Origin of the sequence: Actinoplanes sp. NPDC023936 (genome assembly GCF_040639325.1) — a bacterium.
Taxonomy (GTDB): Bacteria; Actinomycetota; Actinomycetes; order Mycobacteriales; family Micromonosporaceae; genus Actinoplanes.
This window is the reverse complement of record NZ_JBEZZR010000021.1, coordinates 55,639-112,091: the sequence shown is the minus strand read 5'-3', so window position 1 is coordinate 112,091 and position 56,453 is coordinate 55,639. Positions and strand designations below refer to the sequence as shown.

Genomic DNA, 56,453 nt, shown 5'->3' with positions numbered 1-56,453 from the left:
GCAATTGCAGGACGGCCGTCACACTTTCGGTGCGGATGGCGTCCCGGTTTCCGCTGAGTTGCAGCTCGCGCACCTCCGCGACGCCCGGCCCGGAGACCGCGACGTAGACCAGACCGACCGGCTTGCCGCCCTGTGGCTCCGGGCCCGCGACGCCGGTGGTGGCCAGGCCCCAGTCCGCGCCGCAGCGCTCGCGCGCTCCGGACGCCAGCTCGGCGGCCACGTCCGGGTCCACCGGCCCCCGCTCTTCGAGCAATTTCTCCGGTACGCCGGCAAGCCGCGCCTTGAGCTCGGTGGCGTAGACCACCATTCCCCCTCGGTACACCGAACTGACGCCGGGGATCTCCACGATGGTGGCGGCCACCAGACCGCCGGTGAGCGACTCGGCGGTCGCCACCGTCTCGTGCCGCTCGACGAGCTGGTGCACCGCGGCCGCCGCGGCCACTGACATCTCCACCACGAAACTCCTACTGCCGTGCGCCCGCCCGCAGGCGCAACGCCTCCACCAGGTACGCCACCCCGGTCACGACGGTGACCAGGAGCGCGGCGCCCATGAGGCATACCCCGATCAGGCGCGCCGATTCCGGAACCGGCCACAGGTACCAGGCGATCGCCACGATCTGCAGCCCGGTCTTGAGCTTGCCACCTCGGGAGGCCGGAATGATGCCGTACCGGATCACCCAGAACCGCAGGGCGGTGACTCCCCACTCGCGGACCAGGATGGTGATCGTGACCCACCAGGGCAGGTGGTCGTAGGCCGAGAGCAGCACCAGAGCCGTACCGGTGAGGGCCTTGTCCGCGATCGGGTCGGCGACCTTGCCGAACGAGGTGACCAGATGCCACCGGCGGGCGATCCACCCGTCCACGAAATCGGTCGCGGAGGCCACGCAGAACGCCAGGCAGGCGGCGATCCGCCAGTCCGGGTCGGTCATCTCGCTGATGACCACGAGCACCAGGAAGACCGGCACCAGCACGATCCGGACCACGGTCAACGCGTTCGCCGCGTTGTAGAGGGAGACCACCCGCGGCGCGGGCACCGGCGCCGGCTCGTGGGTCACCGCGGCACCGGAGCTGCCGAGATCATCTCCACCGGCACCGCGATCAGGTCGACGCCTTCGGTGCCGGTGACCCGGGCCCGGACCAGGTCCCCGGGGCGCAGCGCGGACAGGTCGACACCCTGGTCGCCGGCGACCAGCGTGGTGGAGCCGTCGACCTCGGGCGCCTGGTGCTCGGCGCGGCCCTCGACCTCGTCGTCCTCGACCGTGTCGACGAGCACCTCGACGGTGTTGCCGATCCGCTCCTCGGCGCGCTGCGCGCACAGCTCCTCGGCGAGCGCGGTGATCCGCTCGTAGCGCTTCTGGACGGTCCCCTCCCGAACCTTGCCGGTCATGCCGGCGGCCTCGGTGCCGTCCTCGTCGCTGTAGTCGAAGATGCCGATCGCGTCGAGCCGGGCCTCGTTGAGGAAACGGACCAGCTCTTCGTATTCCTGCTTGGTCTCGCCGGGGAAGCCGACGATGAAGTTGCTCCGGGCGCCGGCCTGCGGCGCGAGCCGGCGGGCCGAGTCGAGCAGCTCCAGGAAGCGCTCGGTGGAGCCGAACCGGCGCATCCGGCGCAGCACCGTCTCGCTGGAGTGCTGGAAGGAGAGGTCGTAGTAGGCCGCGACGCCGGGCGTGGTGGCGATCGCCTCGACCAGGCCGGGGCGGGTCTCGGCCGGCTGGAGGTAGCTGGCGCGCACCCGGACGATGCCGTCGACCGCGGCGAGCTGCGGCAGCAGTTTCTCCAGCAGGCGGGGGTCGCCCAGATCCTTCCCGTACGACGTGCTGTTCTCGCTGACCAGGACGAGCTCGCGGACGCCGGTCTTGGCCAGCCACTCCGCCTCGGCGAGCAGCTCCTGCGGGTCACGGGAGACGAACGCGCCCCGGAACGCCGGGATCGCGCAGAACGAGCAGCGCCGGTCGCAGCCGCTGGCCAGCTTGAGCGACGCCACCGGGCCGCTGTCCAGCCGGCGGCGCAGCACGGTGCGCAGGTGGGCCGGGGTGTGCTCGTCGACGGTGGCGTGACCGGGGACGACCACCTTGGCGGTGTGCCGCTCCACCGGGGTGATCGGGAGCAGCTCGCGGCGGTCCCGCGGGGTGTGCGCGTCCAGGCTCTCGCCGCGCAGCACGGCGTCGAGGCGGTCGGTGATGTCGGTGTAGTCGTCGAAGCCCAGCACCGCGTTCGCCTCGGGGAGGTTGTCGGCGAGCTCCTTGCCGTAGCGCTCGGCCATGCAGCCGGCGGCCACCACCTTGGCGCCGGTGTCGGCGGCCGCGAGCAGGGTGTCGATCGAGTCCTGCTTCGCCTTCTCCACGAAGCCGCAGGTGTTCACGACGACCACGTCGGCGCCCTCGGCGTCGGTGCCCACCTCCCAGCCCCCGGCGTCGAGACGGGCGGCGAGCTCTTCCGAGTCGACCTCGTTACGGGCACAGCCCAGGGTCAGCAGGGCGACGCGGCGGGAAGAAGGGGTTGCAGACACCCCGTAAGGTTAGCGGCCTCCCGAGGCGCCGACTTCGTCCGCTCGGCCGGTAACCCGCAGAACACGAATTGTTCATCAAGGTCAATACTTGGGGTAAATGTTACCCAGGTAGATTCTTCGATTTGTGCAACGATTCCGGAATCGGGGGATTTTCCCGGAAGTAACTCTCATTCTCGCCCTGGTCGCCATCGCGGTAACCCTGCGGTACCTCGGGTTCAGCCTGGTGTCCGGCGACTACGAGGGCTTTCTGCGGCCGTGGACCCAGTTCATTTCGGCGAACGGCGGATTCGACGCGCTCGCCCATGATTTCGCCGACTACAACGTTCCGTACCTCTATGTCCTGACCGCGCTCACCTGGCTCTCCACCCACTCGCCGCTCGGCATGATGTTCCTCGTCAAGCTGACCTCGGTCCTGTTCGACGCGGTGATGGCGTACTACGCGGGACGCATCGTGGGCCTGCGGTGGCCCGACTGGCGGATCCGGGCGCTCGCCGCCGTGAGCGTGCTGCTGCTCCCCACCGTCGTGCTGAACGGCGCCTACTGGGCCCAGTGCGACTCGATCTACACCGCGCTGACCCTGGCGGGGCTCTATCACCTGCTGCGGGACCGGCCGTGGTGGGGCGTCGCGCTGCTCGGGCTGAGCCTCACCGTGAAACTCCAGGCGATCTTCGTCTTCCCGGCGCTGCTGACCCTGCTGCTGGCCGGGCGGATCCGCTGGCGGCACCTGCTGACGGTCCCGGCGGTCTACCTGGCCTGCGCGGTGCCGGCGTGGCTGGCCGGCCGGCCGTTCGGCGACCTCATGCTGATCTACCTGCACCAGTCCGGCCAGTACGGGGGCCTGACGCTGGGCGCGCCGTCGATCTACGCGTACGTCCGGCCCGGCGACCTGCTCGACACGGTCCGGACCGCCGGCTCGCTGCTCGCGGTCGCCGCCGTGCTGGTCGTCATCTGCGTGCTGCTGATCCGGCGGATCCGGTTCGACCGGACCGGCACGGTGCTGCTCTTCGCGACGTTCAGCATCCTCGTGCCGTTCCTGCTGCCGAGCATGCACGAGCGGTACTTCTTCCAGGCCGAGGTGCTGGCGATCGTCGTCGCGTTCTGGCTGCCCCGCGAGCTCTGGTACCTGCCGCTGCTGACCCAGGCGGCGACGTTCGCCGAGTACCAGGACTACCTCTTCGGCACCCCGGAAGTCGTCGACCTGCGCATCCTGGCGCTGCTGACCGGCGCGGCGCTGCTCGCCACCGCGTCCCGGCTGCTCCGTCACGACCGGGAGCCCGATCCACCCGTACCGGCGCGGGCGGAGACGCCGGCGCCTGCGCGCGTGCCCGCACTCACTCCATGATGTACGACCCGAAAAGGCCGAAATGATCAACAAGCTGAAGCCGATCCAGAACGATCTGCTGCTGCTCAGCGCGCTCTTCGTGCTGGCGATCGCCATCCGCGTGCCGGCGCTGCACCAGACGACCGGCGACACCGACATCTTCGTGCAGTGGTACCGCCAGATGATGGCGGCCGGCAGGTGGGACAGCCTCTCGGAGCAGATCGGCAACTACAACGCGCCGTTCGTCTACACGATGCTGCTCGCCAGCTACCTTCCCGGCGCGATAGTCGTGAAACTCAAGATCGCCTGGCTCTGCTACGACGTGCTTCTGGCCTTCTTCACCTACAAGCTGGCAACGCTCGCCTTCCCGGGCCGGTGGCGCGCCCCGGTTCTGGCCGCCCTCGTCATGCTCTTCGTGCCGACCGTCGCGACGAACGCCTCGTTCTACGGCCAGATCGACGCGATGTGGGCGTCCTGGGCGGTCGGCGGCATCTACTTCCTGGCCCGCGGCCGGCACTGGTGGGGCGTCACGCTCTGCACGGTGTCGATCGCCTTCAAGCCGCAGGGGGTCTACATCCTGCCGCTGATCGGGCTGCTCATCCTGGCCGGCCGCATCCCGTGGCGCTCGCTGCTCGCCATCCCGGTCACCTATCTGCTGCTAGACGTGCCCGCCTTCCTCGCCGGGCGGGACCCGGTCGAACTGCTGACGATCTACTCCCTGGACCGGCAAGCACGGATCATCGAGCACGTCAACTACGGCGCCCCCTCGATGTACGCCTTCCTGAAGCCCTCGGCCGACCGGGTCGACACGGTCAAGGCGCTCGGCTACGTCTTCTGCGCGGCGCTGGTGATCGGCATCGTCTACGTGCTGGTGGCCCGCGCCGCCGCGCTGACCACCGAGCGGGTCGTCATGTCGGGCACGCTCTTCGCGCTGCTGGTGCCGTTCTTCCTGCCCGGCATGCACGAGCGGTACTTCTTCCTCGGCGACGTGATGATCGTGATCCTGGTGTTCTTCCGGCCGCGCCTCTGGTACCTCGCCGTGATCGAGCAGTTCGCGTCGCTGATGGTCTACGCGCCCTACCTCTTCCACAACAACGGCCGCCCGGTCCCGCTGGAGATCTGCGCGACGCTGATGCTGGTGACCATCGCCCTCGTCACGTACCACCTGTTCCGGGACGTGCTGACCGATCCCCCACCGGCGGCCGAGGTGAGCCGGCCGGCCGTCGCGGAGGTGCCGGTCAGGGAGCCCGCGCCCGTCTAAGTGAGACGTACCTCTCGCGGGACGACCCCAAAGCGCCGGTACCGGTATCTTCCGTCCATCTGTGTCGATTGCGCTGACGGGGAGCGACGTTGGACGGAGCAAAGACGCCTGCCGTGCGGCGGGTGGCACCGGAGGTAGCGCTCACCATCGCGCTGGTCGCGGTGGCTGTCGCGGTACGCCTTCTCGGGCTGGGCCTGGAGACCTACGACTGGCTCTGGTACCTGGAGCCGTGGACCAGGTTCATCGCGGAGAACGGCGGCTTCGCGGCGCTGAAGTTCTCGTTCGCGGACTACAACGTGCCCTACCTCTACCTCCTCACCGGCTTCGTCTGGCTGTCCCAGCACACTCCCGTCGACGTCCTCGTCTGGATCAAACTGGGCTCGGTGGTCTTCGACGCCGTGCTGGCGGTCTACGCCGCCCGGATCGTGGCGCTGCGCGGTCCGGGCTGGCGGATGCCCCTGCTCGCCGGGCTCACCGTTCTCCTGCTGCCGACCGTCGTGCTCAACGGCGCGTACTGGGGGCAGTGCGACACGATCTACAGCGCGTTCGCGGTGGCCGGGCTCTACTACCTGCTCCGCGGCCGGCCGTGGGTCGGCACCGCGCTGATCGGCGTGGCCTTCGCCTTCAAGCTGCAGGCGATCTTCCTCTTCCCGGTGCTCGCCGCGCTGCTGCTGACCGGCCGCCTGCGGTGGCGGTGCCTGATCACCATCCCGGCGGCCTACGTGCTGTTCGCGGTGCCGGCCTGGCTCGCCGGACGGCCGTTCGGCGACCTGATGCTGATCTACGCGAACCAGACCGGGAAGTTCCCGATGCTCACCTACAGCGCGCCGAGCGTCTACTCCTTCCTCCGCCCGGCGCCGCAGTACCTCGACATGGTCCGTACCGCCGGTGTGCTCTTCGCCGTCGCCGCGTTCCTCGCCCTGGTCTTCCTGCTCGTCGCGCGCCGGGTGGAGCTCGACACCGAGCACATCGTGTTCCTGGCGGCGGCGTCCGCGCTGATGGCGCCGTTCCTGCTGCCGGGCATGCACGAGCGGTACTTCATGCTGGCCGAGGTGCTGACCGTGGTCGCCGCGTTCTGGGCGCCGCGCAAGCTCTGGTTCGTCCCGGTGCTGGTGCAGGCCGCGTCGATCATCACCTACGAGACCTATCTGGTGCAGGCCAAGCCGGCGCCGGTGGATCTGCGGCTGCTCACGCTGCTGGTCCTCGCGGCGCTCGCCACGCTGGTGGGCCGGCTGTTCAAGGGCTCTCTAGCGCCAACGCCGGTTAGCAATACGATTGCCGGGTGACGAACCCGGAAGACCTCGCGGCCATCGCCGCGCTCACCGACAAGGTACGCCGGGACGCGTACCGCGCCGTGTCGGACGCGCGGCCCGCGCCGATCGGGCGGGACGAGGTGGCCGAGGCGCTCGGCGTCGGCCGGTCGCTCGCCGCGTTCCACCTCGACAAACTGGTCGACGCGGGACTGCTCGAGGTGTCGTACGCCCGCCGATCGGGCCGGACCGGCCCCGGCGCCGGGCGTCCCGCCAAGCTGTACCACCTCGCCGCGGCGGAGCACGCGGTGAGCGTGCCGCCGCGCGCCTACCGCACCGCCGCGTCCCTGCTCGCCGAGGCCCTGGAACGGATGGGCGGGGACGAGGCTCTGGCGAAGGTGGCGCGGGCGCACGGGCGTTCGCTCGGCGACCTGTCAGAACTCGGCTATGAGCCCGATTTCTCCGAGGACAAGGCGATATTTCGGAACTGCCCCTTCCATCGACTGGCCGAGCAGTTCCCGCCGCTCATCTGCGGGATGAACCTGGCTCTCGTGGAAGGCCTCCTGGAGGGCAGCGAGTGGACAGCCAAGATGGACGCGGCGCCCGGCCGGTGCTGCGTGACGCTGTCTAAAAAGCAAACTGATTGACTTTAGAACGCCGGGCTGGTGAGCTGAGTGTCATGACCGACTTCCACCTGGCCCAGATCAACACCGCCCGGCTCCGCGCCCCGCTGGAAGACCCGTCGATGGCCGAGTTCGTCGCCGGCCTCAGCCTGATGAACGCGCTCGCCGACCGATCGCCCGGCTTCGTCTGGCGGCTGGAGGGCGAGAACGGCGACGGCACGATCGCCGCGCCCACCGACCCGATGCGGATCTACACGCTCTCGGTCTGGGAGTCGGTCGAGCACCTGCGGGCGTACGCCTACCAGAGCGAACACCTCGACTACCTGCGCCGCCGGCGCGAGTGGTTCGTCCCGCACGGGCACGAGACGGCGCTGGTGCTGTGGTGGATCCCGGCCGGCAGACGCCCCACGATGCGCCAGGGGATCTCCCGGCTGGGCCGGCTGGCCGCCGCCGGCCCGACCGCCGAGGCCTTCACCTTCCGGCAGGTCTTCCCTAGTCCACGCGCAGCGACGCGAGAGTCTCTTCCAGCTCGTCCGGCTTGATCAGCACGTCCCGGGCCTTCGACCCCTCGGACGGACCGACGATGCCGCGGGTCTCCATCAGGTCCATCAGGCGGCCCGCCTTGGCGAACCCGACCCGCAGCTTGCGCTGGAGCATCGACGTCGAGCCGAACTGACTGGTCACCACCAGCTCGATCGCCTGGATCAGCAGTGCGAGATCGTCGCCGATCTCCTCGTCGATCTCCTTCTTCTTGCTCGGCGGCGCGTCCGTGACACCCTCGGCGAACTCCGGCTCGCGCTGGTCCTTGCAGAACTTGACGACCGCGTGGATCTCTTTCTCGTCCACCCAGGCGCCCTGGATGCGCACCGGCTTGGAGGCGCCCATCGGCAGGAACAGGCCGTCACCGCGGCCGAGCAGTTTCTCGGCGCCCGGCTGGTCCAGGATGACCCGCGAGTCGGCCAGGCTGGACGTGGCGAACGCCAGCCGGGACGGCACGTTGGCCTTGATCAGACCGGTGACCACGTCGACGCTCGGCCGCTGCGTGGCCAGGACCAGGTGGATGCCGGCGGCCCGGGCCAGCTGGGTGATCCGGACGACCGAGTCCTCCACGTCACGCGGCGCCACCATCATCAGGTCGGCCAGCTCGTCGATGATCACCAGCAGGTACGGGTACGGCTTCATCTCCCGCTCGACGCCGGGCGGCGCGGTGATCTCGCCACTGCGGACCTTGCGGTTGAAGTCGTCGATGTGGCGCACACCGTTGGCGGCGAGATCGTCGTACCGCTTGTCCATCTCCGCGACCACCCACTCCAGGGCGTCCGCGGCCTTCTTCGGGTTCGTGATGATCGGCGTGACGAGGTGCGGGATCCCCTCGTACGCGGTCAGCTCCACCCGTTTCGGGTCGACCAGCAGCAGCCGCACCTCGTCCGGCGTCGACCGCGACAGCAGGCTCACCAGCAGCGAGTTCAGACAGCTGGACTTGCCCGCGCCGGTGGCGCCGGCGATCAGGATGTGCGGCATCTTCGCCAGGTTCGCGACCACGAACCCGCCCTCGATGTCCTTGCCGAGCGCGACCAGCATCGGGTGATGGTCGGCGGCGGCCGCGCGGGACCGCAGCACGTCACCGAGCGAGACGTTCTCCGGGTCGGTGTTCGGGATCTCCACGCCGACCGCGCTCTTGCCCGGGATCGGGCTGAGGATTCGCACGTCGGGGGACTTCACCGCGTACGCGATGTTGCGCGACAGCTGGGTGATCCGCTCGACCTTGGTGCCCGGGCCGATCTCCACCTCGTAGCGCGTGACGGTCGGGCCGCGGGTGAAGCCGGTGACCAGGGCGTCCACGTTGAACTGCTCGAAGACCCCGGTGAGCGCGGCCATGATCTCGTCGTTGGCGCGGCTGCGCGCCTTGGCCGGCGGGCCGGAGGCCAGGATGTTCGCCGGCGGCAGGCGGTAGTCGCCCTTGACCGCGGAGATCTCCAGCTGCTCGGCCCGGGTCGGCGGCATCGGCGAGTGCTCCGGCGGCGGCTTCTTCCGGCTGACCGGCTGTTTCGGCAGCGCCACCGTGTCGTGCAGGACGATCTCTTCGTCGAAGTCGTCCGGCGGCTCCAGCGGCTCCGGGACGGTGTCGAGCGGATCGGCGAGCGCGGCCTGGCGGCGTCGCGGCGACGGCCGGCGCGGCTTGGGAGCGGGAGCCTCGTCCTCCTCCTCGATCACCGGCGCCGGCTGGTGCGGCGCGGCCCGGCCGGACACCAGATCGATCACCTGCACGATCCGGTCCGGGATTCGCGCGATGGGCGTCGCGGTGATCACCAGAAAGCCGAAGACGAAGAGCAGGACCAGCAACGGTACGGCCACCCAGGGCGTCACCGCGCGTTCCAGCAGGCCGCCGATGCCGTAGCCGAGCAACCCGCCGGCCTGGTCAACGGCCAGCTCGTCGGCCGGCCGCCCGGAGACGTGCATCAGCGACGCGGTGGCGATGATGATCGCCGTCCAGCCGACCAGGGTGCGCCCCCGGTGATCGGGATCGGCGGGCTCGCGCATCAGCCGGATCGCGCCGTAGAAGAGCAGCAGCGGGAAGAGCGCCGCGAGACTTCCGAGGAAGAGCCGGATGGTGTCGGCCAGCCAGGTCCCGACCGGGCCGCCGCTGTTCGCCCAGATCGCCACCGACACCAGGATCGCGAAGCCGAGCAGGAGCAGCCCCGCGCCGTCCCGGCGGTGCTCGGGGTCGATGTTGCGCGCGGTCGCGGCCTGCCGGCCCACCCCGCGGAAGACCCAGCCGACGCTGTGCGCCATCCCCATCCAGAGCGCGCCGGCGCCGCGGCCGAGGCCGCTCGCCAGGGTGGCGCCGGCCGTGGAGCGGCGGGCGACCGGGCGTTTGCGGGGTGCGGCAGCCTTACGGGTGGCGCCGGTGCGCGCGGCCGGCTTGCGAGCCGCCGGTTGGCGGGCACGGTTGGTAGCGGCGCCGCGCGGCGTGGACGCGGCGCGACCCCGGCTCGCCGGAGGAGTACGGCCCGCCATGGATGTCACGGTAGCCCGCGCCGGCCATTCCGCCGAGAAGGCGCACCGTGACAGCTTCTCGCTTTCCGGACGGCTTTCCGGACCGCTTCCCGGACCGCGGGGTTGGTCAGGGCGGTGGAGGGCAACTCACGGTGGGCCCTGAGCAAGCCTCGTACCATCACGAGGTGCGGTCTCTCGATAACGACATGATCAAGGCAGCGCTCGACGCGCGCGGCTTCGCCTACTTCGTCGACGCCGACGGCGACATCGCCGGCAACTTCCAGGGCAACCTCATCTACTTCTTCCGCCTCGGGCAGAACAAGGAGATGCTGCAGATCCGGGCGATGATGCAGCACGTCTTCTCGGTCGACGACGTGCCGAAGCTGTACGAGTTCTGCAACGCCTGGAACCGCGACCAGCTCTGGCCGAAGGCGTACGTGCAGGTCACCGACGACGGCCAGGCGATCGTGGTGGGCGAGGTCTCGTCCGACTGGGAACGCGGCGTGACCCCCGAGCAGCTCGACCAGGTGCTGCTCTGCGGCATCGCCACCGGCTGCCGGATGGGCGAGTCGCTGGGCGAGCTGAAAGGGCCCGCCGCATAGCGACGGGCCCTTTCCCGCAGAACCTCAGGAGACGTTGAAGCCGAGCTGGTAGGCGCCGGTGCCACTGGCCGACACGACCACGTAGCGGTAGGTGCCGGACCGGCCCTCGAAGGTCAGTGCCTTGTCGCCGGCGCCGTCGGCCCGGGCCACCGTGCGGAACTGCCCACGGCTGTTCTGCCGCTGCAGCACCAGGTCGAAGTCGGCGCCGTCCGGTGCGGCCAGGCAGGCGGAGTGCGTGCCGGCCCGGGCCCGGTAGGCCCCGCCGTCCGGCTGCACCTGAGCGCTGCCGGCACGGGCGATCGAACCGGCACGCTGCACCGGCAGCGCGGCGCAGGCGGTCGCCGCCTCGCCGTCCTCCGCCGCCGCGCCCTCGTCCGCCGCCGGCGGGGCAGCCGCCTCGCCGGTGGTCACCAGCGTCAGGTCGCTCGTCGCCAGGATCTCGTTCAGCGGCTGGAAGAACGTCTCGCCACCCGACGTGCAGTCACCGGATCCACCCGAGGTCACACCCTGGGCCTGGTCACCGGAGAGCCACGGCCCGCCGGAGTCGCCACCCTCGGCGCACACATCGGTACGGGTGAGCCCGGTCACCGCGCCCTCCGGGTACCGGACGGTCTGGTTCTTCGCGAGGATCGTGCCGCAGAACGTGCCGGTGGTGGAGCCGGACCGGCAGACGGCCGCCCCGACCGGGGCCTCGGTGTTGCCCGCGACCGGCAGCTCGTTGCCCTGGAAGTCGTTGACCACCGCGCGCGGGGTCCAGTCGCCGTTCACCGCGACGAAGCCCATGTCCGCCTCGCCCGGGAAGACCGACGCCTCCACGGTGCCCTGCGCCTCGTTGTTGAAGCCGGTGGTCCGGGTCCCCTCGGCGCCGCAGTGCCCGGCGGTCACGAAGCCGCCCTGCACCGAGAAGCCGATCGAGCAGCGGGCCTGCCCGCCACCGATGTCGATGAAGTACGGGTCGGCGCCGCGGACGTCGAAGAGCGGCTTCGGCTGCGCCTTGCTGATCTTCACGGTCACCGCGGAGGCCGGCACACCGGCGTCCTCGGCGAGGTCGAGCGCCTCCGCCTTCGCGCCCGGCTTCGCCACCACGACGATCTTGTTGGTGGCGACGTCGACGTACCAGCCGGTCACGTCGTCCGCGTCGCCGACCGCGGCGTCGAGCTTGGTCTTCGCCGCGTCCAGCTCGGCCTCGCTGCGCTTGACGAGCACCGGCACCGCGCCGGCGGCCTTGACCGCCGCGGTCGCGCGGGAGTCGGTGACCGCCACCTTCAGCGTGGTGCCGTCCGCGGCGAGCCAGGCGCCGCCGAAGTCCTCACCGGTCTGCGCCGCGAGCGTCGCCGAGACACCACCGGCCCACTCGGACCGGGCAAGCCGGGTACGCGCCTGGTCCCCGTCGAGGCCCATGTCGCGTTTCATCGCCGCGAGCAGATCCGGGGAGACGCCCCCGGCGGTCACGGACGACGCGTCCGGCTCGTTGGTGCCGGCCAGCGACGGCAGTGTGAAGGCCACGGCCGCCCCGGCCGCCACCACTACCGCCGCCGCCACGGCGATCGGTCTGCGCTGCATCTGGAGAACTCCCTCCGCCACGGGTGCCGTGGGGGCGGCACCGGTGACTGGAGGTACGCAACTCAGCCGAGAATGGTTGAAAAACCGGTCAGACTTCCACCACGGTCGGGACGATCATCGGCCGGCGGCGGTACGCGTCGTTGACCCAGCGGCCCACCGTCCGGCGCACCACCTGCTGCAACTGGTGCGGGTCGGTGATGCCGTCCTCGGCGGAGCGGTGCAGCGCCGCGGTCAGCAACGGGATCACCGGATTGAACGCGTCCGGGTCCTCGCTGAAGCCCTTCGCCGAGACGCTCGGCTCGCCGACCACCTTGCCGGTCACCGAGTCGATCACGACGGTGGCCGCGATGAAACCGCCGTCGCCGAGTATCCGCCGCTCGGTGAGCAGCGACTCGCTGACGTCGCCGACCGCGAGGCCGTCGACGTAGACGTACCGGCTCTTCACCCGGCCGACCACGCGGGCGTGGCCCTCGACCAGGTCCACCACGTCGCCGTCCTCGCAGAGCACCACCCGGTCCGGCGCGACGCCGGTCTCGATGCCGAGCTGGGCGTGGGCGCGCAGGTGCCGCCACTCGCCGTGCACCGGCATCAGGTTGCTCGGCCGGACCACGTTGAGCAGGAAGCGCAGCTCGCCGGCGGGCGCGTGCCCGGAGACGTGCACCTTCGCGGTCTCCTTGTGCACCACCGTGGCGCCGGCCCGGGCCAGCTGGTTGATCACCCGGTAGACCGAGGTCTCGTTGCCCGGCACCAGCGAGCTGGCGAGCACGACGGTGTCGCCGGACTCGATCGTGATGTGCCGGTGGTCGCCGGTTGACATCCGCCCCAGGGCGCTCATCGGCTCGCCCTGCGAACCCGTCGACATGAAGACGATCTCGTCGGGCGGGAGCCGGGTCGCCTCGTCCAGGCCGACCAGCAGGCCGTCCGGGATGCGCAGCAGGCCCAGGTCGCGGGCGATGCCCATGTTCCTGACCATGGAACGGCCGATCAGGGCGACCTTGCGGTCGTACTCCCAGGCGGCGTCCATCACCTGCTGGACGCGGTGCACGTGCGACGCGAAGCTGGCCACGATGATCCGGCCGCGTGCCTTGCCGAAGATCGACGTGAGCACCGCGCCGATCTCCCGCTCCGGCGTCACGAAGCCCGGGACCTCGGCGTTCGTCGAGTCGGAGAGCAGCAGGTCGACGCCCTCGGCGCCGAGCCGCGCGAAACCGGCCAGGTCGGTGATCCGGCCGTCCAGCGGCACCTGGTCCATCTTGAAGTCGCCGGTGTGCAGCACCAGGCCGGCCGGGGTGCGGATCGCGACCGCCAGCGCGTCCGGGATCGAGTGGTTCACCGCGAAGAACTCGCACTCGAACGGGCCGAGCCGCTCGCGCTGCCCCTCCCGGACGGTCAGCGTGTACGGGTCGAGCCGCCGCTCCGCGAGTTTCGCCTCGATCAGCGCCAGCGTGAACTCGGAGCCGACCAGCGGGATGTCCGGCTTGTGTGCCAGCAGGTACGGCACCGCGCCGATGTGGTCCTCGTGCCCGTGGGTCAGCACGATCGCCTGAATGTCCTCGAGCCGATCGAGGACGGGTGCGAAGTCGGGCAGGATCAAGTCGACGCCCGGCTGCTCGACGTCGGGGAAGAGCACCCCGCAGTCGACGACCAGCAGCTTGCCGTCGTACTCGAAGACCGTCATGTTGCGGCCGATGGCGCCGAGTCCGCCGAGCGGGACGACGCGCAGGGCGCCCTCCGGCAGCGGCGGTGGCGGACCCAGCTCCACGTGAGCTTGACTCATTCGCCTCTTCCTGTCAGGGCGGTTCCTGTCACAGCGCGATGCCGGCTGCGGCGGCGTCCGTGCGCAGTTGGATCAGTTCGTCCTCGCCGGCGTCGACCAGCGGCGACCGGACCGGGCCCGAGGGCAGCCCGGAAGCGTTCAGCCCGGCCTTCACCAGCATGGTCCCCGGCGACCTGAAGATGCCGGTGAACAGCGGTAGAGCCTGCCGGTGCCGGGCCAGCGCGGTGGCCGTGTCGCCCCGCTCGAAGGCCTCGATCATCTCCTTGGCGAGCACACCGGTGAAGTGCGTCGACGTGCCGACCAGGCCGACCCCGCCGATGGCGAGCAGCGGCAGCGTGGCCGCGTCGTCGCCCGAGTAGTACGCCAGGGGGGTCCGGGACAGCACCCAGGACGTCGCGATCAGGTCGCCCTTGGCGTCCTTCACCGCGACGATCCGCTCGTGCTCGGCGATCCGGACCATCGTCTCGGTGGCGATCGCCGTGCCGGCCCGGTGCGGAATGTCATAGACCATGATCGGAAGCCCGGTGGCGTCGGCGACCGCGCGGAAGTGCCGCTCGACGCCGGCCTGCGGGGGCTTGTTGTAGTACGGCGTGACGACCAGCAGGCCGTGTGCGCCCGCTTTCTCCGCGGCGTGGGCCAGCTCGATGGTGTGCGCGGTGTTGTTGGTGCCCACACCGGCGATCACCTTGGCACGGTCGCCGACGGCGTCGATGACGGCCCGCAGCAGGGTCTCCTTCTCCGCGTCGGTCGTGGTCGGCGACTCCCCGGTGGTCCCGCTGATCACCAGAGCGTCGTTGCGCTGCTCGTCGACGAGGTGGGCGGCCAGTCGTGCCGCTCCCTCGATGTCCAGGGATCCGTCCGGGGTGAACGGGGTCACCATGGCGGTCAGCAGCCGTCCGAAGGGCCGCGGGTCGTGCGTCATACCTGACAACCTATCGGACGCTCCGGTCACACGTAGAAAGCGGTGAACGGGGCCCATGGAAGGTTACGCAGGATGCTCCAGACACCCCAGACCGCCATGAATGTGATCATGACGGCCGGACTGATCGTCAACTGCGGCAACCGGAGTTCGAAGAGCCTGCGGCCGGCCCAGGCCACGTAGAGGTAGAGCAGGAACGGCACCGCGAAGACGAACATCGCGTGGTGCCGGGCCGCCGCCGGCAGATCGCCGTGCAACAGGTACCACGCGGCGCGGGTGCCGCCGCAGCCCGGGCAGACGAAGCCGGTCAGGTATTTCAGGATGCAGGTCGGCTCGGCGCCGGCCTCGGACGAGACCGGGTCACTGACGAGCGTGTATCCCGCCGCGGCGCCCATGCAGGCGAGCAGGGCCACCGGGGCGAGCCAGATCGGCGATCGGGCCGCGACCCGCTCCACGAACCGGGTGATCCGGTCCTGCTGGGGCGGCGGATATCGATAGGCCACCCACTCCGGCGGGATCGGCGGACCCTGCACCGGCTCGTCGGCCAGCCACGGCGGCAGGCCCGTCGTGCTGCTCATGGCCGTCACGCTACACCCGCCAGGCTCGCCTTCAGCGCCTCCGCGAGGTCACCTCGCTCGGGCACCCCGACGCTCGTCAGCCCCAGCCAGCCGGCCAGCCGGACCAGCTCCGCCGCGAGCGCTCCGGCCGTCTCCTCCGGATCAGCGCCCGGCTCCAGCCAGGCCGCCGGGATCTGCAACTCACCGGTCCGCCGCTCGGCCTTCAGATCGACGCGGGCGGCCAACCTGTCGCCGAGGAGGAACGGGAGCACGTAATACCCGTACACCCGCTGGGGTTTGGGCACGTAGATCTCGATGCGGTAGGTCATGCCGAACAGCCGCTCCGTCCGCCCCCGCTCCCAGATCAGCGGATCGAACGGGCTGACCAGCGTCCGCGCCTTCACCCAGCGCGGCAAGCGGGCGTCGCGATGCAGGTAGGCCTGCTGTTTCCACCCCGCGACAGTGACCGGCAGCAGCGTCCCCTCCGCCACCAGCTCCGCGATCGCCGGTTTGACGGTCTTGGCCGGCAGCCGGAAGTAGTCCCGCAACTCCGGCTCGGCGGCGACGCCCAGCGTCCGCGCGGAGAGCTCCACCAGGTGCCGGAAGGGGTCGGCCGGCGTCGGCGCCGCCAGCACCGCCGGGGGCAGCACCCGCTCGGTCAGGTCGTACCGCCGGGCGAACGAACCGGTCCGCTCGGCCGCCGTCACCTGGCCGGTGAAGAAGAGCCACTCCAGCGCCTGTTTCACCACCGACCAGTTCCACCCCCAGTGGTCCTTGGTGCGCGGCGCGTCGTGCTCGATCTCGGCGGCGGTGATCGGCCCGCGCTCGCGTACCTCGGCGAGCACCCAGGCCACCAGCTCCGGCTGCTCGGCCGCGATCCGCCGGATGTTGCCCCACGCGAACTCCTGGGCCCGCGCCATCCGCCAGCGGAAATAGGGCTGCAGATCGGTGCGGATCAGCGACGCCTCGTGCCCCCAGAACTCGAACAGCTCCCGCGGCCGGCGATAGGCCGCACGCTCCAGCAGGGCCGCCGGGTAGGGGCCGAGGCGACTGTAGAGCGGCATGAAGTGGGCGCGCTGCAACACGTTCACCGAGTCCATCTGGATCAGGTGCAGGCGGGACAGCACTCGCCGCAGGTGACGCATGTCGATGGCGCCCGGGTTTGCGGCGCCCGGGTTTGCGGCGCCCGGCTTTGTGCCGCCCGGCTTTGTGCCGCCCGGTGGGGGGTCGGCGAAACCCTGGGCGGCCAGGGTGATCCGGCGGGCCTGGGCGACGGTGAGCGAATCGGGGACAGCCACGTGAAGCAACTTAGGACAGGGGTGTGACAAAGTTGCGGCCATGGCTCTCGGCTTCGTCCGCCCCGCGCGTCCCGAGGACGCCCCGGAGATCGCGCGCATCCAGCTCTCCACCTGGCGTACCGCGTACCGCCGGATGTTCCCGGCACACGTGCTGGCGAACCTCGACGAGGCGTTCCTGGCGCGCGGCTGGACCGAGGCGATCACCGCGCCGCCGTCCCCCCGGCACCGCGTCCTGATCGCGGTCGAGCAGAGCGAGACGTCCAAGACGGTGGTCGGTTTCGCGGCGTCCGGCCCGGCCGACGAGCACGCCCTCGCGCCGACCGAGAAACCGCTGCCGGACGACGTCGCCGCGGTCACCGACCTGCTGATCGAACCCCGCTGGGGCCGGCGCGGTCACGGCAGCCGGCTTCTCGCCGCCATGGTCGACCACTGGCGCTCCGATCAGTTCCGGTCAGCGGTGGCCTGGGCTTACGAAGCCGACGAGGTCATGCGCAAATTCCTCGGCTCGACCGGCTGGGAGCCGGACGGCGCGGCCCGTGCGCTCGATGTGGACGACATGCTCGTACCCCAGGTTCGTCTGCACGTCGCGATCGACGGAGAATAGCGGGGTGACGCCCACCTTCGTCTTCGACGGCGACTGCTCGTTCTGCACACTGTGCGCCGACTTCATCGAGCGCCGCATCCCGACGACCGCCACGGTGATCCCCTGGCAGTTCGCCGACCTGGCGAAACTCGGCCTGACAGTCGAGCAGTGCGAGGCCGCCGTCCAGTGGGTCGGCACCGACGGCGTCACCGCGGCCGGCCCCGACGCGATCGCCCACCTGCTGCGCGACGCCGGCCGTTTCTGGTCACTCCCCGGCGCGGCCCTCGCGCTGCGCCCGGTGAGCCGTCTGGCCTGGCCGGCCTACCAATGGGTGGCAGACCACAGGCACCTCATGCCCGGCGGAACGGCGGCGTGCGCCGTCCGCCCACGCCCATAACTTCCCGGTACGAGCCGACACTCCCCCAACCGCACTGGATCCGCCCCCGAGAGTCCGCGCGACCTGCTGCCCGCCCAGGGCCGTCCGGCGCGTCTCGCTACCGCTGCCCACTCACCCGGGCCGGCTCCCGCCCCGGCGCGGGTTCCCCAGCCCCGGGCCGCCGGCGCGAGGGCTCCCCAGCCACAGCCCGGCGGCACGAGGGTTCCCCGCTGCCCGGCGGCGCGAGCCGTAGCTGAAGCAGGTCATCCGGGCCTCTTAGCTGCCTGAACGACGGCCGAGCAGCGCGAGCCGTAGCTGACGCAGGTCATCCGCGCCTCTTAGCTGCCTGAACGACGGCCGAGCAGCGCGAGCCGTAGCTGACGCACGTCATCCGCGCCTCTTAGCTGCCTGAACGACGGCCGAGCAGCGCGAGCCGTAGCTGACGCAGGTCATCCGCGCCTCTTAGCTGCCTGAACGACGGCCCGGCAGCGCGAGCCGTAGCTGAGGCAGGTCATCCAGGCTTTTTTCATGCGCGAGCTACGGCCGGGCAGCGCGAGCCGTAGCTGAGGCAGGTCATCCGCGCTTTTTTCATGCGCGAGCTACGGCCGGGCAGCGCGAGCCGTAGCTGAGGCAGGTCATCCAGGCTTTTTTCATGCGTGAGCTACGGCTCGATGGCGGGCGGCTCAGCGGGAGGGGCATCGTGGGGGCGGGACAGCAACGCGGCTCCGACGGCGGGGTGGCGAGACGGAGAGACGGAGAGGTGACGGGGCGCCGAGGTGACAGGGCGCCGAGGTGACGGGGCGCCGGGGCCGGCGGCGGGCCGCGCCGGCGGAAGGGGCGTCAGGGGCGGTGCGCCTGGGGACGGGGGTGGTGCGGTTGGGGAGGGTTTCGGGCGTACCCGATGGGAAGGCGGTTGAGGAGCGCCTGGCTCAGCCGGTGAGGGTTGGCTGTTTGCCGGCTCGGGTGCGGAGCCAGTGGATCGGGCGGATGCGTTCCAGCGAGAGGAAGCTCGCCATCGCCACCAGGTGCGGGGCGAAGGAGATCGTGATCGTGGAGAAGGTGACCACGTGGAAGGAGTAGAAGAAGGCCACGACGGCGTTGCGCCAGCGTTGGGGAACGACGAAGACGAGGGGGCTGAGCAGCTCGAACGCGATGATGCCGCACTGGGCGGCGATCAGCAGGCCGGGTACTGAGGCGATCGCGTCGGCCAGGTCGGTGCCGCGGCGGATGATGGCCTGTGCCAGGACCGAGCTGGTGAGCCAGTCGAGGCCGCCGAAGCGGAGTTTGGCGAACGCGGCCAGGAAATAGGTGCAGATCACCGCGATCTGGGTCACCCGCAGGGCCCAGCCACCGGCCGTTGTCCGCTCCTGATCGCCGTGCCGCGCGGCGCCCGCGGTGGGCAGCGCGGCGAGGGCGACAAGCAGGCCGATGCGATCGTGGTCGACCTTGCCGTAGGACATCGCGATGATCATCCACTCGAAGTAGAGCAGGAAGACCGTCCAGCCGAGCGCTCGCGGCGCGCGGCCGGTCGCGGCGGCCAGCGACAGGGCCAACAGCGTCCAGAAGATGCCCCACACCAGCACGGGGCCCGGCGTCGGCAGATGCAGCAGGCGGCCGATCAGCAGGGGCTCGTAGAGCTCGCCGGGGGTGTTCGCGTGCGAGCGCACCCACGGCGTGAAGATCACCAGGTCGAGGGCGACGAACAGATAGACGAGGGTACGGAAGGAGGCGATGCGACCCTTCGGGACCGGTTCGAAAAGCCAGCGCATGATCACGGGCGGACCCAATCCGCGACGACCTCGTCGGTGTAGGTTCCGGTCGGACGGCTGTGTTCGACAAGGTGCCAGCGGATCACGATGCGGACCTCGCGCAGTGCCGGGGCGCCCGGAGTGTGCTCGGCGTACGCGTCGGCGACCCGGCTCAGACGGGACGGGTCGGCCTGGTACGCCGCCTGCTGGCCCTCGATCTCGGCACGCCGGATCCCGCTGTTCGACTCGGTGATGGGCACCACCGCGCCGGTCACGTCGACGCCCTCGACGCGGGTGTCCTTCGCCGCGCCGTTGGGGTCGGGAGCCGTCGAGTACATCCGGAAGGGGCCGAACGGGAAGTCGTCGTCCTGGCCCCAGAAAGTGCCGGCGAGCAGCAGCACGAGCCCGGCGACAGTCACCAGGACCCGCGCCCGGCGGCCGGTCGTCGTCAGCTCGGTCATCGACGACAACCTAGCCACCTCACGCAATCAGTCCAGCCCGTGCAATCAGTTCAGCCCCACGCGGGCAGTCCAGCGGGCGCAATCAGTTCAGCCCCACGGGGCCACCCACGGGGCCAGTCCAGCAGGCGCAATCAGTCCAGCAGGGCGTCGAGCCCGATGGTCAGGCCCGGACGCTGCCGGACCTGGCGGACGGCGAGCAGCACGCCCGGCATGAACGACGAGCGGTCCAGCGAGTCGTGCCGGATCGTCAGCGTCTCGCCGGTGGTGCCGAACAACACCTCCTGGTGCGCGACCAGACCGGCGGCGCGGATCGAGTGGACCCGCACGCCGTCGATGTCGCTGCCGCGGGCGCCGAGCTGCTCCTCCTTCGTCGCGTCCGGCATCGGCGGGCAGTTCGCCGCGGCGCGCGCCTCGGCGATGACCTTGGCGGTGTGCATCGAGGTGCCGCTGGGCGCGTCCAGCTTGCGCGGGTGGTGCTGCTCGATGATCTCCGCGGACTCGAAGTACTTCGCGGCACGGGCGGCGAACTGCATCATCAGCACGGCGCCGATGCCGAAGTTCGGCGCGATCAGGACGCCGACGCCGGGCTTGCCTTCGAGCCAGCCGCGCACCTGCTCCAGCCGCTCCTCGGTGAACCCGGACGTGCCGACCACCACGCTGATGCCCTGCTCGATCGCCCAGCGCAGGTTGTCCATCACCACGTCGGGGTTGGTGAAGTCGACGAGAACCTGGGCGCCCGTGTCGGAGGCGCTGAAGAGCAGATCGCCCTGGTCGACCATGGCGACCAGCTCGAGGTCGTCGGCCGCGTCGACCGCCTTGCACACCTCGAGGCCCATGCGGCCCCGGGCACCGAGAACGCCGACACGAATGGGTTCAGGCACGTCTGTCACACCGTCAACTTAACGTACTGCGACGCGCCGCCCACCACCGCTCGGCCAGCCCCACGACGACGAAGACGGCGGCCACGTACGCCCATCCGACCAGCACGTCGATCACGTAGTGCTCGCCCGTGTAGACGAGCGTGAACGTCATCGCGAGCGGGTAGGCGAACAGCAGCGGCCACCACTTCTTCGCCACCATCGGGAGGAAGAACGCGACGGCGAGCATGGCCCACGCGGTGTGCAGCGACGGCATCGCGGCGACCGGGTTCGACTGGGAGACCTGGAGCGCGTTCAGGGTGTTGCCGGCACCGTGCAGGCCGATCACGTCCCAGCCCTTCGTGGAGATCCGCACGACCTTCTCGGGGAGGAAGCCGTAGTCGTACGCCCACCACGGCGGCGCGGCCGGGTAGAGGAAGTAGGTGATCAGGCCGAACACGCAGAGGGTGATCCAGCGGCGCATGAAGCGGCCCCACGTGGCCCGGTTGCGCATCCAGAGGATCACCGCGATGGTCGGCACGGTGAGGAAGTGCGAGGCGTAGACGATCGTGACGACCGCCAGCCACCACGGGGTGACGCCCGGCTCGTACAGGTGCTGCTGCAACCACGTGGTCGGGACCTGGCCGTCCATGAACCAGCCGAACATCCACCGGTCCGCGTCGATCAGCGGCAGCACGTGCGGCTCGAACAGGTCGTCGGCGAAGCTGCGGGACACGTTGTAGATCACCAGCAGCAGCGCGACGGGCAGCCAGTCCCGCAGGAACCGCAGGTGGGTGCGCCACGGCTCGTAGTTGCGCCACGCGATGGTCGCCAGCCAGAGCCAGCCGAACGCGATCAGCGGGTCGCTGGTCGGCACGCCGACGAAGTAGACCCCGACGGAGAAGACCACCGCCCAGATCAGCATCCCGATGATCCGCCGCCTCCGGAGTTCCGGTGGCGGCGGGGTCGCGGGGGTCTCGGGCGGGGTCTCCAGGGTCGTCACGGGGTCCAAGGGTAACTACGCCGGAAAGTCGTCCTCGCCGAACGGCCCCACCACGGCCAGGGAGCGCTCGCCGGAGAACAGCTCGGCGGCGACCTTGTTGACCTCGGCGACGGTGACCGCGTCCACCCGGGCGAGCAGCTCGTCGACGCCCATCATGTCGCCGTGCAGCAGCTCCGACTTGGCGAGGCGGCTCATCCGGGAGCCGGTGTCCTCCAGGCCCAGCACGTAGGAGCCTTTCACCATGCCCTTGCCGCGGGCCAGCTCCTCGGCGGTGATGCCCTTCTCGGCGACCCGGTCCAGCTCCACCCGGATGAGGTCGAGCACCTCCCCGGCTTTCGCCGGCGCGCAACCCGCGTAGACGCCGACCAGGCCGGCGTCGGCATGCTGGCTCGCGTACGAGTAGACCGAGTAGGCCAGGCCGCGCTTCTCCCGGATCTCCTGGAAGAGCCGGCTGGACATGCCGCCGCCGAGAACGTTGTTGAGCACGCCCAGCGCGAACCGGCGCTCGTCGTGCCGGCCCAGTCCGGGGCCGCCCAGGACGATGTGCGCCTGCTCGGTGTCGCGGTGCACGACCACGGTCTTCCCGCGGGCGACGCGGACCTTGCGATCCCCGGGGCGGGTCGGGGCGGGCTCGGCCGGACCGGTGTCGAGCGGGGTGCCGGCGAGAGCCTTGCGAACCAGCTTGACCACCGTCGCGTGGTCCAGGTTGCCGGCTGCCGCGATCACGACCTCGGGGGCCGTGTAGCGCTTGCGGTAGAACCGGTTGATCTGGTCCCGGGTCATCGGCGTGATCGACTCCGGTGTTCCGGAGATCAGCCGGCCGAGCGGGTGGTTGCCGAAGATCGCCTCGGAGAAGATGTCGTGCACCTCGTCGCCGGGCTCGTCCTCGTGCATGGCGATCTCTTCGAGGATCACGCCGCGCTCGGTCTCCACGTCGGCCGGCTCCAGCAGCGAGTCGGCGACCGCGTCCACCAGCACGTCCACCGCGAGCGAGAGATCGGCGTCGAGCACCCGCGCGTAGTAGCAGGTGTATTCCTTCGTGGTGAAGGCGTTCGTCTCGCCGCCCACCGCCTCGATCTCCGCCGAGATCTCCAGCGCGGTGCGCTTGTGGGTGCCCTTGAAGAGCAGGTGCTCCAGGAAGTGCGAGGCGCCGTGCAGCGACGGGGTCTCGTCCCGGGAACCGATGCCGACCCAGATCCCGAGCGAGGCGCTACGGGTGGTCGGGATGGCCTCGGTGAGGATGCGCAGGCCACTCGGGAGGACTGTCTTCTTGATGCCGTCCTGCAGTGTCGAGGTGGAGGTTCTCATCCGTTTCGGGGCGGCGGGCGGGGCGGTCGGATGGGTGACAACGCGGGCCGGCCTTCCGGCCGGCCCGCGGTTGCTGTTCGCTGTCACTACTTAGTCGCGGCGCTCGCCACGGTCGCCCGCCGGGCGGGAACGGCGGCGGCGGGGCTCGCCACCACCCTCACGCGGGCCACGGTCCTCGCGCGGCGCGCGCTCCGGACGGCCACCCTCGGAACCGGCGTCGGCGGCCGGAGCGGCCGGCGCCTCCTCGCCCTCCGGGCGGACCTTGTCGAGGTAGATCTTGCCGCGGGCGTCGATGTCCGCGATCGAGACCTCGACCTTGTCGCCGACGTTGAGGAAGTCCTCGACCTTGTCGACCCGCTTGCCGTCGCCCACCTTGGAGATGTGCAGCAGGCCGTCGCGGCCCGGCAGCAGCGAGATGAACGCGCCGAACGCGGCCGTCTTCACCACGGTGCCGAGGAACTTGTCGCCGGCCTTCGGCATTGTCGGGTTCGCGATCGCGTTGATCCGCTCGACAGCGGCCTCGGCGGCCGGGCCGTTCGTCGCGCCGACGTAGATCGTGCCGTCGTCCTCGATCGAGATGTCGGCGCCGGTCTCGTCCTGGATCGCGTTGATGGTCTGACCCTTCGGGCCGATCACCATGCCGATCTTGTCGACCGGGATCTTCACGCTGGTGACGCGCGGCGCGTACTCGCTCATCTCGGCCGGGGCCTCGATGGCGGCGGTCATCACGCCGAGGATCGTCGCGCGAGCCTCGTGCGCCTGCTGCAGGGCACCGGCCAGCACGTCCGACGGGATGCCGTCGAGCTTGGTGTCGAGCTGCAGGGCGGTGACGAACTCGCTGGTGCCGGCGACCTTGAAGTCCATGTCGCCGAACGCGTCCTCGGCACCGAGGATGTCGGTGAGCGCGACGTACTGCGTCTTGCCGTCGACCTCGTCCGAGATCAGGCCCATCGCGATGCCGGCGACCGGCGCCTTCAGCGGGACACCGGCGGAGAGCAGGGCCAGCGTCGAGGCGCAGACCGAGCCCATCGAGGTGGAGCCGTTCGAGCCGAGGGCCTCGGAGACCTGGCGGATCGCGTAGGGGAACTCCTCACGCGACGGCAGGACCGGGACGAGCGCCCGCTCGGCCAGCGCGCCGTGACCGATCTCGCGGCGCTTCGGCGAGCCCACCCGGCCGGTCTCACCGGTCGAGTAGGGCGGGAAGTTGTAGTTGTGCATGTAGCGCTTGGTCTTCTCGGGGGCGAGAGTGTCCAGCGACTGCTCCAGGCGGAGCATGTTCAGCGTGGTGACGCCCAGGATCTGGGTCTCGCCACGCTCGAACAGCGCCGAGCCGTGCACCCGCGGCAGCACGCCGACCTGCGCGGTCAGCGGGCGGATGTCGCGCGGGCCGCGGCCGTCGATGCGGACCTGCTCACGCAGGACGCGCTGGCGCACCTCGGACTTGGTGACCGAGCGGAACGCCGCGCTGATCTCCTTCTCCCGGCCCTCGAACCGCTCGTCGAGCAGCTCGTGCGCCTTCGCCTTGACCAGGTCGAGGGACTCCTCGCGCTCCTGCTTGCCGGCGATCTTCAGTGCCTCGGCGACCTCGGCGCGGACGGCCTCGGTGACGGCGGCGTAGACGTCGTCCTGGTAGTCCAGGAAGACCGGGAACTCGACGACCGGCTTCGCGGCGATCTCGGCCAGCTCGGACTGCGCGCGGCAGAGTTCACGGATGGCCGGCTTGGCGGCCTCGAGGCCGCTCGCCACGACCTCCTCGGTCGGCGCGGTCGCGCCACCGGCGATCAGCTTGATCGCGTGCGGGGTGGCCTCGGCTTCGACCATCATGATCGCGACGTCGCCCTCGGCGGTGACCCGGCCGGCCACGACCATGTCGAACGTGGCCCGCTCGAGTTCCTCGAGGGTCGGGAAGGCGACCCACTGGCCGTCGATGTGCGCGACGCGCGTCGAGCCGACCGGGCCGCTGAACGGCAGGCCGGAGAGCTTCGTCGACATCGAGGCGGCGTTCATCGCGACCACGTCGTACGGGTGGGCGGGGTCGAGGGCCAGCACGGTCTCGACGACCTGGACCTCGTTGCGCAGGCCCTTGGTGAACGACGGGCGCAGCGGCCGGTCGATCAGGCGGCAGGTGAGGATGGCGTCCTCGCTGGGACGGCCCTCGCGGCGGAAGAACGAGCCGGGGATCCGGCCGGCCGCGTACATCCGCTCCTCGACGTCGACGGTCAGCGGGAAGAAGTCGAAGTGCTCCTTCGGCTGCTTGCTCGCGGTCGTGGCGGAGAGGACGGTGGTGTCGCCCAGCTGGACGATCACCGAACCGGCGGCCTGCTGGGCAAGGCGGCCGGTGGAGAAGACAATCTCGCGGGTGCCGAACGATCCGTTGTCGATGACGGCGGTGCGGGACTCGGTGCCGAGAGCGGTGTTCTGCTCTGTCATGAAGTGCGGTACTCCTTCGTCGAGGACCCGGCGGTCAACTGCGCGGTTCAGAAGGCCGGTCTTCGATCGAAGTGCCCAGGACGAGGGCCTGGGAACCACTACCGAGGACCGGTGCTGGGCGGTTAGGCCGCGCGGGTCCGTGGGGTGGAAATCCTTGGGGGCGACCAGTGGCCGCCCCCAGGGTCAAACTATCGGCGCAGGCCGAGACGCTCGATGAGCGTCCGGTAACGCGCGATGTCCTTCTTCTGCACGTAGTTCAGCAGGCGGCGACGCTGACCGACCAGCAGCAGCAGGCCACGCCGGCTGTGGTGGTCGTGCTTGTGCACCTTGAGGTGCTCGGTCAGGTCGGCGATCCGCTTGGTCAGCATCGCGACCTGAACCTCGGGCGAGCCAGTGTCGCCGTCCTTGGTCGCGTACTCACCGATGATCTTGGTCTTGGTCTCTTGATCGAGCGCCATATTCTCCGGACTTCTGTGTTGCCGATTGCACGGTTACCCCGCGACCCGCGGCGTCGGGCAGGCAGGCGGGACCGGTGTCGGATATTCCAACGACCATTCCACCCTACCAGCAGGTCACGCGAGCATTAGCCGGGTCTGTTCGACGTCCGTCTGGATCTGCGCGATCAACGGGTCGATGCCGTCGTATGTGCGCTGCTCACGGAGGTGCGCGACAAAATCGAGGCTGACCCGCTCACCATACAGGTCACCCGAGAAGTCCAGCACGTACGCCTCGACGCGGCGCTCGGTGCCGGAGAACGTGGGGTTGGTGCCGATCGACACACTCGCGGGCCAGCGACCGGCGTTCTCCCCGGTGCGGGTCAGCCAGGCGGCGTAGATGCCGTCGGCGGGAACCGCCGCGTACCGATGGACCATCAGGTTCGCGGTGGGGAAGCCCAGCTCCCGGCCGCGCGCGTCACCGCGGACCACCACACCGGAGAGCCGGTGCGGCCGGCCCAGCGCGGCCGCCGCCGCCCGGACGTCACCGGCGTCGACACAGCTGCGGATGTAGGTCGAGGAGAAGACCAGGCCGTCCTCGGACACCAGCGGCGCGTCCTCCACGGTGAACCCGAACGTGCGGCCGAGCGTCTCGAGCATCGTCACGTCACCGGCCGCCCGGTGACCGAACCGGAAGTTGTCGCCCACCACGACGGCGGACGCGTGCAGCGCCTCGACCAGCACGTCGTGGACGAACTCGTTCGGCTCCTTGTGCGAGAACGCCGGGGTGAACGGCACCACGCAGAGCGCGTCCACGCCGAGCTCCTCGATCAGCTCGGCCTTGCGGACCGGCTCGGTCAGCACCGCCGGGTGCGAGCCGGGACGGACCACCTCGGCCGGGTGCGGGTCGAAGGTCATCACCACCGACTGCAGGTCGAGGTCGTGCGCCCGCTTCACCGCGTGCCCGATGATCGCCTGGTGCCCGCGGTGAACGCCGTCGAAGACGCCGATCGTCACGACTGATCGGCCCCAGCCACCGGGGACCGACTCGTAGCCCCGCCACCGCTGCATCGAAGAACTCCCTGTCGACGTTCCGTTAGCAGGCCCTAGCGTATCGATTCAGGCCGGAGCGAGGACGATCTCGGCCCTGGCCTTTCCGTCACGCTCGCTGACGATCGCGAGGAGCATGCCGTCCGTGTCGAACACCGCGTAGGGACCCTCGATGCCGGCGGCGGTCAGCGACCCACCGTGCCGCAGCACCTTCGTCTCCTCCGCTGTCGCGATGCGCTGCGGAAACGCCCGCCGGGCCGCCTCCGCCATCGGCAGCGACACCACGTCCGGGGCACGCTCCTCGAGCTGCTCCAGGGTGGCCGCGGCATCCAGGGTCATCCCGCCGACGGCGGTCCGGCGCAGCGCGGTGAGGTGGCCGCCGACGCCGAGCGCGGCGCCGAGGTCGCGGGCGATGGCCCGGATGTACGTCCCGGACGAGCAGGTGACGTCGATGTCCACATCGATCACGTCGTCGCCGCGCCGGATGTCCAGGACGTCGATCCTTGCGATCGTGATCCGGCGGGCCGGGATCTCGACCGCCTCGCCGTCGCGGACCCGCTTGTAGGACCGGACCCCTTTGATCTTGATGGCGCTGACCGCGCTGGGGACCTGATCGATCTCGCCGACCTGGGTCGCCAGCGCCGCCTGAATCGCATCATTTCCGACATGCCCTGCGGCGGCCTGAGCGGTGATCTCACCCTCGGCGTCGTCAGTGATCGTGGACTGCCCCAGACGGATCGTCCCGGCATAGCTCTTCGACGCGCCGATCACATAGGTGAGCAGCCGGGTGGCCCGGTTCACCCCGATGATCAGAACACCGGTGGCCATCGGGTCGAGCGTCCCGCCGTGCCCCACCCTCCGGGTCTTCGCCAGCCGCCGGATCCGGGCGACGACGTCGTGCGACGTCATCCCGGCCGGCTTGTCCACCACGATCAGTCCATCCGCGTTCACCGGAGAACCCTAGCGGGTGGCCCCCACCACCACCCACCGCGGCGACCGCCATCGCCACACCAGGGCGACGAACCGGACCAGCGTGAACAGCCCGAGGCCGGCCCACACCCCGCCCAGGCCCAGATCCAGCGCGTACGCCAGCCAGATCGCCGGCAGGAACCCGAGCAGCGCCGCGAGGATCGTGACGGTACGCAGGAACGCCACGTCGCCGGCGCCGATGAACACGCCGTCCAGCGCGTAGACCACCCCGGCGAACGGCAGCAGCCCGACGAACCACGGCCAGAGGATCATCGCCTGATCGTGGACCGCCGGATCCGGCGTGAAGAAGCCCGGGATCACCCGCGCGCCGGCCGCCGCGAGGACGGCCAGGAGCACGGCCGCGACACCGCCGGCCACTGTCACCCTGCGGGCCACGTCCCGGGCCTCGTCCGCGTCGCCCGCGCCGAGGGCCGCGCCGACCAGGGACTGCGCGGCGATCGCGACCGCGTCCAGGGCCAGCGCGGCGAAGAACCAGAGTTGCAGGCCGATCTGGTGGGCGCCGACGGCGGCGACCCCGAACCGGGACGCCACGGCGGTGGCCGACAGGAAGCACGTCTGGAACGCCGCGCCACGGATCAGCAGGTCACGGCCGAGGACGACCTGACGCACGATGATCGACGGGACCGGCCGCAGCGCGCGGGTCTCCCGGATCAGCGCGAGCAGGAAGAACAGCCCGCCGACGGTCTGCGCGGTGACGTTGGCGATCGCCGAGCCGGTCAGCCCGAGCCCGAGCGGATAGACCAGGATCGGGCAGAGCACGGCGGAGAGAACGTTCGCGCCCAGCACGATCCAGAGCGGGCGGCGGGTGTCCTGAACCCCGCGCATCCAGCCGTTGCCGGCCGCGGCCAGCAGCAGGCCGGGCGCGCCGAACGCGGCGATCCGCATCCAGCCGGCAGCGGCCTCGGCGATCTGCTCGTTGCCGGCCAGCAGGTTCGCGACCGGACCGGCCCCGACCAGGCCGAGCAACGCGAGCAGCAGACCGGTGCCGAGCGCGAGCCAGGACGCCTGCACGCCCTCGGCGACGGCGGCCGGACGGTCACCGGCGCCGAACCGGCGGGCGGCGCGGCCGGTCGTCCCGTACGCCATCAGGGTGCCGAACCAGGCGGCGACCGACATGACGGTGCCGCCGACCGCGATCGCGGCGAGCTCGACGGAGCCGAGGTGGCCCACGACGGCGGTGTCGACGAGCACGTAGAGCGGCTCGGCGGCGAGCACCACCAGTGCGGGCAGGGCCAGGGCGGCGATCCGCCGGGGTGTAGCTGTGGAGGGCGGGCTCATGGTGATCCATGATGCCCGCCCGCCGGAGATCTCTTACTGGCGCGTGTCCAGCGAGGCCTGCAGGGCTCGGCGCGCCTGCTCACGGGCGTCGTCGGCCGGCTGGGGCTGTGGCTTCGGCTTGGCAGCCATGAGAGGGAATCCTTCCACGGTGGGTGTGGGCGCGCCGCGCGAGCGGGCGCCCGGAATCGGTCGAGCGGGGCGTCACCGAAGGCCGGTCCGGGATCGCCGGACCAATGGCGGAGGTGACACCGGCCCGGGCCGGTGGACCCGGGTGGCTCGAGGTCTCACGGAGAGGCGGTGGTGGCGGCCGCGTGAAACCAAATCACCGTTCAGGTCCCAAACTAACGTTCAGTTGGCCGGCCGTTGGGCGGATCCCGCCATCCGGGACAACGACGAAGGGGCCCGACCCGTTCGGGTGAGCCCCGGTCAACTGCCAAAACAGCAGTCAGTTCAGGTAATCGTCCAATTGGCGACGCACCGCGTCCACCACGTCACGCACCTCCCCGTAACCGGTGAAACCGGCCGCGAGACGGTGCCCCCCGCCACCTTGTGAGACGGCCACACCGCTCACGTCGACGGCGCCCTTGCTCCGGAGCGACACCGCCCACTCCCGCGCGCCGATCTCCTTCACCACCACCGACACGTCCGCCTCGGCCACCGAGCGGACCGGGTCGATGAGCGTGTCCAGCACGTAGGGCGGCTGGGCGAACCGCTCCAGGTCGCTGAGCGTCGCGTAGGTCCACACCATGCCGCGCCCACCGGCCGCCGCCGGATCCAGGATCGCCCGGCCCAGCACCTCACCGGTCAGCTTCATCGCCCCGAACGGGCGGCTGTCGAAGATCCGGCGGGAGATCTCGCCCGGCCGGATCCCGGTCGCGATCAGCCGGGCTGCCAGCTCGTGCACCGCCACCGTGGTCATGTCGAACTTGAACGAGCCGGTGTCGGTCGCCAGAGCCACGTAGAGGCACTCCGCGATCTCCGGGTCCAGCGGCACACCGAGCCGGTCCAGCAGTTGCTCGGCGACCACCGAGGTGGCCGCGGCACGCGGATCCACCAGGCGCACCTCACCGAAACCGGTGTTCGACGCGTGATGGTCCAGCACCACGCTGCGCGGCGCGGACAGCCGGTCGGCCAGCCCACCCAGACGCGACTCGCTCGCCACGTCGAAGATCAGAACCAGGCGTGGGTCCCGCCAGGCGTCCGGCTCCGGCACCAGAAGATCAAGACCTGGCAGGCCCGCGTACGGGTCGGGCACTGTGAACTCACCCGGAAACGTCGCCTGGACCCGGGTCAGCCCGAGCCGCCGCAGCCCGAGGCCGAAGCCGAGCATGCTGCCCAGCGCGTCCCCGTCCGGGTTCACGTGACAGATCAGCAGGACCTCGTCGTCCGGACCGACCGAGCGGACCGCCGCGACCGCGGCGGCCCACAGCCCCGCGGACGGACTCACCCCTGGTCCTCGCCGGCGCCCACCGGCTCGGACTCGTCGTCGTCGCTCTTGTACGGGTCGGCGTCGCCGGCGTACTTCTTGCCGGCGGCCAGCCGCTGGACCTCCTGGTCCCGGTGCCGCGCCTGCTCGAGCAGGTCGTCGATCTCCTTCACGTTGTCCAGGACGTTGTCCAGGACGAACGCCAGGCTCGGCGAGTGCCGCAGGCCCAGCGCGTGACCGACCCGGCTGCGCAGCATGCCTTTCGCGCTCTCCAGCGCCGCCGCCGTCGAGGCCTGCTCGGTCACGTCGCCGAGCACCGTGTAGTAGACCGTCGCCTCGCGAAGGTCACCGGTGAGCCGGGCATCCGTGATCGTCACCATGCCGAGCCGGGGATCCTTGATCTCCCGCACCAGCGAAGCCACCAGTTCACGGACACGCTCCGCGTGCCGCCGTGTCTTGGCCGGATCCGACATCTCGCCCACCTCCGACTATGGTTCTCGCGGGTCAGAATCGCCCCCGCCCAACTGCTGAAGCCTACCTAGGTCAGTCGTCCTCGCCGTACAGCCGTCGCTTCACCGAGAGCAACTCGATCTCGGGACGGCCGGCCACCTGATGCTCACAGGTGTCGACCACGGCGCGGGCCTGCGAGGGCTCGGCCGCCACCGCGGCGACCCCGATCTGGGCTCGGCCGTGCAGGTCGTGGAAGCCGACCTCGGCGACGCTGACCTCGTACTTCTTCAGCATCGCGATGATCGGGCGTACGTAGGACCGCTTCTGCTTCAGCGAACGCGAGTCACCGGGCAGGAGCAGGTCGAAGACTGCGGTCTCGGTATACATCAGCGTGCAGGTTACGCCGCTCTTCTCCGGCGATCAGCCGATTTTCCGAGCCACCAGGACGTCCCGGTCGATCCCCTGGTCCACCCGGTGCTCCAGCGGCAGGTGCTGGACGATCTCCAGGCCGTTCGCCAGCAGGATGTCCTCGGCGAGCTCCCGCTTGGCGACCTTGGTGTTCCAGGAGAGCCCGATCGCGCCGCCCGGGCGCAGCAGCGGCAGCCAGTGCGGCACGGCCCGCTCCAGCAGGTCCAGCGGACGCCGGGAGATGCCGCCGTCGTCGTCGTAGCTGCCGTGCGCCACACCGTACGGCAGGTCGGCCACCAGCACGTCCGCGACGTTGCTGCGGATCAGGCCGTCGAGCTGGGTGGTGTCCGCGTTCAGCACGGTGACCTTCTGCACCGCGCCGGACTTGTGGTCGTCCTTGCTCGGCGCCATCGTCACCTCCAGCCGGCGGGCCGCACGGCGTCCCTGGCGGCGCATCGGGACCAGTTCGGCGGAGTGCTTGAGGCGCTTGCGCTTGAGCCAGGTCTGCAGGAACAGCTTGTACGCCTCCACGTCCTTCCCGTCGATCTCCACGCCGAGGCCGTCGTACCCGTACATGAGCGCCTGGTTGAGCGTGGTGCCGCGCCCGCAGAGCGGGTCGAGGACGGTCAGCCCGCCGTCGAGCATCCGGGAGGCGGAGGCGGAGGCGAGCAGCGTCAGGTTCAGGACGAGCTTGGTGAACTGCTCGTTGGTCTTGCCGGCGTACTTCGGGATGGTGATCAGGTCGCTGTCGTACCGGGCCAGCGGCGTGAGCGTGAGCGGCCGCAGGAGGTCGTCGACCTGCTCGAAGAGCGCGTACGCCGCCGACAGATTAGAGACGTACGAGATGTCGGTGGTGGTGAGATCGGCGGTGAAGGTCAGATACTCCACGCCGCCGATCACCGCGACGTCGATCTCGTCAAGCGGCGAGGAGAGCACCGGGCCGAAGGCGGCCAGCTCCGCGAGTGACATGCGAGAGGCCTGATCCGCGTAGACGCGGTTGGCGGACGGAGCGAGCAGCAAGGCATACCGGGACATGGCTGCCATTTTGCAGCGACGGCCCCCGGTGCCTGCGCACCGGGGGCCGTTTCACTACTCCGTGAGCGTTACGCCCGCGGCTTCTCGCGCATCTCGAAGGTCTCGATCACGTCGCCGATCTGCGGCGAACCGTAGCCCTGGAGCGTCAGACCACACTCGAAGCCCTCGCGGACCTCGGTGGCGTCGTCCTTGAACCGCTTCAGCGAGCTGATCGTGACGTTGTCCGCCACGACAGTGCCCTCGCGGATGATCCGGGCCTTGGCGTTGCGCTTGATCAGGCCCGACCGGACGATACAACCGGCGATGAGACCGATCTTGGACGAGCGGAAGACCTCGCGGATCTCCGCCGTGCCCTGCTCGACCTCTTCGTACTCCGGCTTGAGCAGACCCTTGAGCTCCGCCTCGATCTCCTCGATGGCCTGGTAGATCACGCTGTAGTAGCGGATCTCCACGCCGGCGCGGTCGGCCATCTCCTTGACCTTGTTGGAGGCCCGGACATTGAAGCCGATGATCGTGGCGACCTGGTCCGACGAGGCCGACGCCAGGTTGACGTCGCTCTCGGTGATCGCACCGACGCCGCGGTGGATGACCTTGAGCTGCACCTCTTCGGGGATCTCGATCTTGAACAGCGCGTCCTCGAGAGCCTCGACCGAACCCGAGCCGTCACCCTTGATGACGAGCGTGAGAGTGGCCCGCTCGCCTTCCTTGATGTCGCGCATCATCTCGTCGATCGACTTCGGACGCGTCGAGTTCGCGAAGGTCGCCGCACGGCGGCGAGCCTGCCGCTGCTCGGCGATCTGCCGCACGGTGCGGTCGTCCTCGGCGGCGAGGAACGTGTCACCCGCACTCGGCACCGAGGTGAGACCGAGCACCAGGACCGGACGGGCCGGGCCCGCCTCGGTGACCTGCTTGCCGTTCTCGTCGAGCATGGCGCGGACGCGGCCGTGCGCGCCACCCGCCACGATCGAGTCGCCGGCCCGCAGCGTGCCCTTCTGCACCAGGACGGTCGCGACGGCGCCGCGGCCCTTGTCCAGGTGGGCCTCGACCGCGACACCCTGAGCGGGGCCGTCGATCGGGGCGGTCAGCTCGAGCGCCGCGTCGGCGGTCAGCAGGACGGCCTCGAGGAGGTCCTCGATGCCGATGCCGGGCTTGGCGGCCACGTTCACGAACATCGTGTCGCCCTGGTAGTCCTCGGCGAGCAAGCCGTAGTCGGCGAGCTGCTGGCGGACCTTCTCCGGGTTGGCGTCCGGCTTGTCGACCTTGTTCACCGCGACCACGATCGGCACCTCGGCGGCCTTGGCGTGGTTGAGCGCCTCGACCGTCTGCGGCATCACGCCGTCGTCAGCCGCCACCACCAGGATGACGATGTCGGTCACCTGGGCACCACGAGCACGCATGGCGGTGAACGCCTCGTGACCCGGGGTGTCGATGAAGGTGATCGCACGCTCTTCACCCTGGTGCGGGACCACGACCTGGTAGGCACCGATGTGCTGGGTGATGCCACCCGCCTCACCGGCGACCACGTTGGTCTTGCGGATCGCGTCCAGGAGCTTCGTCTTACCGTGGTCGACGTGACCCATGACGGTCACCACCGGCGGCCGGGTGACCAGCCGGTCCTCCGCCACCTCGGCGTCGAGGTCGATGTTGAACTGCGCGAGCAGCTCACGGTCCTCGTCCTCGGGGCTGACGATCACGACGTTGAAGCCGAGGTGCTCACCGAGCAGCAACAGCGTGTCGTCGGAGACCGACTGGGTAGCGGTCACCATCTCACCCAGGTTGAACATCTCCTGGACGAGCGAGCCCGGGTTGGCGTTGATCTTGTCGGCGAAGTCGGAGAGCGACGCGCCGCGGGAGAGCCGGATGTCCTGGCCGTTACCGCGGGGCGCGCCCGAGCTCATCTGCGGAGCCGACAGGTTGTCGAACTCTTGACGACGCTGCTTCTTCGACTTGCGGCCACGGGTCGGCCGGCCGCCGGGACGCCCGAAGGCACCCGCCGCGCCACCGCCACGACCACGGCCACCGCCACCACCCGGACGTCCGGGAGCGCCGGCGCCGACCGGGCCGCCGCCACCGCCACCGGGACCGCCGGGACGGAAGCCACCGCCGCCGCCACCGCCGCCACCGGGACGGAAGCCACCGCCGCCGCCACCGCCGCCACCGGGACGGAAGCCGCCACCGGCGCCGCCACCGCCACCGCGGTAACCGCCGCCGCCGCCACCGCCGGGGCCACCACGACCCGCGCCGGGACCACCGGGACGGCCTGCGCCGCCACCACCGGGACCGCCACCGGGACGACCCGGACGCTGCGCCGGCATGGACGCCGGGCTGGGCCGGGGCGGCATCGAGGCAGGGCTCGGCCGCGGCGGCATGCCCGGCTGGTTGGGACGCGGCATCGAGGCCGGCGAGGGCCGCTGACCAGCGGCGTTGCCGGAGACACCGAACGGGTTGTTGCCCGGGCCGCGCGCCGGCGGACGGGGACCGCCACCGGCCGGGCCGGGACGCGGGCCACCACCGGGGGCACCCGGGTTGTTACGGCCGGCCGCGGGCGAACCCGGACGCGGCGGAACCATGCCGGGACCCGGACGCGGGCCGGAGCCACGCTGTCCACCGTCGGCCGGCGGCTGCTGCTGCCGGCGCTCGGCGTCCCGGGCGGTACGCGCGGCCTGAGCAGCCTGTGCCGCCTTGACGGCGGCCTCCTGCTCGGCCTTCAACGCCGAGGCGCGGGCCTCTGCGGCCGCCACCTCGATGTCGTGCGCGCTGGCCGGCTTGGCGACCGGACCGGGCGTCGGGCCCGGACGGCCGGGAGCCGGCTTCGGCCGGGCGAACTGCCCGGGCGAGGGAGCCGGCGAAGTCGGGGCGGCGCTGGGCGCACCACCCTGCGGCGGGCCGGGACGACGGGGCGGCTGAGGCCGGCCCATCGGCGGGCCCGGGCGCGGGGCCGCGGGGGCACCCGGCGCGCTGGACGCGGAGGGACTGGGCGCCGGAGCGGAGGGCGCCGACGATGCGGCGGATCCACCGGTCTCGAAGGCGCCACGAAGCCGCCGGGCCACCGGGGCCTCGACGGTGCTGGACGCGGACTTAACGAACTCGCCCATGTCCTTCAACTTGGCGAGAACGGTCTTGCTATCGACCCCGAGCTCTTTGGCGAGCTCGTGAACGCGGGCCTTGCCTGGCACTGCACTCCTCACTTCGAGGTCGTGCGAGCAGTACCCGCACCGACCTCACTCGTGCACTAGAAGCCTGGTCATTTCAGGGACTTCATCGTGTGCTCATCTGAGTCGTCCTACCTTGCTGGGTCGTGACGAGACGCTGACGCCTCGTCATCGGTGGGTCCGTGCGGCACGGAGACCGAACGGATGTGCTCGGCAAGCAACTCGGTGTCAGCAACACCGGTGAGACGTAGCGCACGCCCGAAGGCGCGACGCCGCTCTGCCTGCGCGAAGCAGGCCGGGTCGGGATGCAAATGCGCTCCCCGGCCCGACAGTCGGCGGTTCGGATCGGGCAAGAGCCGGAGATCAACCCCGGATCCAGCCGCGACGAACCGCAGCAATGATGCGGCCGGCGCGCGATTACGACAGCCGACGCAGGTTCGCGTCGGGCCGACCGAGTCCAAGTCTACCCCTCGATCGCGGCGGACGCGTATCCGGTCAGTTCCCCGCCTCGGCCGCATCACGGTCCGAGACCCCGGCAGGCTCGTTGTCCGGCCGGATGTCGATGCGCCATCCGGTCAGCCGGGCGGCCAGCCGGGCGTTCTGTCCTTCCCGGCCGATGGCCAGGGAAAGCTGGAAGTCCGGCACCGTCACCCGGGCCGTCCGGGTGGCCGCGTCGACCACCTCGACCCGCAGCGCCTTGGCCGGCGACAGCGCGTTGCCGACGAACTGTGCCGGATCCTCCGACCAGTCGATGATGTCGATTTTTTCGCCGTTCAGCTCGCTCATCACGGCCCGGACCCGCTGGCCCATCGGCCCGATGCACGCGCCCTTGGCGTTCACGCCGGAGACCGTGGATCGCACCGCGATCTTGGTGCGGTGGCCGGCCTCCCGGGCGATCGCGGCGATCTCGACGGTTCCGTCGGCGATCTCCGGCACCTCCAGGGCGAACAGCTTCTTCACCAGCGCCGGGTGCGACCGGGACAGGGTGATCTGCGGACCGCGGAAACCCTTCGCCACGTGCACCACGATGCAGCGGATCCGGGACCCGTGCTGGTACGGGCTCTCGCCGGGCACCTGCTCGGACTGCGGCAGCACCGCTTCGAGCTTGCCCAGGTCGACGATCACGATGCCTTTCTCGGCACGGGCCGCGTCGGCCTGCACCACACCGGTGACCAGGTCGCCGTCGCGTCCCGCGTACTCACCGAAGTGCTGCTCGTCGGTCGCCTCCCGGAGGCGCTGCAGGATGACCTGTTTCGCGGTCATCGCAGCGATCCGGCCGAAGTCGTGCGGAGTGTCGTCCCACTCGCGCACCACCGTGCCGTCCGGGTCCAGCTCCTGAGCCAGCACGGAGGCCACCCCGCTCTTGCGGTCGATCTCCACCCGGGCGTGGCTCTCCGCCCCGTCGGTGTGCCGGTACGCGGTGAGCAGCGCGGTCTCGATGGCCGCCAGAATCGTGTCGAACGGGATCTCCCGCTCGCGCTCCAGGGCGCGCAGCGCCGCGAGGTCGATGTTCATTCCTCGCCCTCCCCTTCGTCTTCTTCGTCGTCGTCTTCATCGGCATCGCCGAAATCGGCTTCGTCCATGCGCTTGAACTCGATCTGGACCTTGCCGGCCCCGAGCTCGGCCCACGCCAGTTCGCGGGTCGCGCCGTCGACGTCCAGCGTCACGCCGGTGTCGCCGGTGGCGACCACCCGGCCGACCAGGCCGTTCACCGCGACCAGGCGGCCGGTGTTGCGGCGCCAGTGGCGCGGCTCGGTCAGCGGCCGGTCCACACCGGGCGAGCCGACCTCGAGCTGGTACTCCCCGGCGAGCAGCTCGCCGCCGGACTCCTCCGCCGCGTCGAGCGTGTCGGAGATCGCCCGGGACACGACCGCCACGTCGTCCAGGCTGATCCCGCCGTCGGTGTCCACCAGCACGCGCACCACGTGCCGGCGACCGGCGCGGGACACGTTCACGTCCTCCAGGTCGTAACCGGCGGCGGTGACCACCGGCTCGATCACCTCACGGACACGGGCACGGGCCGCTGTCAGATCGACGCGGGGAACGGATGGGGTGCGGGGCTCGGCATCCGGCCGGGTACGGCTGCTGCCGGGGCGCCCACCGGGCCGGGCCCCGGCGCGACCACGCTGCGTCATCGGGCTCGACCTCTCGTTAGCTTTGCGCTGGAACGACTATATGCCGCCGGGCAGCATTCGGCCCCGCGGCTGACGCTGAGCGTAACCCGCCCGCGTCCCGGGCGGAGCGCCGCCGCACCGATTCCATCCCATCCGCAGGTCAGCGGCCCGTGCCCGACGCCGTACGGGGGATGGTGTTGACTGGCGCGGTGCGGATGAGCGATTCGGGACACACACGCCGACGGATACTGACCGCGACCGGCGCGATCGTGGCAGCCACCACGCTGGCCGGCTGTGGCCTCTTCGACGACGAGCCGGAACCCGCGCCGGCCCCGGACCCGCTGCAGCCGGTCCTGGACGAGGCGCTGGCCCTGGCCTCAGCCTACGACCGGGCGATCCAGGCGCAGGCCGATCTGAGCGAACGGCTGACCCCGCTCGCCGCGGACCACCGGGCGCACGCCGCCGAGCTCGCCACGCTGATCGGCGCGGCACTGCCGTCCGGGGCCGCCGCCGCGCCGCCGGCCGCCGCGCCGGCCGCGCCGTCCCTGGCCCAGCTGCGCGAGTCCGAGCTGGCGGCCCAGAAGACCGCCACGGCCGCCTGTCTGGCCGCGCCCGCGGAACGCGCCGCACTCGTCGGTTCGATCGCCGCCTGCCGGGCCACCCACGCGAGCGCGCTGCGCTGAAGGGACTCCTCATGAAAGAGCAACTCACCGCCGCGCTCGCCGCCGAGGAAGCCGCGATCTACGCCTACGGCCTGATCGGCGTCCACCTCACCCAGGAGAGCGAGGTGAAGGGCGCCCGCGACAGCGAGCAGGTGCACCGGCAGCGCCGGGACTACCTGGTCGGCCAGCTCGCCAACCTGAAGGCGAGCGCCGCGCCCGCGCCCGCCGGATACCAGCTGCCGTTCGCTGTCACCAACCGCCGCAGCGCGCTCAAGCTGGCCGTCCACGTCGAGGACGGGGTGACGCAGGCCTGGCGAGCGGTGCTGCCGGTCACCCAGAACGCCCAGCGCGCAGCGGCGTTGTCGGCTATGACCGACTCGGCACTTCGTGCGACATCGTGGCGCAAGGAATCCGGCACCAACCCCCTCACCATGGCGTTTCCGGGACGTCCCAGCTGACAGAATGGCGGGGTGATCGGCGAGCTCGACACCACATCGGTCCGCGGGGCGCTCGCGATCCGTCTGCGTGACGTCATCCAGCACCGATGGGCCGCCGAGGTGCAGGCCATCGGGGTCCGCGGCTCGGTCGCGCACGGCGACGACGGCGACTCCAGCGACGTGAACCTGATCGTCGTCACCTATCGGCCGCGGACCGGGCCGAAACCCACCCGCCGCAGGGTCGACGGCGTCCCGGTCGAGCTGACCGTGGTCACCGCCGAGGACGGCCTTGGCCAGGCACGGCTGCTCACCGCCCGCTGGCCCCTGCTCGCCGACGGCTTCCTCACCACGCTGCCGCTCTTCGACCCGGACGACTGGTTCATCGATCAGCGCGACGCCCACCAGACCCTGCTCTCCGAGGCCCGCCCGGTCGAGTTCACCCGCCTCGCGCGGGACAACTGGGCGCTCGCCAGCAACGCGCACGCCCGCGCGCTGCGTCTCACCGAGTGGTACGAGACGGACACCGCGCTGGTCCTGATGGCCGAGGCACGCATCCACGCCGCGATGGTCACCGGCCTGCTGACCCGCACCCACTTCCGCAACCACGCCGACGCCGTGAAACGCACCGGCGTGGCGATGGCCGACATGCAGGAACTGGACGCGATCCTGAAATACCAGGCGGAGGAGCTGACCGCCCGAGGCCGCCCGGTCGACGGGACGCTGGGCGAGCTCTTCGACTGACCAGGGCACCGGGCGAGCCGGCCGGGCCGGGCACCCCGGTCAGGATCAGCGGCCGGGTCACGGCAAGGTGAGGATCTCGTAGCCGTCCTCGGTCACGACCAGGGTGTGCTCGAACTGGGCCGTCCACTTGCGGTCTTTCGTGACGACCGTCCAGCCGTCCTTCCAGATCTCGTACTCATGGGTGCCGAGGGTGATCATCGGCTCGATGGTGAAGGTCATGCCGACCTCCATCACGGTGTCCAGGCGCGGGTTGTCGTAGTGCGGCACGTAGAGCCCGGAGTGGAACGTCTCGCCGATGCCGTGGCCGGTGAAGTCGCGGACCACGCCGTAGCCGAAGCGGCGCGCATAGGCCTCGATGACCCGGCCGATCGCGTTGATCGGGCGGCCCGGCGCGACCGCGCGGATGCCGCGCATCATCGCTTCCTCGGTGCGCTCCACGAGCAGCCGGGCCTCGTCGCTCACCTCGCCCACGCAGAACGTGGCGTCGGTGTCGCCGTGCACGCCGTCCAGGTACGCCGTGACGTCGACGTTGATGATGTCGCCGTCCTCGATCACCGTCGAGTCCGGGATGCCGTGGCAGATCACCTCGTTGAGGGAGGTGCAGCAGGATTTCGGGAAGCCCTTGTAGCCCAGGGTCGACGGGTACGCCCCGTGGTCGAGGATGAACTCGTGCACCACCCGGTCGATCTCGTCGGTGGTGACGCCGGGCTTGCAGTGCTCGCCGGCGAGCCGGGTGGCCTGCGCCGCGATCCGGCCGGCGACCCGCATCTTCTCGATCGTCTCCGGCGTCTGCACATGGGATCCGCGCCACTCGCGGGGCTTCTTCTTCCCCACGTACTCAGGGCGGACGATCTGTGCCGGGACCGGTCGCCACGGCGACTGCTTCCCCGGCTGGAGGGGGGCACGTACGGACATGTTCACAGCCTATCCGCCGCCCCGCCCCGTCCTTGCCGCCCTCAGACCCCTGTGAAAACCTGGATCCCGTGGATCAAGACTTCTCGGTGATCGGCGTGGTCGAGGGCGACCACGTCACCGTCACGGTGACCGGCGAGGTCGACATGGCGACGGCCGACGCGATGCTCGACGCCGCGACGCCGGGTGCGGCAGCCGCCACCGTGGACCTGCGTGCTGTCACGTTCTTCGACTCGGCGGCCATCCACGCCCTGATCCGGATCGCCGACCACTACCAGGACGCGCTGGTGGTCCTGCCGTCGTCCCGGGTGCTGCGGGTGCTGGAGATCTCCGGGCTGGCCGACCAGCCGTGGCTCAAGCAGGACTCAGCGGACGCCGGAGAGTGACAGCGGTTCCCTCCGGGGAACGATGCACGGAGAGTTCGGTCAGCGCCCCGATCAGCGCGAGCCCCCGCCCGCGGAAACCGGGTTCGGTGGCCGGCCGCCAGCGACCGGTGTCGCGGATCGTCACCAGCACCGCGTCACCGGTCAGCGAGGCCTCCACCACGATCACCGGTTCGGCCGGGTCGAGCGGGTGCTCGATCGCGTTGGCCGCCGCCTCGGAGACCGCCACCACCAGGTCGAACGCGTCGTTCTCCGGCACCGCGTGCGCGGCCAGGAAGTCCTCAAGCCGGCGGCGCAGCACGGTGAGCCGGTCCGGTTCGGCGGGCAGCCGCAGGACGAACTCGCGGTGTTCGGTCGCTTCCAGCGCGATCAGCGCGATGTCGTCCCGGCGGGCGTGCTGGGACGCCTTGCCGAGCAGGACGTCGAGCAGGTCCTCGACATGCTCGGTGGGCTGGGCCGCGTCCACGGTGAGGTCCGCCAGCCCGCTGTCGATGCCCTGGTGACGGTCCTCGACCAGGCCGTCGGTGTAGAGCAGGAGCCGGCTGCCGGGCGTCAGCTGATGTTCCCGGGTCGGGTAGGTCACGCTGCCCAGGGCGCCGATCGGCGGTCCCATCGCCGCGACGTAGAGGAAATCGCCGGTCTTGCCGCCCGACACCACGATCGGTGACGGATGCCCGGCCGAGGAGAACCGCAATCTGCGGGTACGGGGGTCGAACGCCACACAGATCACGGTGGCGAACTGACGACGGCCGAGGGTGTCCACGAGCCGGTTCAGCCGGGTCAGCGCGGCGCCGCAGTCGAACCCCTCGAGAACGTACGCCCGGAGCGCGTTGCGCAGCTGACCCATGCCGGCCGCCGCCTGCACGCCCTTGCCGACCACGTCGCCGATGACCAGGAACAGCTCGCCGTCCGGGGCGGCGATCACGTCGTACCAGTCGCCGCCGACACGGGCCTCGCTGCTGCCCGGCACGTACCGGCTCGCCACGATCGCGCCCGGCACCCGCGGCAGCGACTGCGGCAGCAGGCTGTGCTGCAGCGTGCTGGCGATCCGGTGCTCGGTCTCGTAGAGCCGGGCGTTCGCCAGCCGCAGCCCGATCAGCCGGGCCAGCTGGATGAGCACCGCCGGTTCGGCGGGTCCGCCCGCGCCGTCCCAGACCCGCAGTTCACCCAGCGGGGGCCCGGCGGCGTCCGGGAGCGGCAGCACCACGTCGGGCTCGGCGGCCGGCGCGGCGCCTCCGTCCTGCTCGGCCCGGGCGTCCGGCGCGGTCACCACCACCCGGCCGGCCGAGGTCATCGCGAGCACGTACCGGGCCGCGACGTCGAGCACCTCGGCGGTGGTCGGCACCGCGTTCAGCGCCGCCGCCACGTCGACCAGCCCGCGCAGCCGGGAGACGTGCTCGCGCAGGACGGCGGTGTCGTCGGTGAGCGGGGCCCGGCCGGACCGGTCCCGCAGCGCCCCGGCGATCTGGGCCGCCGCCGCGTCGAAGAAGTCCCGGTACTCGTCGTCCAGGGCGAGGAAACGGCTGCGCCCGAGGACGAGGGCGCCCCCGGCGACCGGCAGCACCAGCGCGTCGCCGGCCGCGGACGGCGGCGGGTCGGTCACCTCGGCCAGCGGCACCCGGCCGGGAAGCCCGCTGTCGATCACCGCACGGATCGCCGGGTGCGGTTCCGGCTCGTCCAGCCGCAGCGCGGCGAACGGCACGTCGTCCGGGTTGCCGGTGAGCGCCGTGACCGCCTCGGCGGCGAGTGTGCGCTGGTCCGGCGCGCCGGCCAGCCGCCGGCTCAGGGCGCCGAGGGTACGGCTGCGCCGCTCGCCCAGCACCCGCCGGGTGGTGTCCGTGACGACGCACAGCACCCCGCACGGCTCGCCCCGATGGTCGCGGATCGGGTCGTAGGAGATGTCGGAGTACGTCATCTCCGGGAACCCGTAGCGCTCGGACAGGAACGGGTGGTCGGGCGCGTAGAACGCCCGGTCGCTCGCGATCACCCCGTCGAGCAGCCGGCGCCGCACGTCCCAGCTCTCCGGCCACACCTCGGCGGCCGGTCGCCCCAGGCTGCCGGGGTGCTTGTCGCCGAGGGTCATCAGGTACGCGTCGTTGTAGAGCGTCGCGTACCGCGGCCCCCAGCAGATCATCATCTGTGCCCGGGAGGCGAGCATCGTGACGACCGCGCCGACCAGCTCCTCGGGCCAGGCCGCCGGGTCGCCGGCCGGGGATCCGGACCAGTCCAGGGCGGCCATCCGCGCGCCCATCTCACCGCCGCGCTCGAAGGCGAGACGTAACCGGCTCGGCGGGCCACCCAACACAGACCTCCCCACATCTATGCCGGAATGATCGCACCCACCGATGCGGCCTGGGCAAGCGCGGTGAACGCCCGCAGATCCGAGGTGCGCTCCGGATGCCACTGCACGCCGAGGGCGAACGTCAGCCCCGGATGTTCCAGGATCTCCACCACCCGGTCGTCCGGGCACCAGCCCACCGGCACGAACTCACCCGGATCGGCGACCGCCTGATGGTGGAACGAGTTGACGGTCAGACAGCGGCCGAACAGCTGGTGCGCCCGGCTGTTCTCGTCGACGACCACGTCGTGCCGCCCGTAGTCGGAGGCCCCGGCGGCGAGCGGGTCGGTGCCCGCCGCGGCCCGGTGCCCCTCGTGCCCGACCAGGTCCGGCAGGTGCTGGTGCAGGGAGCCGCCGGTGGCGACCGCCATCACCTGCATGCCCCGGCAGACGCCCAGGACGGGCAGGTCGGCCTCGAGCGCGGCGCGCATCAGCATCAGTTCGGCGGCGTCCCGGACCGCGTCGACCTCGGTGGCCGGGTGCCGTTCGGCCTGCCAGGCGGCCGGATCGATGTCGCCGCCGCCGGTGAAGACGATGCCGTCGAGCGCTTCGAGCACGTCGACGCCGGGGTCGTCCGGGGTGATCAGCACGGCTCGGCCGCCGGTCGCGTGCACCGCTTTCACGTAGTTCATCGGCAGCATCGCGGCCATCTGCTCGTTACGCTGGTAGTGGATGTGCTGGGCGTACGAGGTGAGCCCGATCAGCGGTCTGCGCATGCGGTGCTGTTCTCCTTCATCCCGACTCGTGCCGCGTCCACCAATGAGCCGAACAGGCGCTGGTCCCGGCGGTATTCCGGATGCCATTGAACGCCGAGGACGAATCGCCTGTCCGGGTGTTCCACCGACTCGGGCAGACCGTCGTCCGCCCAGCCGGTCACGGTCAGCGTTCCCGGGTCGGCGACACCCTGGTGATGGAAGCAGTGGATCGTCCGGTCCTCGCCCATCAGGCTCGCGATCCGGCTGCCCGGGGCGAACGCCGCCTCGTGCTCGCCGTACACCCCCGGGCCCGGCCGGTGCCGCTCGTGGCCGAGGACGTCCGGCAGGTGCTGGTGCAGCGAGCCGCCGGCCGCCACGGTGAGCAGCTGCATCCCCCGGCAGACACCCAGGATCGGCAGGTCGGCGTCGAGCGCGGCGCGCAGCAGCACCAGCTCACCGGCGTCGCGGCCGGGCCGGACCTCGGTGAGCGGCTCGCAGGCGGCGCCGTACAGGGCCGGGTCGACGTCCGGCCCGCCGGCCAGCACCAGCCCGTCGAGCGCGCGGAGGACCCCGGCGTCCCGGTCGTCCGGCGGCAGCACCACGGCCCGGCCACCGGCGAGCGTGACGGCCTCGACGTAGTCGTGCGGCACGAGGGTGGAGGGCAGGCTCTGCCAGACGCCCCAGGTGGCCGGAACCACATAGGACGTTATGCCGATGATCGGACGCATCGCACCACCGTAGTCACAGGCGCGCGGCGCCGGAGAACCGGCGCCGCGTCACGGGCCCATCTGTCCCACCTACACGGGGATCGACCCGTGCGGGCGGGGATTCGACCCCTCACACCTCGTTGAACTGGGCGTTTGAGGATTGAATCCCCACCGTGGCCGGTCGCGAAACATCACAGCGGAGTGACATACGCTCCGGTGATCCCGCCGTCCACCACGAACTGGGACGCGGTCATGAAGGACGCGTCGTCACTCGCCAGGAACGCGACGGCTGCCGCGATCTCCTCCGGTTCCGCGAAACGGCCCATCGGTACGTGCACGAGGCGGCGGGCGGCACGTTCCGGGTCCTTCGCGAAGAGGTCCATCAGCAGCGGGGTGGCGACCGGTCCGGGGCAGAGCGCGTTGATCCGGATGCCCTCGCGGGCGAACTGGACGCCCAGCTCACGTGTCATCGCCAGCACGCCGCCCTTGCTGGCGGTGTAGGCGATCTGCGAGGTGGCGGCGCCGAGCAGCGCCACGAACGACGCGGTGTTGATGATCGAGCCCTTGCCCTGCCGCCGCATGTGCGGGATCGCGTACTTGCAGCAGAAGAAGACGCTCGTCGTGTTGACCTTGAGGACGCGCTCCCACGCGTCCAGCCCGGTGACCAGGATCGAGTCGTCGTCGGGCGGCGAGATGCCGGCGTTGTTGAACGCGATGTCGACCCGGCCGTGGCGCTCCACGACGCCGTCGAAGAGCGCCTTGACCTGCTCCTCGTCGCTCACGTCGCAGGCGACGAACTCGCCGCCGACCTCGTCCGCCACTGATTTGCCGGATTCTTCGGAGATGTCGACCGCGATGACGCGTGCGCCTTCGGCGGCGAACCGCCGGGCCGTCGCCAGTCCGATACCACTGCCGGCGCCCGTGATCACGGCGACCCGGTCCTGTAGACGCTCCACTGTCACTCTCCCATAGCCAGGAACACGTTCTTCACATCGGTGAACGACAACAGGGCGTCCGGGCCCAGCTCACGGCCCAGACCGGACTGCTTCATCCCGCCGAACGGCGTCCAGTACCGCACCGACGAATTGCTGTTCACGCTCAGCGCGCCGGTCTCCACGGCTCGCGACATCCGCAGCGCCCGGCCCACATCCCGGGTCCAGATCGAGCCGGAGAGGCCGTACTCGGTGTCGTTGGCGAGCCGCACCGCCTCGGCCTCGTCGCGGAACGGCAGCACGCTCACGACCGGGCCGAAGATCTCCTCGCGCCAGTGCCTGTCGGTCACGCCGCCGGCCAGCAGGACAGTGGGCGGGAACCACCAGCCGTCGCCGTCCGGAGCACTGCCGCGGAAGGCCACGTCCGCGCCGTCCAGATAGGAGGAGACCGTCTCCCGCTGACCGGAAGAGATCAGCGGGCCCATTTCCGACATTTCGCTGGACGGGTCCAATACTCGGAATTGCTGGACGGCGGGCTCCAGCAACGACAGGAACTTGTCGAAGACCGAGGACTCGACGAGCAGCCGCGAGCGGGCACAACAGTCCTGGCCGGCGTTGTCGAAGACCGCCCCGGGAGCGGCCGCGGCGGCGGCTTCGAGATCGGCGTCCGCGAAGATGATGTTGGAACTCTTGCCACCGAGCTCCAGCGTCACGCGTTTCACCTGCTCGGCGCAGCCCGCCATGATTGACTTACCGACCTCGGTCGATCCGGTGAAGCACACCTTGCGGACCGCCGGGTGCGTGACGAACCGCTGACCCACCACGCTGCCCTTGCCCGGCAGCACCTGGAAGACGTCCTCCGGCAGGCCGGCCTCAAGAGCCAGCTCGCCGAGCCGGATCGCGGTGAGCGGGGTCAGCTCGGCGGGCTTGAGCACCACGGTGTTCCCGGCGGCGAGCGCCGGCGCGAACCCCCAGCCCGCGATCGGCATCGGGAAGTTCCACGGCACGATGATCCCGACCACGCCGAGCGGCTCGTGGAACGTCACGTCGATGCCGCCGGCGACCGGGATCTGCCGTCCGGAGAGCCGCTCCGGCGCGCCCGCGTAGTAGTTCAGGACGTCCCGGACGTTGCCCGCCTCCCAGCACGCGTTGCCGATCGTGTGCCCCGCGTTGCGTACCTCCAGCAGCGCGAGCTCTTCGATGTGCTCGTCCACCACCGCCGCGAAGCGGCGCAGCAGCCGCGCCCGATCACCGGGCGCGAGATCACGCCAGGCCGGGAACGCTCTCTGCGCACCCGCTATCGCCGCGTCGGTCGCGGTCAGATCCAGCGAGGGTACGGTCGTGAGCACCGCCCCCGTCGACGGGTTGATCACCTCTGTCACGCGTTGATCATCCCTTCAGAGACGCTCGAAACCACGGCGCAACTCCCAGTCGGTGACCGCGGCGTCGTAGGCGGCCAGTTCCACCCTCGCCATGTTCGCGTAATGGGCGACGACATCACTGCCGAACGCCGATCCGGCGATTCCGCTCTCGGCCCACAGCGAAGCCGCTTCCCGGAGCGTCCCCGGCACTCGCGTCGCGTCCGCGTCGTGATAGGCGTTCCCGACGAACTCGTCCTCGAGCGACAGCTCGTTCTCGATGCCGTGCAGCGCGCCGGCGACAAGCGCCGCGATCGCCAGGTACGGGTTGACGTCCCCGCCCGGCACCCGGTTCTCCACCCGCATCCCCTGCCCGTGCCCGGCGATCCGCAGCGCACAGGTCCGGTTGTCGACGCCCCACCGCAGCGCGGTCGGCGCGAACGACCCCGGCTGGTACCGCTTGTACGAGTTGATGTTCGGCGCGAAGAGCAGGCTGAACTCCCGCATCGTGGCGAGCAGCCCGGCCAGCACCCGCTGCCCGGTCACGCTCAGGTGCGCCGGGCCGTCCCCGAGCATCGCGGACCGCCCGTCCTCGCCACGTAGCGAGAAGTGGATGTGGCAGGAGTTGCCCTCCCGCTCGTTCGGCTTCGCCATGAAGGTGAGCGCCATGCCCTCCTGCGCGGCGATCTCCTTGGCCCCGTTCTTGTAGATCACGTGCCCGTCGGCGGCGGCCAGCGCGTCCGCGTACCGGAACGCGATCTCGTGCTGACCGAAGTTGCACTCCCCCTTGGCGCTCTCCGGGACCAGGCCCGCGCCGTACATCTCGTTGCGGATCCGGCGCAGCAGCGGCTCCACCCGGGCGGTGCCGAGCAGGGAGTAGTCCACGTTGTACTGGTTCGCCGGGGTCAGGTCTCGATAGTTCTTCGAGAACGCGTCCTCGTAACTGTCCCGGTAGAGGACGAACTCGAGCTCGGTGCCCGCGAACGCGGTCAGCCCGTGCGCCGCCAGCCGATCCAGCTGGCGGCGCAGGATCTGCCGGGGCGACGCTGCGACCGGCTGCCCCGCCGTGTCGAACAGGTCGGCGAGCACCAGCGCGGTGCCGGGCTGCCACGGGACGCGGCGCAGCGTGCCGAAATCCGGCCGCATCACGAAGTCGCCGTAGCCGGTGGACCAGGAGGACATCTCGTACCCGTCGACAGTGTTCATGTCCACGTCGACGGCGAGCAGGTAGTTGCACCCCTCACTGCCGCCGGACACCACCTCGTCCATGAAGTAGCGCCCGTGCAGGCGTTTGCCCTGCAATCGTCCCTGCATGTCGGTCAACGCCAGCAGCACCGTGTCGATGCTGCCGTTGCCGACCGAGACGTCGAGCTCCTCGAGATCCATGTCCGTCATCCCATCAGTCGATCTGCTCGCCCTGGTGCGCTTTCTCGATCAGGTTCTGCTTCGGCCCGGTGAACCACTTGCGGGCACTCGCGAACCACCAGATCGCGGCCGCACCGAGAACCACGGCCACCGCCACGATCGTGTAGTTGAAGTTCGACGCGCTGATCGGGCTCGCTGTCGGCAGCACGAAGAGCACGCAGATGACACCTACCCAGACGATCGCGATCCAGCCGATCGGAGCGCTCCACTTTCCAAGATTCCAGGGGCCGGCCTCGAACTCCGCGCCGAGACGGCGGCGCAGCAGAACCGGTCCGACGTACGCGATGTAGAGGCCGATCACCGCGATCGAGGTGGCCGCCAGGTAGGCCGTCGTGTTCCAGAGCGACGGGAGCACCAGCAGGATCGAGAGGCTGACGCAGAGCCAGATCGAGTTGGTCGGTGTGCCGGTGCGCGCGTTGACCTTCTTCCAGATCCGGGAACCGGGGATGGCGTCGTCGCGGGCGAAGGCGTACGACATCCGGGAGTTCGCGGTGACCGAGGCCATGCCGCAGAACCACTGCGCCACCATGCAGATGAACAGCAGGAACGTGCCGAGGTCGTGACCCGCCGCGTCGATGAAGATCTGCGCGGGCGGCAGGCCGAGGTCGCTGGTCCGCGCGCCCTCGTAGTCCTGGATGGACCAGGTGATCGCGAAGAGCAGCACGAAGCCGGCGATGACCGAGACCACCACGGACAGCACGATGCCCCGCGGCGCGGCCCGGGCGGCGTCGTGCGTCTCCTCCGCCACGTGCGCCGAGGCGTCGTAGCCGGTGTAGGTGTACTGCGCCATCAGCAGACCGATGAGCACGGCGTAGACGCCTGCCCCGGCGAACGTGAAGCCGGTGGCGTTCTGCACCTCGAAGAACACCTCGGAGACCGGCTTGTGCTGGTCCGGCACGATCGCCAGGATGCCGACGATGACCGCCACACCGACCAGGTGCCACCAGGCGCTCACGTCGGAGAGCACCCGCACCAGGTTCACGCCGAACGTGTTCAGCAGGCCGTGCACCACGATGATGGCCAGGAAGATCAGGAACGTCCGGCCGGTGGTCACCTCCATGTCGAAGGTGAGGCTGAGGAACGCCGAGGTGGTGATCGCCGCGCCGAAGTCGATGGCCGCTGTCACAGCGACCTCGCCGAGGAAGTTGAACCAGCCGATGAACCAGGCCCACGCGGCCTTGTTCCGCTTGGCGAGCGCGGCGGCCCACCAGTAGAGGGCGCCGGCGGTCGGATAGGCCGAGCAGACCTCGGCCATCGCCAGCGCCACGAAGGTGACCATGATGCCGACGAAGAGCCAGCCCAGCGTGATGGCGATCGGGCCACCGGCGGTCATGGCGATCCCGTACGAGGTGATCGCACCGGCCAGAATGGAAATGATCGAGAAGGAGACGGCGAAGTTGGAGAAGCCCGAGAGCCGGCGGTGCAGCTCCTGCTTGTAACCGAGTTGTGCGAGTCGTTCCTCGTCGGAGGTGGGGGCGATGCTTGGATCAGCGCTCATCTGAGTGCTCCCTTGCCCGGTGTGACCTGGACCACGCGTTGCCGTGATGATCTCGCCGTCGTGTTACGGGCGTCAATGACAAGGGTTAATTGATCGCTTCCCGCTGTGCCATTGACCGCTTGCCGCTGTGCCATTGATCGCTTCCCGCTGTGCCGGAGCGCTCCACAAGGGGCGGCGGCGCGGGGCGGGCGCTCGCGCGTGGGGGGCGCGCCGAAGAGAGAGGTGACCGCGCCCCGCGCCGCCGCGAAGGGGCCGTCCGAGCGGCCCGGGCTTGCCCGTCAAGGCTCGCATCGCCCGCCGTCGCGGGGCAACGCGATTACCCCGGAAGACATCGACCGACTATCGCATCGCCGCAGCTCAGACAGACCTTTCCCGAAAAAATCTACAGCGGCGAGTCTAGAAATCCGGCTCGGAGAGGATTACATTCGGGTGGTCGGTCACGGCCGACGGAGCCGGTCGAAAGGCCGGTGAGCAACTGGCACTGTCGCTGAGTTGGAGAAGGAGGACGAGATACCGCAGCAACGCGTAATCACAACGTCCCCGGCCCGACAAGAGGTGATCGCAGCCGATGCCCATCACTCCGGCCGACCGCTAGCGGCACGCAGCAGGTCGACCACATGCGCCGACAATGATCGGCACAAGAATTGAAAAGCCAGGGCCCCGGTTACCCGCCGGGGCCCTGGACCCCGTCCGAGAGCCCGGAAGAGAGCGCATGACCTCGCCGAGCGATGAACCGGCGTTCACCATGGGCCGGGCCGCCGAGCTGATCGGCGTGACCCCGGCCTTTCTGCGCAGCCTGGACGAGACCGGGCTGATCGAGGCGGGACGCTCCTCCGGGGGCCACCGCCGGTACTCCCGGCATCAACTCGACCTCGCGGCCCGCGTGCGCCAGCTGCTGGACGAGGGTTTCCCGCTCGCCGCCGCCTGCCGGATAGTCACCCTCGAGGACCGGCTCGCGGCCGCGCACCGGCGGATCGCCGAGCTCGGTGGCACGCTACGGCCGGACGAGGACGCCGGCATCCCCACCCAGACCCGGCGACGCCACCGCCTGACCCCCTCGGTTAACTAACAGCGCCATCCATGCGATGGTCACCCCATGTTCTCGTGGAACATCGAAGAGTGGCGTCGCCCCGGCCCGACCCTCGCGCAGCGCCGGACCGACCTCTGGATCGGCATCGGCGTCGCGGCGGTCGCCGTGCTCAACCTGTTCCTCTCCCGCAGTGTCGGCATGCTGCACACCGAGGACGCGCCGGCCCGCGCCGAGCAGATCGCCTGGGCGGTCGCCACCACGCTGCCGCTGGCCTGGCGGCGGCGCCGGCCGGACGCGGTCGCGCTGATCATGTCGGCGCTCTTCATCGGCGGCCAGGTCCGCGGCGCCCAGGAGCAGCAGGTCACCACGTACGCGCTGTACGCCGCGATCTACACGCTCGGCGCGTGGGGACCGGTCCGGCAGCGGGCCCGGACGATCCGGCTCGGCATCATCGCGGCGATGTTCGGCTGGCTCACCGTCGCCTTCGTGACGCAGTGGGACGAGATCGTCGGCGAGTCGTTCGAGGGCGCCTCCGGCGAGCTGCCGGTGCTCTGGTCGCTGGTCTTCAACAACTACTTCGTCAACATCATCTTCTTCGGCTCGGTCTACCTGGTCGGCGACGCCGCCTGGCAGGCCGCGCGCCGGCTCAACACGGTCGAGTCGCAGGCCGCCGCGCTGCGCGACGCGCAGGCCGCCGAGGCCGAGCGCGCGGTGATCGGCGAGCGGGTGCGGATCGCCCGGGAGCTGCACGACGTGGTCGCCCACCACGTGTCGGTGATGGGCATCCAGGCGTCGGCGTGCCGGCGGGCGCTGGACAAGGATCCGGCGCGGGCACGGACCGCGCTCACCGCGATCGAGGAGGGCGCCCGGACCGCGGTGGACGAGCTGCGCCGGATGCTCGGCGCGCTGCGCGCCTCGGGCGCCACCGCCGAGGCTGCCACCAGCGGCGTCGACCGGATCCCGCAGATCGCGGAGAGCGCGCGGGAGGCCGGCCTGACCGTCCACTCCGCCGTCTTCGGGGACCCGGTGCCGCTGCCGGACTCGGTGTCGCAGACCGCGTACCGGATCGTGCAGGAGGCGGTCACCAACGCGTTGAAGCACGCGCACGCCCGCACGCTCGACATCCGGGTCCGCTACCTGAGCGGCCTGGTGGAGGTGGATGTGACCGACGACGGCCGGGGCACATCCGATAAATCAGAAAAATCCGGGGGAATGGGAATCATCGGCATGCGGGAACGCGTCGCGGTGCACGACGGAGAGCTGGAGAACGGCCCGCGGCCGGGCGGCGGATACCGCGTCCGGGCTCGGCTGCCCTACGCTCCCGCGCTGAGCATGGCAGGAGACCCCCAGTGACGATCAGGGTCCTGCTGGCGGACGACCACGCGCTGGTCCGCACCGGCTTCCGGGTCATCCTGGAGATGGAGGACGACATCACGGTCGTCGGCGAGGCGTCGGACGGCGCGCAGGCCACCGACCTGGCGCTGAGCCTGCGCCCGGACGTGGTGCTGATGGACGTCGAGATGCCCGGCGTTGACGGCCTGGAGGCGACCCGCCGGATCGCCGCGGCCGGCGGCCCGTCGGTGCTGATCCTCACCACGTTCGACCGTGACGACTACCTGTTCGCCGCGCTGCAGGCCGGCGCCAGCGGGTTCCTGCTGAAGAACGGCACGCCGGAGGCGCTGACCGAGGCGGTACGCGTGATCGCCGCAGGTGACGCGCTGCTCGCCCCGGCCGTGACCCGCCGGGTGATCGCCGGGTTCACCGCGCCCCGGCAGCGCACGCCCGAGCCGGCGGTCCGCCTCGACGAGCTGACCCCGCGCGAGCACGAGGTGCTGGTGCTGCTCGCCGGCGGCGCCACCAACGCCGAGATCGCGACCGGGCTGCGCCTCGGTGAGACCACCGTGAAGACGCACGTGAGCCGGGTGCTGATGAAGCTCGGCGCGCGGGATCGGACACAGGCCGTGGTGCTGGCGTACGAGCTCGGGGTGGTGCGTCCTTCGCACGGATGACGTTCGCGCGCCGGACGACAGCGCCCCCGGTGGCCCCTAGCGTTTACCGCATGACCACCGTCCTCAACGTCGATGCCGTCAACCGGTCCTTCGGCGACCGGCAGGTCCTCAAGGACGTGTCCTTCGCCGTGGACGCCGGCCGCCTGACCGGCTTCGTCGGCGCGAACGGCGCCGGCAAGACCACCACGATGCGGATCATCCTGGGCGTTCTCGGCGCCGAGTCCGGGACGACCACCTGGCGCGGCGCCCCGATCACCCGTGAGGTGCGGCAGCGCTTCGGCTACATGCCGGAGGAGCGCGGCCTCTACCCCAAGATGTCCGTCGCCGAACAGATCGTCTATCTGGGCCGGCTGCACGGGATGAGCGCGGCCGACGCGAAGTCCCGTACCGCCGCGCTGCTGGACCGGCTGGAGCTCGGGCCACGCGCCGGGGACCTGGTGGAGAAGCTGTCGCTCGGCAACCAGCAGCGGGTGCAGATCGCCGCCGCCCTGGTGCACGACCCCGAGCTGCTCGTCCTCGACGAGCCGTTCTCCGGCCTCGACCCGCTCGCCTCCGACACCGTCGTCGCGGTGCTGCGCGAGCGGGCCGCGGCCGGCACCGGTGTGCTCTTCTCCAGCCACCAGCTGGACCTGGTGGAGCGGCTCTGCGACGACCTGGTGATCATCGCGGACGGCACGATCCGAGCCGCCGGCAGCCGCGCCTACCTGCGGGAGCAGTACGCCCTGCCGCGCTACTCGATCGAGGTGGGCGCCGACGCGGGCTGGCTGCGCGACGTGCCCGGCGTGACGCTGGTCGAGCTGGACGGGCCGCGTGCCGTCGTCGACCTGACACCGGAGATCGACGACCAGCAGATCCTCCGCGCCGCCCTGGACCGGGGGCCGGTGCACGCGTTCGGCCCGGTCCGCCCCTCCCTCGCCGAGATCTTCCGAGAGGTGATCCGATGACCACGTTCGAGGCCACCCGGCTCGTGGCCGGCCGCGAGCTCCGGACCAAGCTGCGCGACAAGGCGTTCCTCTACAGCACCGCGTTCTTCCTGGTCATCGTGATCGGCTCGATCGTGCTGCCGGCCATCATCAGCGGCGGGCCGGACAAGGTCGCGGTCGCCGAGCCGGCCGCCGCCGCCCCGCTGCGCCAGGCCGAGTTCGAGGTCGTCGAGGTCCCGGACACGGCCGCCGCCGAGAAGCTGCTGCGGGACGGCGAGGTGGAGGCCGCGGTGGTGCCCGGCCCCGAGGTGCTCGCCATGGAGGAGCCGCCGAGCGACGTGGTGCAGGCGCTCAGCGCGGCTCCGCCGGTACGCCTGCTCGACCCGGGCGACCTCGACCCGTTCCTGCTGTTCCTGATCCCGTCGATCCTCGCGATGCTCTTCTTCATCACGTCGTACACGTACGGCCTGCAGATCGCGACGAGCGTGGTCGAGGAGAAGCAGACCCGGATCGTCGAGATCCTGGTGTCCAGCGTCCCGGTCCGGGCGCTGCTGGCCGGCAAGGTGGCGGCCATGACGCTGCTCGCGTTCGGTCAGATCGCCCTGCTCGCGGTCGTCGCGTTCGTCGGCATGACGGTGACCGATGTGGACACCGGCGTGGTGAACGCGGTCGGCCCCGCGCTCGGCTGGTTCCTGCCGTTCTTCGTCCTCGGCTTCTTGATGCTGGCGACGATCTGGGCCGGGGTGGGCGCGCTCGCCTCCCGGCAGGAGGATCTCACCAGCACGTCGTCGCCGGTGCAGCTCGCGGTGCTGATCCCGTTCTTCGCGGTGCTCTTCCTGCAGGACAACGCGGAGGCGCAGCGCCTGCTGTCGTACATCCCGTTCTCGTCGCCGATCGCCATGCCGATCCGGATGTTCAACGGTGACGCGGCGGCGTGGGAACCGGTGGTGTCGCTGCTGATCCTGGCGGTCACCGCGGCGCTGCTGCTGGTCGTGGGCGCCCGCGTCTACCGGGGTTCGCTGATGCGGACCCGGCAGAAGACCTCGCTGGCAGCGGCGTGGAAGAACGCCTGATCAGGCGACCCGGCGGACGATAGCGAGCAGCGACTCCTCCACGTCGGCGATGTCGCGGTCGGGCTGGAACACCAGCCAGTCCACCGCGACCACCAGCCCGACCCCGAAGAGCGCCGCCGACGCCACCCGCACGTCCAGCTCGGCGGGCAGGTCACCGGAGTCGACGCCGGACCGCACGGTCTCGGCGATCACCCCGATGGCCTGCTCGCGGAGCAGGATCAGGGTCTGCTGCCACTCCCGGTTGGTCCGCCACATCTCGGAGAGCAGCAGCTGGGCGAAGGCCCGGTACCGCCGGATGTACTCCAGCTCGGCACGGATCAGGGCGCGGACCGCGTCCCGGGCCGGCAGCCCGTCGACAGCGGCCCGGAACTCGTCGGTGAGCAGCCCGACGCCGTGCCGGAGCAGCTCCTCGAAGAGCTCGGTCTTCGACTTGAAGTTGTAGTAGACGGTCCCCTTGGCGACGCCGGCGCGCAGCGCGATGTCGTCCACCGTGGTCGCCGAGAAACCCTGCTCCGCGATGAGCTCCACGGCTGCCTCGAAGAGTCGCTGGCGGGTGTCCTCCCGCCGTCGGCTCCGTCCGTCTGGTCGCACGCCCACGACCCTAGAGGACCAGTTCGGGGTGCAGGTCCGCGGCACGCAACCGGCGCTGCCGCCCGGCCAGGACCACTGTCAGCAGGGTCGCCACGAGACCGAAACCGGCGAGGATCAGCGCGGCGTGTGTGATGGTGGCGCCCGACCCGCCGTCGATGGCGTGCCGCATCGACTCGACCACGTACGTCATCGGCAGCAGTGGGTGAACCGCCTGGAAGAAGCCGGGTGACGTCTGCACCGGGTAGGTGCCGCCGGACGAGGTGAGCTGGAGCATCAGCAGGACCAGGGCGGCGACCCGGCCGACCGGTCCGAGCGCGGCGCCGAGCAGCTGCATGATCGCCGCGAAGACCGCGGCCGTGCCGAGCATCAGCCCGAGCGTCGTGACCGGGTGGACCGGGGCGAGGCCGAGACCGAACCGGACCACCAGGTACAGCAGCGTGGCCTGGACCAGGCCGATCGCCACGCCGGGCAGCAGGCCGGCCAGCGCCACCCGGTGCGGCGGCGCCCCGGACGCCAGGTAGCGCCGGTTCAGCGGCCGCAGCAGCATGTAATTGATCATCGCGCCGACCCAGAGCGCGAGGGCCAGGAAGTAGGGCGCGAAGCCGACGCCGTAGGTGGCGGCCGGGTGGCGGACCACGCGGTCCAGGGAGACCGGGTCGGCGAGGACGCCGGCCCGCTCGGACGTGTCGGTGTAGGCCGGGATCTTGCCGGCGCCGTCGGTGAGCCCGTCCGCGAGCTGGTCGGCCCCGCTGGTCAGCTGGGTGAGACCGGACGCCACCCGGTGCCCGCCGGTGGAGAGCGTGGCGAGGCCGTCGTCGAGCTGCCGGGCGCCGCTGGACAGCTTGAAGATCCCGCCGCGCAGCTCGGTCGCGCCGTCGGAGAGCGTGCCGGTGGCGGTGTCCAGCTTCTTCGCGCCGGTGGCGAGGTCGTCGAGTCCGTTCGCGAGCTCGTCCACCCGG

General features: G+C 70.7%; 54 protein-coding genes (2 of these 54 only partly in view). 17 read left to right on the top strand and 37 right to left on the bottom strand.

All coding sequences use genetic code 11. The features are described 5' to 3' along the window. The 3 genes in view from AB0F72_RS25500 to rimO are tightly spaced (at most 16 nt apart) and all read right to left on the bottom strand, a layout consistent with a single transcriptional unit that may run on beyond the window. Nucleotides 1-448, bottom strand: partial view of a CinA family protein gene (locus AB0F72_RS25500; RefSeq protein WP_360435862.1) — the 5' portion only. Its footprint begins 38 nt before the window's first position; 448 of the gene's 486 nt are visible here — the first part of the coding sequence; the start codon lies at nucleotides 446-448; its stop codon lies off the left edge, out of view. A gap of 16 nt (nucleotides 449-464) precedes the next feature. Then, complete coding sequence (gene pgsA, locus AB0F72_RS25495; protein WP_360435796.1) at nucleotides 465-1,055, bottom strand: CDP-diacylglycerol--glycerol-3-phosphate 3-phosphatidyltransferase; 591 nt, start codon at nucleotides 1,053-1,055, stop codon at nucleotides 465-467. Further along, nucleotides 1,052-2,509 carry a 30S ribosomal protein S12 methylthiotransferase RimO gene (gene rimO, locus AB0F72_RS25490; RefSeq protein ID WP_360435794.1) on the bottom strand — a complete coding sequence of 486 codons (1,458 nt, stop codon included), beginning with the start codon at nucleotides 2,507-2,509 and terminating at the stop codon, nucleotides 1,052-1,054. Before rimO ends, pgsA begins: the two co-directional genes overlap by 4 nt. Nucleotides 2,510-2,633: 124 nt before the next feature. Between rimO and AB0F72_RS25485 the strand changes: the two genes are divergently transcribed. The 5 genes from AB0F72_RS25485 (at nucleotide 2,634) to AB0F72_RS25465 (ending at nucleotide 7,506) form a co-directional block, all read left to right on the top strand. Further along, nucleotides 2,634-3,851: a glycosyltransferase 87 family protein gene (locus AB0F72_RS25485; protein ID WP_360435793.1), complete on the top strand. Its 1,218-nt coding sequence runs from the start codon at nucleotides 2,634-2,636 to the stop codon at nucleotides 3,849-3,851. A 22-nt stretch (nucleotides 3,852-3,873) separates the two neighbouring features. Then, complete coding sequence (locus AB0F72_RS25480; protein ID WP_360435791.1) at nucleotides 3,874-5,091, top strand: hypothetical protein; 1,218 nt, start codon at nucleotides 3,874-3,876, stop codon at nucleotides 5,089-5,091. A gap of 122 nt (nucleotides 5,092-5,213) precedes the next feature. Beyond that, a complete protein-coding gene (locus tag AB0F72_RS25475; RefSeq protein WP_360435789.1) occupies nucleotides 5,214-6,377 on the top strand; it encodes a glycosyltransferase 87 family protein in 1,164 nt (387 codons plus the stop codon). After that, entirely contained in the window at nucleotides 6,374-6,988 is a 615-nt protein-coding gene (locus AB0F72_RS25470; RefSeq protein WP_360435787.1) for a transcriptional regulator, read from the top strand. The genes AB0F72_RS25475 and AB0F72_RS25470 overlap by 4 nt, the downstream gene beginning before the upstream one ends. 32 nt (nucleotides 6,989-7,020) lie before the next feature. Beyond that, complete coding sequence (locus AB0F72_RS25465; RefSeq protein WP_360435785.1) at nucleotides 7,021-7,506, top strand: DUF3291 domain-containing protein; 486 nt, start codon at nucleotides 7,021-7,023, stop codon at nucleotides 7,504-7,506. On the opposite strand, the gene AB0F72_RS25460 is transcribed toward AB0F72_RS25465, so the two are convergent. Continuing rightward, nucleotides 7,457-9,982 carry a DNA translocase FtsK gene (locus AB0F72_RS25460; protein ID WP_360435783.1) on the bottom strand — a complete coding sequence of 842 codons (2,526 nt, stop codon included), beginning with the start codon at nucleotides 9,980-9,982 and terminating at the stop codon, nucleotides 7,457-7,459. The two genes, AB0F72_RS25465 and AB0F72_RS25460, sit on opposite strands and share 50 nt — an antisense overlap. A 164-nt stretch (nucleotides 9,983-10,146) precedes the next feature. On the opposite strand from AB0F72_RS25460, the gene AB0F72_RS25455 reads away from it, so the two are divergent. Then, a complete protein-coding gene (locus AB0F72_RS25455) occupies nucleotides 10,147-10,563 on the top strand; it encodes a YbjN domain-containing protein (protein WP_360435781.1) in 417 nt (138 codons plus the stop codon). 24 nt (nucleotides 10,564-10,587) lie between these two features. Here the strand turns inward: AB0F72_RS25455 and AB0F72_RS25450 are convergent, their stop codons facing one another. From AB0F72_RS25450 to AB0F72_RS25430, 5 genes are all read right to left on the bottom strand, one after another. After that, nucleotides 10,588-12,126: a S1 family peptidase gene (locus AB0F72_RS25450; protein ID WP_360435779.1), complete on the bottom strand. Its 1,539-nt coding sequence runs from the start codon at nucleotides 12,124-12,126 to the stop codon at nucleotides 10,588-10,590. An 88-nt stretch (nucleotides 12,127-12,214) separates the two neighbouring features. After that, nucleotides 12,215-13,903, bottom strand: a complete 1,689-nt coding sequence (locus AB0F72_RS25445; RefSeq protein WP_360435777.1) for a ribonuclease J — start codon at nucleotides 13,901-13,903, stop codon at nucleotides 12,215-12,217. Between the two features lie 28 nt (nucleotides 13,904-13,931). Next, a complete protein-coding gene (gene dapA, locus AB0F72_RS25440) occupies nucleotides 13,932-14,825 on the bottom strand; it encodes a 4-hydroxy-tetrahydrodipicolinate synthase (RefSeq protein ID WP_360435775.1) in 894 nt (297 codons plus the stop codon). Nucleotides 14,826-14,851: 26 nt separating this feature from the next. Next, nucleotides 14,852-15,400 (bottom strand): DUF2752 domain-containing protein, encoded by a 549-nt coding sequence (locus tag AB0F72_RS25435; RefSeq protein WP_360435773.1) that lies wholly within the window; start codon nucleotides 15,398-15,400, stop codon nucleotides 14,852-14,854. Nucleotides 15,401-15,405: 5 nt separating this feature from the next. Further along, complete coding sequence (locus tag AB0F72_RS25430; protein ID WP_360435771.1) at nucleotides 15,406-16,677, bottom strand: crosslink repair DNA glycosylase YcaQ family protein; 1,272 nt, start codon at nucleotides 16,675-16,677, stop codon at nucleotides 15,406-15,408. A 40-nt stretch (nucleotides 16,678-16,717) separates the two neighbouring features. Here AB0F72_RS25430 and AB0F72_RS25425 point away from each other — a divergent pair, with 40 nt between their 5' ends. Next, nucleotides 16,718-17,281, top strand: a complete 564-nt coding sequence (locus AB0F72_RS25425; protein WP_360435769.1) for a GNAT family N-acetyltransferase — start codon at nucleotides 16,718-16,720, stop codon at nucleotides 17,279-17,281. Nucleotides 17,282-17,285: 4 nt separating this feature from the next. Then, on the top strand, nucleotides 17,286-17,657 hold the full coding sequence (locus AB0F72_RS25420; RefSeq protein ID WP_360435767.1) for a DCC1-like thiol-disulfide oxidoreductase family protein: 372 nt from the start codon (nucleotides 17,286-17,288) through the stop codon (nucleotides 17,655-17,657). A gap of 908 nt (nucleotides 17,658-18,565) precedes the next feature. On the opposite strand, the gene AB0F72_RS25415 is transcribed toward AB0F72_RS25420, so the two are convergent. From AB0F72_RS25415 to rimP, 18 genes are all read right to left on the bottom strand, one after another. Next, entirely contained in the window at nucleotides 18,566-19,405 is an 840-nt protein-coding gene (locus tag AB0F72_RS25415; RefSeq protein ID WP_360435860.1) for an MFS transporter permease, read from the bottom strand. A 2-nt stretch (nucleotides 19,406-19,407) separates the two neighbouring features. Continuing rightward, nucleotides 19,408-19,845: a hypothetical protein gene (locus AB0F72_RS25410; RefSeq protein ID WP_360435765.1), complete on the bottom strand. Its 438-nt coding sequence runs from the start codon at nucleotides 19,843-19,845 to the stop codon at nucleotides 19,408-19,410. A 131-nt stretch (nucleotides 19,846-19,976) separates the two neighbouring features. Continuing rightward, nucleotides 19,977-20,735 carry a 4-hydroxy-tetrahydrodipicolinate reductase gene (dapB, locus tag AB0F72_RS25405; protein WP_360435763.1) on the bottom strand — a complete coding sequence of 253 codons (759 nt, stop codon included), beginning with the start codon at nucleotides 20,733-20,735 and terminating at the stop codon, nucleotides 19,977-19,979. A gap of 4 nt (nucleotides 20,736-20,739) precedes the next feature. After that, nucleotides 20,740-21,705 (bottom strand): phosphatase PAP2 family protein, encoded by a 966-nt coding sequence (locus tag AB0F72_RS25400; RefSeq protein WP_360435761.1) that lies wholly within the window; start codon nucleotides 21,703-21,705, stop codon nucleotides 20,740-20,742. Nucleotides 21,706-21,720: 15 nt separating this feature from the next. Then, nucleotides 21,721-23,013 (bottom strand): pitrilysin family protein, encoded by a 1,293-nt coding sequence (locus tag AB0F72_RS25395; protein WP_360435759.1) that lies wholly within the window; start codon nucleotides 23,011-23,013, stop codon nucleotides 21,721-21,723. A gap of 90 nt (nucleotides 23,014-23,103) precedes the next feature. Further along, nucleotides 23,104-25,443, bottom strand: coding sequence for a polyribonucleotide nucleotidyltransferase (locus AB0F72_RS25390; RefSeq protein ID WP_360435757.1), 2,340 nt, complete (start codon nucleotides 25,441-25,443; stop codon nucleotides 23,104-23,106). Nucleotides 25,444-25,631: 188 nt separating this feature from the next. Continuing rightward, complete coding sequence (gene rpsO, locus AB0F72_RS25385) at nucleotides 25,632-25,901, bottom strand: 30S ribosomal protein S15 (protein WP_360435755.1); 270 nt, start codon at nucleotides 25,899-25,901, stop codon at nucleotides 25,632-25,634. Nucleotides 25,902-26,015: 114 nt separating this feature from the next. After that, complete coding sequence (locus AB0F72_RS25380; protein ID WP_360435753.1) at nucleotides 26,016-26,948, bottom strand: bifunctional riboflavin kinase/FAD synthetase; 933 nt, start codon at nucleotides 26,946-26,948, stop codon at nucleotides 26,016-26,018. Nucleotides 26,949-26,996: 48 nt separating this feature from the next. Then, nucleotides 26,997-27,878, bottom strand: coding sequence for a tRNA pseudouridine(55) synthase TruB (gene truB / locus AB0F72_RS25375; protein ID WP_360435751.1), 882 nt, complete (start codon nucleotides 27,876-27,878; stop codon nucleotides 26,997-26,999). Nucleotides 27,879-27,887: 9 nt separating this feature from the next. Continuing rightward, a complete protein-coding gene (locus tag AB0F72_RS25370; RefSeq protein ID WP_360435749.1) occupies nucleotides 27,888-29,195 on the bottom strand; it encodes an MATE family efflux transporter in 1,308 nt (435 codons plus the stop codon). Nucleotides 29,196-29,640: 445 nt separating this feature from the next. Next, complete coding sequence (locus AB0F72_RS25365) at nucleotides 29,641-30,642, bottom strand: bifunctional oligoribonuclease/PAP phosphatase NrnA (RefSeq protein WP_360435747.1); 1,002 nt, start codon at nucleotides 30,640-30,642, stop codon at nucleotides 29,641-29,643. Beyond that, entirely contained in the window at nucleotides 30,639-31,094 is a 456-nt protein-coding gene (gene rbfA / locus AB0F72_RS25360) for a 30S ribosome-binding factor RbfA (protein WP_014447066.1), read from the bottom strand. The genes AB0F72_RS25365 and rbfA overlap by 4 nt, the downstream gene beginning before the upstream one ends. 70 nt (nucleotides 31,095-31,164) lie before the next feature. Further along, complete coding sequence (locus AB0F72_RS25355; RefSeq protein WP_360435745.1) at nucleotides 31,165-31,458, bottom strand: DUF503 domain-containing protein; 294 nt, start codon at nucleotides 31,456-31,458, stop codon at nucleotides 31,165-31,167. A gap of 33 nt (nucleotides 31,459-31,491) precedes the next feature. After that, nucleotides 31,492-32,514, bottom strand: a complete 1,023-nt coding sequence (locus AB0F72_RS25350) for an SAM-dependent methyltransferase (protein ID WP_360435743.1) — start codon at nucleotides 32,512-32,514, stop codon at nucleotides 31,492-31,494. A gap of 68 nt (nucleotides 32,515-32,582) precedes the next feature. Then, complete coding sequence (gene infB, locus AB0F72_RS25345) at nucleotides 32,583-35,690, bottom strand: translation initiation factor IF-2 (protein ID WP_360435741.1); 3,108 nt, start codon at nucleotides 35,688-35,690, stop codon at nucleotides 32,583-32,585. A 107-nt stretch (nucleotides 35,691-35,797) separates the two neighbouring features. Then, nucleotides 35,798-36,127, bottom strand: coding sequence for a YlxR family protein (locus AB0F72_RS25340; protein ID WP_360435739.1), 330 nt, complete (start codon nucleotides 36,125-36,127; stop codon nucleotides 35,798-35,800). Between the two features lie 34 nt (nucleotides 36,128-36,161). Beyond that, entirely contained in the window at nucleotides 36,162-37,181 is a 1,020-nt protein-coding gene (gene nusA / locus AB0F72_RS25335; RefSeq protein WP_360435737.1) for a transcription termination factor NusA, read from the bottom strand. Beyond that, nucleotides 37,178-37,801: a ribosome maturation factor RimP gene (rimP, locus tag AB0F72_RS25330; RefSeq protein WP_360435735.1), complete on the bottom strand. Its 624-nt coding sequence runs from the start codon at nucleotides 37,799-37,801 to the stop codon at nucleotides 37,178-37,180. The genes nusA and rimP overlap by 4 nt, the downstream gene beginning before the upstream one ends. Nucleotides 37,802-37,971: 170 nt before the next feature. Here rimP and AB0F72_RS25325 point away from each other — a divergent pair, with 170 nt between their 5' ends. Genes AB0F72_RS25325 through AB0F72_RS25315 form a run of 3 tightly spaced genes read left to right on the top strand, consistent with a single transcriptional unit; the run spans nucleotide 37,972 to nucleotide 39,620 of the window. After that, nucleotides 37,972-38,463, top strand: a complete 492-nt coding sequence (locus tag AB0F72_RS25325) for a hypothetical protein (RefSeq protein WP_360435858.1) — start codon at nucleotides 37,972-37,974, stop codon at nucleotides 38,461-38,463. An 11-nt stretch (nucleotides 38,464-38,474) separates the two neighbouring features. Next, nucleotides 38,475-38,900 (top strand): ferritin-like domain-containing protein, encoded by a 426-nt coding sequence (locus AB0F72_RS25320; RefSeq protein ID WP_360435733.1) that lies wholly within the window; start codon nucleotides 38,475-38,477, stop codon nucleotides 38,898-38,900. Nucleotides 38,901-38,912: 12 nt separating this feature from the next. Next, nucleotides 38,913-39,620: a nucleotidyltransferase domain-containing protein gene (locus AB0F72_RS25315; protein ID WP_360435731.1), complete on the top strand. Its 708-nt coding sequence runs from the start codon at nucleotides 38,913-38,915 to the stop codon at nucleotides 39,618-39,620. A gap of 57 nt (nucleotides 39,621-39,677) precedes the next feature. Here AB0F72_RS25315 and map read toward each other — a convergent pair whose 3' ends face one another. After that, nucleotides 39,678-40,535: a type I methionyl aminopeptidase gene (gene map, locus AB0F72_RS25310; protein ID WP_360435729.1), complete on the bottom strand. Its 858-nt coding sequence runs from the start codon at nucleotides 40,533-40,535 to the stop codon at nucleotides 39,678-39,680. A 68-nt stretch (nucleotides 40,536-40,603) separates the two neighbouring features. Here map and AB0F72_RS25305 point away from each other — a divergent pair, with 68 nt between their 5' ends. Continuing rightward, nucleotides 40,604-40,918 carry an STAS domain-containing protein gene (locus AB0F72_RS25305; RefSeq protein WP_360435727.1) on the top strand — a complete coding sequence of 105 codons (315 nt, stop codon included), beginning with the start codon at nucleotides 40,604-40,606 and terminating at the stop codon, nucleotides 40,916-40,918. On the opposite strand, the gene AB0F72_RS25300 is transcribed toward AB0F72_RS25305, so the two are convergent. The 7 genes from AB0F72_RS25300 to AB0F72_RS25270 form a co-directional block, all read right to left on the bottom strand. Next, complete coding sequence (locus tag AB0F72_RS25300; protein WP_360435725.1) at nucleotides 40,887-43,220, bottom strand: SpoIIE family protein phosphatase; 2,334 nt, start codon at nucleotides 43,218-43,220, stop codon at nucleotides 40,887-40,889. The two genes, AB0F72_RS25305 and AB0F72_RS25300, sit on opposite strands and share 32 nt — an antisense overlap. Before the next feature lie 14 nt (nucleotides 43,221-43,234). Further along, a complete protein-coding gene (locus tag AB0F72_RS25295; protein WP_360435723.1) occupies nucleotides 43,235-43,969 on the bottom strand; it encodes a gamma-glutamyl-gamma-aminobutyrate hydrolase family protein in 735 nt (244 codons plus the stop codon). Then, nucleotides 43,954-44,676 (bottom strand): gamma-glutamyl-gamma-aminobutyrate hydrolase family protein, encoded by a 723-nt coding sequence (locus tag AB0F72_RS25290; protein ID WP_360435721.1) that lies wholly within the window; start codon nucleotides 44,674-44,676, stop codon nucleotides 43,954-43,956. Before AB0F72_RS25290 ends, AB0F72_RS25295 begins: the two co-directional genes overlap by 16 nt. 170 nt (nucleotides 44,677-44,846) lie before the next feature. Further along, entirely contained in the window at nucleotides 44,847-45,611 is a 765-nt protein-coding gene (locus tag AB0F72_RS25285) for a 3-oxoacyl-ACP reductase (protein WP_360435719.1), read from the bottom strand. Nucleotides 45,612-45,613: 2 nt separating this feature from the next. Beyond that, nucleotides 45,614-46,969 carry an aldehyde dehydrogenase family protein gene (locus tag AB0F72_RS25280; RefSeq protein WP_360435717.1) on the bottom strand — a complete coding sequence of 452 codons (1,356 nt, stop codon included), beginning with the start codon at nucleotides 46,967-46,969 and terminating at the stop codon, nucleotides 45,614-45,616. Nucleotides 46,970-46,984: 15 nt separating this feature from the next. Next, nucleotides 46,985-48,331 (bottom strand): glutamine synthetase family protein, encoded by a 1,347-nt coding sequence (locus tag AB0F72_RS25275; RefSeq protein WP_360435715.1) that lies wholly within the window; start codon nucleotides 48,329-48,331, stop codon nucleotides 46,985-46,987. Between the two features lie 13 nt (nucleotides 48,332-48,344). Next, on the bottom strand, nucleotides 48,345-49,868 hold the full coding sequence (locus AB0F72_RS25270) for an amino acid permease (RefSeq protein ID WP_360435713.1): 1,524 nt from the start codon (nucleotides 49,866-49,868) through the stop codon (nucleotides 48,345-48,347). Nucleotides 49,869-50,580: 712 nt separating this feature from the next. On the opposite strand from AB0F72_RS25270, the gene AB0F72_RS25265 reads away from it, so the two are divergent. Genes AB0F72_RS25265 through AB0F72_RS25245 form a run of 5 tightly spaced genes read left to right on the top strand, consistent with a single transcriptional unit; the run spans nucleotide 50,581 to nucleotide 54,903 of the window. After that, nucleotides 50,581-50,937, top strand: a complete 357-nt coding sequence (locus AB0F72_RS25265; RefSeq protein WP_360435711.1) for a MerR family transcriptional regulator — start codon at nucleotides 50,581-50,583, stop codon at nucleotides 50,935-50,937. Between the two features lie 27 nt (nucleotides 50,938-50,964). Continuing rightward, a complete protein-coding gene (locus AB0F72_RS25260; protein ID WP_360435709.1) occupies nucleotides 50,965-52,251 on the top strand; it encodes a sensor histidine kinase in 1,287 nt (428 codons plus the stop codon). Further along, nucleotides 52,248-52,907 (top strand): response regulator transcription factor, encoded by a 660-nt coding sequence (locus AB0F72_RS25255; RefSeq protein WP_360435707.1) that lies wholly within the window; start codon nucleotides 52,248-52,250, stop codon nucleotides 52,905-52,907. Before AB0F72_RS25260 ends, AB0F72_RS25255 begins: the two co-directional genes overlap by 4 nt. A 50-nt stretch (nucleotides 52,908-52,957) precedes the next feature. Further along, nucleotides 52,958-53,851 (top strand): ATP-binding cassette domain-containing protein, encoded by an 894-nt coding sequence (locus AB0F72_RS25250; RefSeq protein ID WP_360435705.1) that lies wholly within the window; start codon nucleotides 52,958-52,960, stop codon nucleotides 53,849-53,851. Next, a complete protein-coding gene (locus AB0F72_RS25245; protein ID WP_360435703.1) occupies nucleotides 53,848-54,903 on the top strand; it encodes an ABC transporter permease in 1,056 nt (351 codons plus the stop codon). Before AB0F72_RS25250 ends, AB0F72_RS25245 begins: the two co-directional genes overlap by 4 nt. Here AB0F72_RS25245 and AB0F72_RS25240 read toward each other — a convergent pair whose 3' ends face one another. Both AB0F72_RS25240 and AB0F72_RS25235 read right to left on the bottom strand, forming a co-directional pair. Next, nucleotides 54,904-55,500, bottom strand: coding sequence for a TetR family transcriptional regulator (locus AB0F72_RS25240; protein ID WP_360435701.1), 597 nt, complete (start codon nucleotides 55,498-55,500; stop codon nucleotides 54,904-54,906). A 4-nt stretch (nucleotides 55,501-55,504) separates the two neighbouring features. Next, nucleotides 55,505-56,453, bottom strand: partial view of a YhgE/Pip domain-containing protein gene (locus tag AB0F72_RS25235; RefSeq protein ID WP_360435699.1) — the final stretch only. Its footprint extends 1,184 nt past the window's final position; the window shows 949 of its 2,133 coding nt (coding positions 1,185-2,133); the start codon falls outside the window, past its right edge — the gene reads right to left on this strand; the stop codon is at nucleotides 55,505-55,507.

Excerpts from the sequence above, each read along its gene's own strand:
- nusA (WP_360435737.1), bottom strand. The coding sequence starts at position 37,181 with ATGAACATCGACCTCGCGGCGCTGCGCGCCCTGGAGCGCGAGCGGGAG.
- AB0F72_RS25415 (WP_360435860.1), bottom strand. The coding sequence starts at position 19,405 with ATGCGCTGGCTTTTCGAACCGGTCCCGAAGGGTCGCATCGCCTCCTTC.
- AB0F72_RS25480 (WP_360435791.1), top strand. The coding sequence starts at position 3,874 with ATGATCAACAAGCTGAAGCCGATCCAGAACGATCTGCTGCTGCTCAGC.
- AB0F72_RS25460 (WP_360435783.1), bottom strand. The coding sequence starts at position 9,982 with ATGGCGGGCCGTACTCCTCCGGCGAGCCGGGGTCGCGCCGCGTCCACG.
- AB0F72_RS25295 (WP_360435723.1), bottom strand. The coding sequence starts at position 43,969 with ATGCGCAGACCGCTGATCGGGCTCACCTCGTACGCCCAGCACATCCAC.
- AB0F72_RS25265 (WP_360435711.1), top strand. The coding sequence starts at position 50,581 with ATGACCTCGCCGAGCGATGAACCGGCGTTCACCATGGGCCGGGCCGCC.
- AB0F72_RS25465 (WP_360435785.1), top strand. The coding sequence starts at position 7,021 with ATGACCGACTTCCACCTGGCCCAGATCAACACCGCCCGGCTCCGCGCC.
- AB0F72_RS25245 (WP_360435703.1), top strand. The coding sequence starts at position 53,848 with ATGACCACGTTCGAGGCCACCCGGCTCGTGGCCGGCCGCGAGCTCCGG.
- AB0F72_RS25380 (WP_360435753.1), bottom strand. The coding sequence starts at position 26,948 with ATGCAGCGGTGGCGGGGCTACGAGTCGGTCCCCGGTGGCTGGGGCCGA.
- rpsO (WP_360435755.1), bottom strand. The coding sequence starts at position 25,901 with ATGGCGCTCGATCAAGAGACCAAGACCAAGATCATCGGTGAGTACGCG.
- AB0F72_RS25275 (WP_360435715.1), bottom strand. The coding sequence starts at position 48,331 with ATGGATCTCGAGGAGCTCGACGTCTCGGTCGGCAACGGCAGCATCGAC.
- AB0F72_RS25445 (WP_360435777.1), bottom strand. The coding sequence starts at position 13,903 with ATGAGTCAAGCTCACGTGGAGCTGGGTCCGCCACCGCCGCTGCCGGAG.
- AB0F72_RS25410 (WP_360435765.1), bottom strand. The coding sequence starts at position 19,845 with ATGACCGAGCTGACGACGACCGGCCGCCGGGCGCGGGTCCTGGTGACT.
- AB0F72_RS25290 (WP_360435721.1), bottom strand. The coding sequence starts at position 44,676 with ATGCGTCCGATCATCGGCATAACGTCCTATGTGGTTCCGGCCACCTGG.
- AB0F72_RS25250 (WP_360435705.1), top strand. The coding sequence starts at position 52,958 with ATGACCACCGTCCTCAACGTCGATGCCGTCAACCGGTCCTTCGGCGAC.
- AB0F72_RS25435 (WP_360435773.1), bottom strand. The coding sequence starts at position 15,400 with ATGAGCAGCACGACGGGCCTGCCGCCGTGGCTGGCCGACGAGCCGGTG.
- AB0F72_RS25260 (WP_360435709.1), top strand. The coding sequence starts at position 50,965 with ATGTTCTCGTGGAACATCGAAGAGTGGCGTCGCCCCGGCCCGACCCTC.
- rimP (WP_360435735.1), bottom strand. The coding sequence starts at position 37,801 with ATGACGCAGCGTGGTCGCGCCGGGGCCCGGCCCGGTGGGCGCCCCGGC.
- AB0F72_RS25390 (WP_360435757.1), bottom strand. The coding sequence starts at position 25,443 with ATGACAGAGCAGAACACCGCTCTCGGCACCGAGTCCCGCACCGCCGTC.
- rbfA (WP_014447066.1), bottom strand. The coding sequence starts at position 31,094 with ATGTCGGATCCGGCCAAGACACGGCGGCACGCGGAGCGTGTCCGTGAA.
- AB0F72_RS25350 (WP_360435743.1), bottom strand. The coding sequence starts at position 32,514 with ATGTCCCGGTATGCCTTGCTGCTCGCTCCGTCCGCCAACCGCGTCTAC.
- AB0F72_RS25270 (WP_360435713.1), bottom strand. The coding sequence starts at position 49,868 with ATGAGCGCTGATCCAAGCATCGCCCCCACCTCCGACGAGGAACGACTC.
- AB0F72_RS25370 (WP_360435749.1), bottom strand. The coding sequence starts at position 29,195 with ATGAGCCCGCCCTCCACAGCTACACCCCGGCGGATCGCCGCCCTGGCC.
- AB0F72_RS25425 (WP_360435769.1), top strand. The coding sequence starts at position 16,718 with ATGGCTCTCGGCTTCGTCCGCCCCGCGCGTCCCGAGGACGCCCCGGAG.
- AB0F72_RS25320 (WP_360435733.1), top strand. The coding sequence starts at position 38,475 with ATGAAAGAGCAACTCACCGCCGCGCTCGCCGCCGAGGAAGCCGCGATC.
- AB0F72_RS25395 (WP_360435759.1), bottom strand. The coding sequence starts at position 23,013 with ATGAGAACCTCCACCTCGACACTGCAGGACGGCATCAAGAAGACAGTC.
- map (WP_360435729.1), bottom strand. The coding sequence starts at position 40,535 with ATGTCCGTACGTGCCCCCCTCCAGCCGGGGAAGCAGTCGCCGTGGCGA.
- AB0F72_RS25355 (WP_360435745.1), bottom strand. The coding sequence starts at position 31,458 with ATGTATACCGAGACCGCAGTCTTCGACCTGCTCCTGCCCGGTGACTCG.
- AB0F72_RS25325 (WP_360435858.1), top strand. The coding sequence starts at position 37,972 with ATGGTGTTGACTGGCGCGGTGCGGATGAGCGATTCGGGACACACACGC.
- AB0F72_RS25450 (WP_360435779.1), bottom strand. The coding sequence starts at position 12,126 with ATGCAGCGCAGACCGATCGCCGTGGCGGCGGCGGTAGTGGTGGCGGCC.
- dapA (WP_360435775.1), bottom strand. The coding sequence starts at position 14,825 with ATGACGCACGACCCGCGGCCCTTCGGACGGCTGCTGACCGCCATGGTG.